The sequence below is a fragment of the Marivivens donghaensis genome (assembly GCF_030410045.1).
GTDB classification, from domain to species: domain Bacteria; phylum Pseudomonadota; class Alphaproteobacteria; order Rhodobacterales; family Rhodobacteraceae; genus Marivivens; species Marivivens donghaensis.
This window is the reverse complement of record NZ_JAUFRA010000004.1, coordinates 227,702-284,427: the sequence shown is the minus strand read 5'-3', so window position 1 is coordinate 284,427 and position 56,726 is coordinate 227,702. Positions and strand designations below refer to the sequence as shown.

Here is a 56,726-nt window from a genome sequence, read left to right as displayed (position 1 = left end):
TGGGTAAAGTCCGCGGACGAAGAATCCAAACATTTCAATCTGATCTGCGACCGCCTTCACGCAGAAGGTAGCTACTACGGTGCCTGTCCTGCGCACGCTGGCATGTGGCAATCCGCCGAAGAAACGGCTGACGACCTGATGGGGCGGTTGGCGGTCGTTCCAATGGTGCTTGAGGCGCGTGGTTTGGATGTGACCCCCGGCATGATAGGACTGTTCAAACAGGCCAAAGACCACGCGACCGTTGAGGCGTTAAACATTATCTACGCCGAAGAAGTCCATCACGTGGCCTATGGATCAAAGTGGTTTCACTTCCTTTGCGGTCGTCACGACCTCGACCCAAAGGTTGCGTTCCACGCCTTGGTTCAGCGATATTTTCACGGCGCCCTGAAGCCCCCGTTCAACGAAGAAAAACGGGCCGAGGCTGGACTGCCGCCCGACTTCTATTGGCCACTTGCCGACGAAACACCCGATCGCACCGCTCGCGCATCGGGAATTTAGGCAAAAAACCGCGCACAACCCCATGTTACCGCGTCAATTTGTGCAAAATTGCGTAAAAGCGTTGCGCCACTATCCCCTGCCCGCTAACACCGTCCGCATGGATAGGTTGGGACCCTGTCTGTATGGGTTGGGACAGAACAAGGACGACGATCTTGCGCTCTCGAATGATGGCCAGATTGCACGCAGCGCTTGAAAAGCGTTTTCCAGAACGGCGGCTGTTTTTACGCTCTGACACCGAAACGCGGTTCATCCGCCTTCGCTCAGAGATGCAGCTTTTCGTTTGGACCGCTGGCGCAATGGTGCTCGCTTGGACGATTATCGCTACTGCAATCGTAATGATGGACAGCATTGGCGCGGGGAACTTCCGCGATCAGGCTCGTCGCGATCAGATCGAATACGAAACCCGCCTGCAGGCACTTGTGACCGAACGCGACCGCCGCGCCGAAGAGGCCGCAGCAGCACAAGCACGGTTTAGCTCTGCCCTCGCGCAGATTTCGGTGATGCAGACAGAGCTGTTGAGCTCTGAGGACCGCCGCCGCGAATTGGAAACAGGCATTGAGGTGATCCAATCCACCCTGCGCCGCACCATGAACCAGCGTCAGGACCTGTCGCAGCGTATCGCCGCACTGGAAGCGGCTGTTCAAAACGGCACTTCGGTCGCTGGCGCAACGGGTGGCGTCTCGAACGAAGCGCTCGACCTTCTGGCATCGGCATTGGCTGACACCGCGGCTGAGCGTGACCAGATTGAAGCGGACGCACAGAGCGCAATCGACCGTGCCGCTGAGTTGGAACTGGACCTGCGCCTCATGGAAGAGCGCAACGACGAGATTTTCCGCCAACTTGAAGAAGCGATGCTGGTGTCTGTTGAGCCACTGGACAATATGTTCCGTGCCGCTGGCCTGAACACCGATACGCTGCTCGATCAAGTACGTCGCGGGTATTCAGGCACAGGTGGCCCGCTCACCCCGCTGCAATTCTCGACCAATGGCGGCGAAGCGGACCCTGACACGGCGCGTGCAAACGAACTGCTGTCGTCGATGGACCGCATCAACCTCTATCGTATTGCCGCAGAGCGTGCGCCGTTCTCTATGCCGGTGCGGGATAACTTCCGCTTTACCTCGGGCTACGGGATGCGCTGGGGCCGTATGCACTATGGCACTGATTTTGCTGGTCCTGTTGGCACTCCGATCTACGCAACCGCTGACGGTGTGATCACTCATGCGGGTTGGTCGTCGGGTTACGGGCGCCTAGTTAAAATCCAACATGAGTTCGGTATCGAGACACGTTACGGTCACTTGAACGCGATCCGCGTCCAAGAAGGTCAAAGAGTCTCGCGCGGGGACCGTATTGGTGATATGGGGAACTCCGGACGTTCAACCGGACCTCACCTGCACTACGAGGTTCGCGTCGGCGGCGAAGCAATCAATCCGATGATCTACATAAGAGCTGGACAAGATGTTTTCTAAGAGCAAAATCAACGAACCGGGTCCGAAAGCGACCGAAACCGCAGCACAAACTTCGGTGCCTGCGCCGGCTTCTGCGCCAAAGATGGACATGCCTGTTTCCAAGCCCAAAGCACCGGCTTCGATTCTGTCGTCTGACCTGCATGTTAAGGGCAACCTGAAAACCACTGGCGACATCCAAGTCGAAGGTCAGGTTGACGGCGATATCCGTGCGCACCTTCTGACCGTTGGCGAAACCGCAACCATCCGTGGTGAAGTTGTTGCTGACGACGTAGTTATCAACGGCCGCGTGATCGGTCGTGTTCGTGGCCTCAAAGTGCGCCTGACATCGTCGGCACGCGTCGAAGGCGACATCATTCACAAGACCATCGCAATTGAATCTGGCGCTCACTTTGAAGGCTCGGTTCAGCGTCAAGACGACCCACTGTCGACCAGCGGTGCTGCTAAGCCGAAAATGCCGGCTGCTCCGGCTGCCAAAGACGCTGAATAATCAGTCATTACATGGAATGACAAAGGGCGCCCTCGGGCGCCCTTTTGCGTCTAGACGGGATCATACAGGACCCGCCGATAGAGATGCCATGTGGCGTGACCCAACACGGGTAGAACCACCATAAGCCCCAGAAACGCAGGGGCGAGCGCGATTAGACTCAGGATCGCGATCATCGCAGCCCAGACCAGCATCACAAAGAGGTTCGACGCAACGGTCCGAATCGACAACAGCATGGCCGTGATGAAATCGATCTCTTTTTCGAGGAGGAGCGGCAGGCTAACGACGGTCATCGCAAAGAGCAAAAACGCGAGAACCGCACCGACCACCAGTTCAAGCCCAATCATCCGCAGACCTTCAGCCGTCAGAAACACATCAAAGCTCGTCATCACGTTGCGCATCGCCGACAGCCCCATCGTCAGCGCAAAGAGCATATGGGCGAGAAAAGTCCAGAACAGGAAGTAGATCACGATGATCGCGCCCATCCACGGGATTTGACGGGTACGTTCCTGCCAGACCACGCCGAGCACGTCCTTCCAAACCAACGGCTGCCCGTTTTCCAGACGCCGAGACACTTCATACAGGCCGACCGCAGCAAAAGGTGCTGCCAGAGGAAAGCCAAGCGAGGTCGCCAGAACCCAGCTCACGTGCCCTGCCCCCAGTGTAATCAGGCCGAACCCGATCACCACATAGACCGCCGAAAAAAACAGGCCGAACTGCGGTGCGCGGCGGAAATCATAAATCCCCGCTTTGAGTGCCGCAAAAATATCAGCCATGCCCAAGGTCCCGATCAACGGGATCTGTGATGGAGGCGGTGTGTCTACAGTTTGCGTCATTAATGGTCCTCTCCCCTTGACCTTATTGCAAAGGCTAAGGGGTGAGACGCAAGTCGCAAAGTAGTATTTATGATATGGAATTAAGGGTATAGCCCTTAGTCGTCGGCATTGGCCTCTGCGCGGGATTTGCCCGATGCACCATGCGCAAGCGTTGCCGCCATCAGACCATCCAGCGCACCGTCGAGCACGCCTTGTGTATCAGAGGTTTCATAGCCAGTGCGAAGGTCTTTGACCATCTGATAAGGCTGCAGGACGTAAGACCGGATTTGGTTACCCCACCCCGCATCACCTTTGGCTTCGTGTGCGGCGTTGATGTCGGCGTTACGGCGATCTAGTTCCATCTGATACAGACGGGATTTCAGCGCTTTCATCGCGATATCACGGTTCTGGTGCTGCGACTTTTCCGAGGAGGTCGTCACGATGCCCGTAGGCAAGTGGGTGATACGCACCGCAGAGTCGGTCGTGTTCACGTGCTGACCACCCGCACCTGACGAACGGTAAGTGTCGATACGGATGTCATTCGGTTTGACCTCGATTTCGATGTTGTCGTCTACAACAGGGTAAACCCAAACGGATGAGAACGAGGTGTGACGACGCGCAGCGGAATCGTAGGGCGAAATACGAACCAGACGGTGCACGCCCGATTCCGATTTCAGCCAGCCATAAGCATTCGGGCCGCTGATTTTGTAGGCCGCCGATTTAATACCAGCTTCTTCGCCCGGGCTTTCGGACTGAAGTTCGACCTTATAGCCCTTCTTTTCCGCCCAACGGACATACATACGCGCAAGGATCGATGCCCAGTCACAGGATTCCGTGCCGCCCGCGCCAGAGTTAATCTCGAGGAAGGTATCGTTGCCGTCCGCCTCACCGTCCAAGAGCGCTTCGAGCTCTTTCTCAGCGGCGCGCACTTTCAAGTCTTTCAGTGCTTCCTCAGCTTCTTTCACGACATCGGCGTCATCTTCCATTTCGCCAAGCTCGATGAGTTCGAGGTTATCCGAAAGATCCTGTTTGATCGCGCGCAGCCCCGCAATCTGATCCACCAACATCTGACGTTCACGCATCAGTTTCTGCGCACCTTCTGGATCGTCCCAAAGGGTCGGGTCTTCAACGCGGGCGTTGAATTCTTCCAAACGGTATTCCGCAGTTTCCCAGTCCATCCGCTGAGCAAGAAGGTCGATCGATTTCTCGATGGCGTTCACAATGTTCTGCGTTTCGGCGCGCATGGGTCAACTCGTCTGTCTTAGGGTCAGGGCGACAGGCCCCGACGGATTAGGTCGCGTCATAGCCCCTGCCAGCGGCACGGGCAAGTCGGTGTCAGTAAAGTCCGCCCGACGACAAGGTCCCAAAGGACGCATTCGGGCCAACGGTCGCGGTGTTACCGTCCGATGTCGTGACGTCGCGGGTCTGCTGCTGCACCTCTTCAAAGAGCGGAAGATCAGCTGACATTGCAAAGCCACCGTCGAACATCACACCAAAGATCGGCTCTTCACCAACACGGAAACACTCTGCGATGACGTTCGGGCCTTCGGAACCTTCCGGCAAACGGGCGCCCGTAAAACGGTCGATGTTGATGAACTGACAGTCCTCGGGCACCTTAAACCGACCACCACCGAACTCTTGGATTGCTTGTTCCATAAAGCGTTGGAACACAGGACCACAGATCGAACCACCATATGCGCCACGGCCCAGCGGGGTCGGATTGTCGTAACCAATGTAACAGCCTGCCGCGATGTTGGAGGAGAAGCCGACGAACCAAACGTCTTTGGCGTCGTTGGTCGTCCCTGTTTTACCGGCGATCGGCACAGGCAGGTTGATAACACTCGATGCGGTGCCGCGCTTAACCACGCCTTCCATCATAGAGGTCAGCTGATACGCCGTCACAGCGTTCATGATACGATCACGGTTCGACAGGATCGTCGGCCCCTGCCCTGACGGCAATGACGCCTCACCGCAATCGAGGCAGGTGCGCGCATCGTGACGGTAGACGGTGTTACCAAAACGGTCCTGAACGCGGTCGACGAGCGTCGGCTCAACCCGCTCCCCACCGTTCGCAAACATTGAATAGGCTGCGACGAGTTTAAACAGCGTCGTTTCTTCGGACCCGAGTGAAGCCGAAAGATATTGGTTCATGTTCTCATACACGCCGAAACGTTCGGCATATTCCGCAACCACATCCATCCCGACCTCTTGGGCCAGACGAATGGTCATAAGGTTACGCGATTGTTCGATCCCGGTGCGGAGCGGCGTCGGACCATAGAATTGGTTCGAAGAGTTCTGCGGACGCCAGAGGCCTTGGGGTGTGTTGATCTCGATCGGAGCGTCGACGACGATGGTTGCAGGCGTATAGCCACTGTCGAGAGCTGCCGCATAGACGAAGGGTTTAAAGGCCGAACCAGGTTGGCGACGGGCTTGGGTCGCGCGGTTCAATTCGGTGGACTGGTAGCTGAACCCGCCCTGCATCGACAAAACTCGGCCCGTGTTAACGTCCATCGCCATGAAGGCACCCTGTACCTTGGGCACCTGCCGAAGGGTCCAGCGGATGAACGATCCATCGGCGTCAGCGGTCATGCGGCGGACATGCACCACGTCACCAACTTCGAAATTGTCAAAGAAATTGCCGCGAATCCAATCAATGTCAGATCGCGGCACCACCTGCGGTTCAGCGTCGGACGCCGGAACGCCTTCGATCCCGATGCGCAATTGTTGGTCCTCAATGCCCAGAACCACAGCGGGATACCAATGGCTCACCAGTTCGATATCGCGCGGGACAGTGACATCGGCCAGTGCAGCACGCCAACTGTCTTCGCTCCCCAGTGCATCGGTGGGCACAGTTTTCCCTGTGCCATTCCAGATACCTAGATTGCGGTCGTATTCTTCCAACGCCCGCTGGAGCGATTGCTCTGCAACGGACTGGAGGTCGGGATCAACGGTCGCGCGGATCGACAGGCCACCCGAAAAGAACTCGTCCTCACCGAAGTTGCGGCTTAGCTGACGACGAATTTCATCGGTAAAGTAGTTGCGCGGCGGAAGTTGCGAACGGAAGCTTTCGTAATCGCCCGACTGCACAGTGCGCAGGGGCAGCGCCTGTTCGGCCTCTGCAACGGTCTGAGTAATATACCCATCCTCAGCCAAGCGACGCAGAACGTAGTTCCGACGTGCAACCGCATCGTCGTATTGGCGCACAGGGTGCAAGTTACCCGGACGCTGTGCCAGAGCAGCAAGATACGCCGCCTCACCCGGAGACAGGTCCGCCAGCGGTTTATTGAAATAGGTCTGTGCTGCAGCCGCGACCCCATACGAGTTCTGACCAAGGAAGATTTCGTTCAGATAGAGTTCGAGGATGCGGCTCTTGTCCATCACCCGCTCAATCCGCGTTGCGAGGATCAGTTCGCGGATTTTACGCTCTGCCGTGCGGTCGGAGGACAAGAGGAAGTTCTTCATCACCTGCTGGGTGATCGTCGACGCGCCACGCACCTCACCGCCACGGGATTTGATCGCCTCAACGGCAGCGGCCGCGATACCGCGGATGTCATAACCAGGGTGAGTGAAGAAGTTCTGATCTTCTGCCGAAACAAAGGCGTACTGAACCAGCGGCGGGATCTCATCAAAGGGGGTAAACAGACGGCGTTCTACAGCGAATTCGTCGATAATCTGACCTTCGCCAGAATAGACACGGCTGATCGTTTTCGGCGTGTATTGCGACAGTGTTTCATAGGACGGCAAATCGCGGCCATAGAATGTGAAAATCGCGCCGAGCATCAGCGCGAACATCACAAGACCAAGCGTGACCATCGTAAAGATAGCCCCGAAGAACGACATGATAAATCGCAGCACGCGTTTGACCCCTTTGGTTGGTGCGCCGCTTATAGGGCGGGTCGCGGGTCAGGTCAAAACCGCAAGCACCACTTTCGGCATGAAAACGCCGCTTTCGCATAGGTTTGAACGGTGGGGATTGCCCCTTGGCCATCCACGGACCAAATCAGCGCCATGAGCACTCCAGAAAGCATCCTTGCCACCTACGACCGAGTCGGCCCTGCTTGGGCCACGTCCCGCGACCGCCGTTTGACAGAACGCCGCTGGTTGGACCGCATGATTGCGGTTGCGCCCCATGATCGCGGGAAACGCCGTGTCTTGGACTTGGGATGCGGATCGGGGCGTCCTATCGCGGAATACCTCATTGATCGTGGCATCGCTGTAACTGGCGTTGACGGGGCCGAGAGCATGATTGCCCTGTTCCAAACCAACGTGCCCAACGCCCGTTCTATTCGCGCCGATATGCGTGGCCTTGATCTGGGTGAGAAATATGATGCGATCCTCGCGTGGGATAGTTTCTTCCACCTCTCACCCGCAGATCAACGCGCTATGTTCGCCGTCTTTTCAGCCCATGCCGCCGACAACGCTGCGCTGATGTTCACCAGCGGCCCTGATGAAGGCGTCTCCATCGGGTCGGTCGAAGGCACACCGATCTATCACGCCTCTCTGTCCGAGGCGGGTTATCGCCACGAACTAGAGGCAGCAGGCTTTACCGTCGTCGCGCACAAGGCCGAAGACCCCGACTGCGGCGATCGGACGGTTTGGCTGGCTCGGTTTACTGGCGTCTAAGCGCGTCTTTCGCAGCTTCGGAATTGGCCCAGCGTTGAACGGCGAGAACGATGCCTGCAACAACCCGTGCCCGCCCTTCGGCAGAACGGAGAGCGTCACGGTCGTGTGGGTTCGATAGGAACCCGACCTCAACCAAGGCTGACGGGAAATCCGCCGCGTTCAAAACGGCCAAGAGCGCCTCGCGTCGAGGTGTATTGTTAACCCGCGCATTCGTATCCATCAGCGCCTGAACCAATGCGTCCGCTAAGGTATCGCTCTGCGGCGCGGTTTCCGTGCGGGCGAGGTCCATCAGCACAGTCGCGACCGTGTCGTCTTGGCCCGTCAAATCCAACCCAGCCAAGAGGTCCCCACGGTCATGCCGTTCTGCCATGCGCAAGGACGCATCCTCTTGGGCCTGATCGCTAAGGGTATAGACCGATGCGCCCGAGGTAATCTCATCCCCGTCCAAAGCATCCGCATGAAGCGACAATAGCACATCTGCGCCAGACCTACGGGCAATGGAAATCCGTTCCTCAAGCGGCACGAAAACATCCGTCTGGCGGGTCAGCACAGCGCGCATCCCCTCCATCCGGTTCATCGTCTGCGCAACTTCAACAGCCAGTTGCAGCATGAGGTCCGCCTCACGCAGGCCGTCCCGTTCGGCACCGGGATCAATACCCCCATGACCGGGGTCAATCACGACAGTCAGGATACCATCATCGACCGCAGCGACTGGCGGCGCAGTAGGATCAACGGTGTTGAGCATATCCCAACCCGGATCGCTGGGCGCACCTGCGGCGGCAGCATAGTCCGCGTCCGAACTTGGCGACAGGTTCACCGTCAGACGCGCCGTTCCGTCAACCGTATTCACCGTCATCCCTGCTTGGCTCACGATCATGGCGTCGGACAGATCAACCACCATCCGCGACCACCCTGGCCGCAGCGCCCCAAACCGAAGGTCGCTCACGCGGTCCGATTGATCCAAGATCGCCTTGTCCGCGCCTCGCCAGTCAATCTCGCGAAAGTCCAAAATCAGTCGGCGCGGATCATCGAGCGTAAACACACGCCACGGCACAGGCTGAGACAGGAACAAATCGACTGTCGTTTTGCCCCACGAATCCTCGATCACCGAATGGGTCACATCCAGCCGCGCCAGACCTGTAAAATCCTGTGACTGCGACGCCGCGCCCAAACATGCCAGAACCGCTGCCCCCACGATGCGGATCATGACCGACGGTCCTCCATGAATTTAGTGAGCCTGCGGAGCCCTTCTTCGATATCGGGGGTTGAGCGAGCATAGGAGAACCGAAGCCAGTGCTTGCCATTTACCGTGTCAAAATCCAGACCGGGTGTCACGGCAACCCCAGCTTTATCAAGTACTTCTGCCGCAAAGCTCAGGCTGTCATCGGTGTAATCAGACACATCAGCATAGACGTAGAATGCACCATCAGGCGGGGCGATCTTGGTAAAGCCTGCCTTGGGCAGACCCTCAATCATCAACTCACGATTGCGGGCATAGCTGGCAACATTGCCGTCCAGTTCATCTTTGCAATCCATCGCATAAAGCGCGAGCCGTTGCGCCGCGTGGCTCGGGCAAATGAATTGGTTCTGGGCAATGCGTTCGACGACCCGAACGTGGTCTTCGGGCACAACCATCCAACCCACGCGCCAGCCTGTCATGCTGAAATATTTGCTGAACGAGTTGATGACATAGACCTCATCGGTCACCGACGCAGCGGTCACGGGTTTAATGCCGTAGTCCAATCCGTGATAAATCTCGTCCGAGATGAACGCCGCATTGCGATCCGCGCAGGCCGCAGCGAGGTCGGTCAACTCACCCTGCCCCAACATGGTGCCTGTCGGGTTCGCAGGCGAGGCCACGATCAAACCTTGGAGGTCATATGCCGCGACGTCCGCCGCAACGGGTTGGAACCGCGCCTGAAGCGTGGTCGGAATATCAACCGCGTTCAGATCGAACGACCGAAGGATCTGACGATAGGACGGATAGCACGGCGCACCGAGGCCAACTCGGTCGCCCGTATCAAAGAGCGCTGTGAACGCCAGCAGGAACGCGCCAGACGCCCCAGCGGTCACAACGATCCGCTCTGGGTTCATATCGAGGTCATACCAATCGCCGTAATGCTGCGCGATGCGCGCCCGCAACTCTGGCATCCCCAAGGCCACCGTATACCCCAGCGGACCCTCAGCCATATCACGTGCCAAACGATCCAGTGCCGCTTTGGGCGCACCCGTTCCGGGTTGCCCAACCTCCATATGGATTATGTGACGCCCCGAGGCTTCGGCCTTGCGGGCGGATTCCATCACGTCCATCACGATAAAGGGATCAACGGCCCCGCGTCTTGAAACACGCATGTCATGCCTCTTATGGTCTATCTGCTCTGCCCCTGTTTGCCTTTGCAGGGGCCGCGCGTCAATCGGACCCTTGGCACCACCGCCCAGATATGCACAACTCTGCCGGACTATAAATCGGAGAACTCTATGAAACGCCTCGCCCTCGCCCTGACCTTGGGTCTCGCCACCCAAGCCGCCGCCACCGATCTGGAGGCCATGAGCGACACCGAACGCAGCGCGTTTCGGGATGAAGTCCGCGCCTATCTGCTCGACAACCCCGAAGTGCTGATGGAAGCCATCGGGGTTCTCGAACAACGTCAGGCACTAGCGGAAACGATGGCCGACCAGCAGATGGCCCAGACCAATATGGACGCGATCCAGAACGATGGTTTCTCGTGGGTTGGCGGCAATCCTGACGGTGACATTACTGTGGTAGAGTTCATGGATTACCGCTGCGGCTACTGCAAACGCGCCTTCCCAGAGGTTGAGACGCTTTTGGAAACCGACGGTAATATCCGCTTTATCGTAAAGGAACTGCCGATCCTTGGTGATCAGTCGACCCTCGCGTCACAATTCGCGATTGCCGTGCAGCAGCTTCATGGCGATGACGCTTATAAATTTGTCCACGATACTCTGATGAATATGCGTGGTGACATCACCCAAGACAGCCTGTCGCAACTTGCATCGACCGTCGGTTTCGATGCGGCGCCAATCTTTGAGCGGATGGCATCACCAGAGGTTGCACGTGTGCTGCAGGCAAACATGGAGCTGGCGCAGCGTTTGCAGATCAGCGGCACACCGACGTTCGTCTTTGATGACCAATTGGTGCGAGGGTATGTGCCTCTCGACCAGATGGCGTCGATCGTCGAAGAGTTACGCGCCAACTGATACGACACAACAAAGGGGGCCTCGGCCCCCTTTTTCATGAGCTCGCCATCATTGTGCGCAGCCCCTTTGCAACGAGCAGCACAAACGGTGCGCCGTGCATAATCAAGTCAAAGAAATCAATCGGCTTCGCCAACTCGCCCGCAGCCAACATCTTTAGCTTTTCCCAGATATGCGGTTCAGGGAAAACCGGCGCGAGGCCCAGCGTCAGACAGGCCAAAATCACAAGGTTCCAAGGCAGGGTATCTAGAAACGCCATCGCGTCCTCCAATATATTTTAAAAACGTGATATATTAAAGCACGACAAATTGCCAAAGGCATTTTGCGTTTTCAAAACTGAAAAGGGAGGAAAGTGGCGCGGTTGACGGGGCTCGAACCCGCGACCCCCGGCGTGACAGGCCGGTACTCTAACCAACTGAGCTACAACCGCGCACTTGCGTCTGTGAGGTCTTGAAAAGAAGTGGCGCGGTTGACGGGGCTCGAACCCGCGACCCCCGGCGTGACAGGCCGGTACTCTAACCAACTGAGCTACAACCGCGTATCTTCTTTTCGGTATCTCACCGAACGTGTGGGGCTTCTAAGCGGTGCGTCGGGGCGCGTCAAGCGCCCTATGACAAAAAAATGAAACTCTTCGCGCAGACCACCAAAAAAACGAAAACGGGGCAGAAAAACTGCCCCGTTTCCAAGAAGTTATCGAAATTCGACCAGAGCCGAATGTGCCTGAAATTACAGACCCATCGCCGACTTGATCTGGTCAATCACGCCTTGAACCATCTCAGGGTTATTACCGGCAGCCTCAACCGCAGTAACGAGTTGGGTCTTAATGCCATCAGACAGCGACGACCCTTCAATCAGGGCGGTTACTTTGGCTGGGTCAAAGTTCTCGACCGAGAGAATGGCAGACGGGTCCAGCGCGCCAAGTGCACCTGTCGCGGTTTCCATCAAGCTACCTGCGCTCGTGGTCACATCAGTTGCAGCCTGAACTGCAGTCTCAGTCGCTGCATCAACGGCCTCAGTTGCGGCGTCCGCAGCCTCAGTTGCAGCGGTCGTTGCGGTGTCAGCAGCCTCAGTTGCGGCGGTGGTTGCCATATCAGCCGCAGCCGTTGCAGCCTCGGTCGCGCCTCCTACCGCATCCGTTGCAGCAGTCGCAGCGGCATCAACAGCTTCAGTCGCAGCGGTCGTCGCAGCGTCGGCAGCCTCAGTCGCGGCGGTTGCAGCTTCTTCAACAGCGGCAGCAGCGGCCTCTGCTGCTGCCTCAGCGGCTTCAGTAGCTGCAGTTGCGGCTTCAGTTGCAGCGTCAGTCGCAGCTTCTGCAGCCTCGGTCGCGGATTCAACTGCATCAGTGGCGGCCTCAGCGGCGGCGTCGGCTGCATCCGTTGCAGCACCAGCGGCATCATCAGCAACTTCGGCAGCAATACCGACCAGACCTTTTACGGCTTCAACAGGTGTCCGACCGTTGGCGGCAAATTCATAACCGAAAAAGCCGAGAATCGCGGCGACCACAATAATAACAAACGCTCTCATAATATCGTCCTTCCAAACTACAGATCGGCCCCAACTCAGGCCCCCATGCGTGTAATGGCACGACATCACGCAACTTTAAAGTCACATGTGGCGCTGAATTACTACGACCTTGTGGCAAACGCATTTGCGGGTTGCGGAAAATCGCAGCCAAGACTAGGTTGCGTGCCAAATTACAACCGCCGAAAGGACTAAGGCCATAGCCCGCAGACCTCATAACGCACCGCCGGTGCGTGACACTGGACCCCGTATCAATGAACGCATTCGGTGCCCCGAAATCCGCCTCATCGGCGCCGAAGGAGAGAACGTCGGCGTTGTAACGCCAGCGCAAGCGCTCCAAATGGCGGAAGAGGCTGGTTTAGACCTCGTAGAAATATCGCCTAACGCGACGCCGCCCGTGTGTAAGATCATGGACTTCGGCAAGTTCAAATATGAACAGCAGAAGAAAGAGGCTGAAGCGCGCAAGAAGCAGAAGATCATCGAGATCAAAGAGGTCAAGTTCCGCCCCGGTACAGACAAGCACGACTATGACGTTAAAATGCGTTCCGTGCTCAAGTTCCTTGGCAATGGCGACAAGGTCAAAGTGACCCTGCGATTCCGTGGCCGCGAAATGGCGCACCAAGATTTGGGCCGCCAACTGCTGGAACAGATCGCTGCGGACATCACCGAATTCGGCAAGATCGAGAACATGCCGAAAATGGAAGGCCGCCAGATGGTCATGATGATCGGGCCGCTTCCGAAGTAAGCTTCGGACAATCGAATGAGAAAGCCGCCTTTTCGGGCGGCTTTTTTCGTTTCAGCCTTCGCGTGGGCGAGGACGCGTCGGGATTTCCTTGAGCAATCCCCCTACCCCCATGGCCGAGATTTCGGCATCTCCGATGGGTACGCCACATATCACGCGTTCGAGCACCCAGTCCGCCCCATTCAGCGCAGGGGATCGCGCACACCCAGGAAGCCCAATGACAGGACGATTGCCGACTTTGCCAAGGAACAGCAGGTTTCCCGGATCCACTGGCATCCCAAAACGAGTCACCTTGCCACCAGCCAACCGCACAGCCGAGGGCGCAACATCCATCGGATCAGAGGTCGCAGAGGCTGTCAGGATCAGCACAACATCGCCCGAAGCCTCGGCAATCGCAGCCGTAATATCCTCCGTCCGATGAGGCACCACAACCCGTTCAGTCAGCGCCATATTGAGGCGGAACAGACGACCGTTAGTCGCACGCCGCCCCTTATCAGACGGGATTTCGTCGGTCGTGCGGGTCTCGATCAGCGTCGCCGTCTTATACTGTGGCGGACGGATGTGAATCGCGGAACGGGCGGCTTCGACCGCCGGGTTCAGCGCATCCTCGGGCACGCCGTAGGAAATGATCTTGACCGTCCCGATCATCGTATCGGGGTCGCATCGATGCCACGCAGGGACCGTGGCGAGGGTGATCATGGGGTGAACCGCGTTAAGTGCATTCACGGCATCCACATTGATCTCAGCGACACCCGCGCCCGTCGCAATGAGGTTCACACGACCCGTCGTTGCCTTAGACAGGCGCAGTCCTTGCGCCTCTGGGTTAGGAACCAAAGCCTGCGCGAGCCGTGTTGCTGCCTCGTCCTCGTGAATATCGTCTGCCTCGAGCCGCGCAACGATCACTTCGTCCATGCCCAGCGCCGCGAGCTGCGCAATGTCATCCTCAGTTAACCATCGCCCCTTAGCCAATTTGCCTTTGGGCAAAGCGATGGAATGGGCGAGGATCGTGCCGAGGGCGTCAGCTAAAGGAACAGGCCCGAATATCATCCTTTACGCAGCCTTTCGGTGATTTGGGCCATGATGCTGACCGCAATCTCTGCAGGCGATTTGGCCCCGATATTCAGTCCAACCGGCGCATGGATGCTGGCAATCTGGTCGTCCGTAAAACCGTCCGCCTTTAGCCGTTCGACCCGTTTCGCATGGGTGCGTGTGGACCCGAGACATCCGAGGTAGAACACATCAGAGCCCAGCGCTGCACGGATCGCAGGATCATCTAGCTTCGGATCATGGGTCAGTGTGACAACCGCCGTCCTCGGGTCGAGCCCGATCTTCTCCATCGCCTCATCTGGCCAATCATCGGAAATCACCTCATTCGGGAAGCGATCTTCGGAGCCAAAAACAGGACGCGGATCGACCAAGATCGGGTCATAACCACAGGCGCGGGCCATTTGCACAAGAGGTTGGGCGATATGCACGGCACCGACCACAATCATCCGAAGCGGCGGGTTGTGGATGGCAATAAAGGTCTGGCCGTCCTCCTCAACGCCCGACTTATCGCCACGGAACCGATCTTCACGTTGGGCAAAGCCATCCAGCCGCCGCGCCCCCGTTTCCAGATCCGCGACATAGGCCACGGCCTCGCGCCGCGCGCGGCGGGCAACAAGATCGGCCAAGAGGTCCTCGTGTAACGTTTCACCACCGACAGGTTCGACCAGTACACGAATGCGCCCACCACAGGCCAATCCCACGGCAAAGGCCGTGTCATCGCTGACGCCAAAATCCAGCAATCGGGCCTTACCATCTTCGATCGCGTCGAAACTCTCGGTGATCACCGCGCCTTCGACACACCCGCCCGAGACAGAGCCTTCCATCGCGCCGTCACGGTCAACGACCAGTTGTGACCCGATTGGACGCGGCGCGGAGCCCCAAGTTTCCACCACCGTTGCCAATACAGCGCCACGGCCAGACCGATGCCAGTCGAGCGCCAAGGCGGGAATGTCTGTCTTATCGGTCACCGCTACCTCCCCATCATCGCCATGAGGCGATCCTTTTCCCCAGTATCATCGCCGCGCGCGATGGCATCCGCCAGCCCCTGAAGCGAGGCTATGTTATGCCCAGCGCGGAAACTGGTAACATGGGGCAACATTTCCATAATTCCACGGGCCTTGGGGGCGAATCCCTCCCAACGGAGCAAGGGATTGAGCCAAATAAGTTGCCGCGAAGACAAATGCAGTCGCTCCATCGCCTTGCCCAAGCCGCCTTCAGGGTCGCGGTCCAGACCGTCGGTGATTAACAGCACCACAGCGCCCTGCCCTAGAACGCGCCGCGACCAGTCGCGGTTGAAACGGTCGATACACTCACCGATCCGCGTGCCACCTTCCCAGTCCTGCGCTTCGGACCCCGCTGCCGCCAATGCCGCATCCACATCGCGATGTTTCAGGTGGCGCGTGATGTTGGTGAGGCGCGTGCCAAAGGTGAATGCATGCACCTTGGCCCAGCCTTGGCCTTTGGCGTTCGATACGGCGTGAAGGAAATGCAAAACGGCCCGCGAATATTGCGACATGGACCCGGAAATATCGCAGATCACCACGAGGTTCGGATAACGCTCACGTTTCTTGCGCGTCTCAAAAGAGGTGATTTCCCCGCCTTGCCGCATGGCCCGCCGCATCGTGGCCCGCCAATCGGCGATATCGCCATAGCCCGCGACGGTCCTGCGTGATTTAATCGGGCGCACAGGTAATGTCATGCGGGCAAGGATGCGCTTCGCCTCTGCCATTTCCTCTGTGCTCATCTGCTCAAAATCGAGGGACTGTAGCTTTTCCTCGGTCGAAATCGTTTTCGAAGCATCAACGTCGATCAAGGCCTCTTCGTTCGGCTCTTCGTCCTCTTCCTTCGGCATTGGGATATTTTGATCATCCAGTAATGCCTCCGCCGCGCGCTTTTCCCCTGCTTTGGCTTTGCGTTCTTCTTGAACGCCACGCACAGAGGGCAGCATCATCGACATCATATGTTCGAGGTATCGCGGATCACGCCAATAGAGGCGGAACACCTGACCAAAGACCACACGATGTTCGGGGCGTGAACAGAAGCATGCCTCTAGCGTCCAGTAGAAATCGTTCTTTTCCGTAAAGCCCGCAGCCTCAACCGCCCGAATGGCGTCAATCACTCGCCCAGGGCCGACAGGCAGCCCAGCCTTGCGCAGAGCACGGGCAAAGTGCGTGATATTCTGCGCGAGCTTCCCATCTTCGGGGATAGAGAGCGGGATATATTCAGCCATGAACGACCATCACGCCGGAGCGAGTTCGGCACGTGCGTCTTTGAGGATACGCTGCGCCTCTGACCCTTCTATGCGGGCAATGTCGTCCTGATATTTCAGGATGGCCCCCAGCGTATCGGCAATCACCTCTGGCGACAGGTCGATCACATCCAAGGCGAGCAAACATTTCGCCCAATCAATGGTCTCTGCCACGCCGGGTTTTTTGAACAGATCTTCGGTGCGCAGCTTTTGAACAAAGGCGACGACCTCACGGCTCAGGGTCTCTTGGGCTTCTGGCGCACGGGCATTGAGGATTTCCAACTCTCGATCAAAGGTCGGATAATCGACCCAGTGGTAGAGGCAGCGCCGCTTCAATGCGTCGTGAACCTCGCGCGTGCGGTTCGAGGTCAGGATCACAATGGGCGGTTCGGGGGCTTTAATCGTGCCGAGTTCGGGCACCGTCACCTGAAAATCAGAGAGCGCCTCTAGTAGAAACGCCTCGAACGGTTCATCTGTGCGGTCGATTTCGTCGATCAATAGAACAGGCGCGCCGCCCTCTTGGGGACGCATCGCTTGCAAGAGCGGACGTTCAATCAGGTATTCCTCGGTAAAGAGTTCGGATTTCAGTTCCGACCGATCGGCCCCGCCTGTCGCTTCTGCCGTGCGGATCGCGATCATCTGTTCGGCAAAGTTCCATTCATACACCGCAGAGGCCGCGTCCAGACCTTCGTAGCATTGAAGACGGATCAATTTACGGCCAAGAGACGCAGCGATCGCTTTAGCGATTTCGGTTTTACCCGTGCCTGCCTCACCTTCGAGAAAGAGCGGACGGCCGAGTTTCAGGGATAAGAACACCACCGTCGCTAAGGCGCGGCCGCATACGTAGTCCTGACCGGCCAGAATCGTCTGGACGTCGTCGATACTGTCGATCTGCATAGTTTCCTCCGTTTGGGGTATGCTGCACCGCTGACACGAGGCGTCAAGTCATGCCTTGGTCGCAGAGGCATTTTTCGGCCCGAAAAGCCTTTATCCCCCTATGGCGCGGTGCGGGACAAAGGTGTAAAGACAGCCCATGACCGATACAGCCCTCACCCGCCTGACCATCCGCCGCCCCGATGACTGGCACCTTCACCTTCGTGACGGTGCGATGCTTGAGGGCGTTCTCCCGCATACCGCTGCGCATTTCGGCCGCGCGATTGTGATGCCGAACCTCGTGCCTCCTGTTGTGACTGGTGCGCAGGCCGCAGCCTACCGCGAGCGGATCATGGCGGCATTGCCTGAGGGCATGTCGTTCCAGCCTCTGATGGTTCTCTACCTCACCGAAGAAACCGATCCAGAGGATGTTGCAGCAGCACATGCCGCTGGCATCGCAACCTCGGTCAAGCTCTACCCTGCGGGTGCGACGACCAACTCCGCCTCGGGTGTGCGCGACTTTGATAAGGTCCGTCCCGTGCTCGAAAAGATGGCAGAGATCGGTATGCCGCTCTGCGTTCATGGCGAAGTCACCGACAGCGACATCGACATTTTCGACCGCGAAGCTGTGTTCATTGATCGCGTTCTGCACCCCATCCGCAAGAAAGTGCCCGATCTGCGCGTCGTAATGGAACACGTCACCACCCAAGACGCGGTGGACTATGTCCGGGACCACCATAAGAACCTCGGCGCGACGATCACCACGCACCACCTGATTATCAACCGCAACCACATCCTCGCGGGCGGGATCAAACCGCATTACTACTGCCTTCCCGTGGCAAAGCGTGAACAACACCGCATTGCACTGGTTGAGGCTGCGACCTCTGGCGATGAACGGTTCTTCCTCGGAACGGATTCGGCACCGCACACGGACCCCGCAAAACTACAGGCCTGTGGTTGCGCTGGTTGCTTTACCGCACCGAACACCATGTCTTGTCTGGCAGAAGTGTTTGAGGCCGCGGGCAAGCTGAAAAACCTAGAGGCCTTCGCGTCCAAGAACGGACCGAAATTCTATGGCCTCCCTGTGAACGAAGAGACCATTACCCTCGTCAAAGGGGAACCGGTCGCCTATCCGGACCGCATTGAGACAGGCGCCGGTCCAGTCACCGTATTTGATGCCGGCTTCCCGCTACACTGGCGTGTTGAGGCCTAAAAACCGGACCTCCGGTAAAACCTACAAAACCAATAAGGACGTGCGATGATCCCCTCTTCCTATCCGACCAAAGCCGAAATGGCGAAACTCAGCGCTGGAATGCTGCTGGAAATCGGCGCAATCCACTTTAACGCAGAAGAGCCGTTCACCCACGCTTCTGGCAAGAAGGCCCCGACTTATATCGACTGCCGCAAGCTGATCTCTTTCCCACGCATCCGTTCGACTTTGATGGATTTCCTCTCTGTTTCGATCATGCGCGAAGCGGGCTTTGAAGCCTTCGACAACATTGCTGGCGGTGAAACCGCAGGTATCCCCTTTGCAGCGCTGGTGGCTGAACGTCTGGCACTGCCGATGACCTACGTTCGCAAAAAGCCCAAAGGTTATGGCCGCAATGCCCGCATCGAAGGTGCGATGACCGAAGGCCAGCGCGTTCTCTTGGTTGAAGACCTGACTACTGACGGCGGCTCTAAACTGTCGTTCGTTGATGCGATCCGTGACACAGGTGCGACCTGTTCCGCGACTGCCGTCATTTTCTACTACGGCATCTTTGAAGGTGTTGAGAAAACGCTCGGCGATCACGGCGTTCAACTGATCCACCTCTGCACATGGTGGGACGTCCTCGAAGTGGCGAAAGAACGCGGTGCGTTTGACGCAAACACCCTCTCCGAGGTCGAGTCGTATCTGCGCGATCCAGCGGGCTGGGCTGCGGCACGCGCCTAATTATTTAGAGGGCGGCAGGAAACTGCCGCCCTTTTGCTATCCAGATATGGGTGTCGCTATTTTCGCCCCAACCAGATAGAGTATCCACCAAGGATACCCACAGGCCATCCACAGGGTTATACATTTTGCCCTTCACGGCCGAATTGGCTATCACACTTGGACCAGGTTTCAGGGCAGTTTGGGTGCAATAAAAATGAACGAACTTACAGCATTCAACGCAACAGGGGTCGAAGCGGCAGCAGAAGACCCAATCCCGCATTCGATTGAGGCTGAGCAACAGCTTCTCGGCGCGATCCTGACGAACAACGAAATCTTTGACAAAATCGCAGCCGTGATCACCGAAGATCACTTCTACGATCCAGTGCACCGCCGCATCTTCGAAACCGCAAAAGCGCGGATTTCGATGAACGCGCTCGCCTCGCCTGTTACGCTGAAAACCTACCTCAAGGACGATGCTGGTCTGCAGGAACTGGGCGGCCCTGCCTACCTCGTCAAACTTGCGGGCTCTGCGATCTCGGCCTTTGCGGCACGGGACTATGCGCAGTTGATCCATGACCTCGCCGTGCGCCGCGAGTTGATCAAGGTCGGCAAAGACATCGCGGACCGCGCGACGAAGGTTGAAGTCGGCACAGAGGCCAACGAACAAATCGTGATGGCAGAACAGGCGCTCTATTCCTTGGCGGAAAAGGGCAACTCCGAGGGCGGCTTTACCTCTTTCGTAAAGGCCGTGACCGAAGCCCTGAACACCGCGAACGCAGCTTATCAGCGTGATGGTGGTCTGTCGGGCATTTCGACGGGTCTGATTGATCTGGACAAAAAACTCGGCGGTCTGCACCCATCCGACCTTTTGATCCTCGCGGGTCGTCCGTCGATGGGTAAAACCTCGCTCGCGACCAACGTCGCGTTCAACATCGCAAAGGCCTACAAAAAAGGTCGCAAACCTGACGGGTCAGAGGGCGCGATTGAAGGCGGAGTTGTGGGTTTCTTTAGTCTCGAGATGAGTGCAGAACAGCTCGCTGCGCGTATTTTGTCCGAGGCGTCCGAGGTTCCATCCGAACAAATCCGTCGCGGTGACATGACCGAACAGGAATTTCGTCGATTTGTTGAGGCTGCAAAAGCGCTGGAAAGCTGCCCACTGTTCATCGACGACACCCCTGCTCTGCCGATTTCACAGGTCGCTGCGCGGGCGCGTCGCCTGAAACGCCAGCATGGCCTCGACGTTCTGATCGTCGACTACCTTCAGCTTCTGCGCGGCACAGGTCGTGGCGACAACCGCGTTCAAGAAATCGGTGAGATTTCGATGGGCCTCAAGGCGATTGCGAAAGAACTGCAAATCCCCGTGGTCGCCCTGTCCCAGCTCAGCCGTACCGTCGAGAGCCGCGACGATAAACGCCCACAGCTGTCCGACCTTCGTGAATCGGGGTCGATCGAGCAGGACGCCGACGTTGTTATGTTCGTATTCCGCGAAGAATATTACGTCGAACGTGAAAAACCGTCCGAGGATAGCCCGAACTTTGCCGAATGGCAGGATCGGATGAACCGTCTGCACGGCAAAGCCGAGGTCATCATCGGCAAACAGCGTCACGGTCCGATTGGTACCGTTGACCTGTCGTTCGAAGGTCGCTTCACCCGCTTTGGCAACCTCGTCAAACCTTGGCAGCAAGGCGCAGAGGACGGTTACTGATTTTTCCCTTGCCCTGCGGGCAACGGCGCAGCACAAGACGCCCATGGCTACTGGTTTTCTACATATTGATCTGAATGCGCTGGTTTCGAACTGGCGTGCCTTGGCAGCGATGTCTGACGCCGAAGCGGGCGCAGTCGTCAAAGCAGACGGCTACGGGCTTTCGTCCGACCGCGTTGCCGCCGCGCTCAAGGCTGCAGGTGCAAATCGGTTCTTTGTCGCCTCTGTCGAAGAAGGCGCAAAGGTCCGTCAGGCCGTTGGCCTCGATGCGCTGATCCACGTGTTCGGCGGGCATATGGCCGGCGACACCGACGCGATCCTTCAGCTTGATCTGATCCCGATGATCAACTCGCTCGACCAATTGACACGCCAGTTTGAATCTCTCCCAGGTAAGGCCTTTGGCGTCCAGCTCGACACGGGCATGAACCGTCTGGGGATGGAGTGGTCGGAATGGTCTGCCGTAGCATCTATCGTGATGGCGCAATCCCCTGCCCTGATCATGAGCCATCTGGCCTGCGCCGATGAACCAGATCACCCAATGAACGCCTACCAGCTGGAAACCTTCCGCAAGATGACGGACGGCGTGAATGTGCCGCGCTCACTCTCGGCTACGGGCGGTATTCTGCTGGGCAAGGACTATCATTTTGACGTCACGCGCCCAGGGATCGGGATGTATGGCGGCCTACCGTTCACCGATGCGTCCCCCGTGGTCAAACTCGACCTGCCTGTTATCCAGATCCGCGACCTGACCGAAGGCGAAGTCGTCGGTTACGGCAATTCTTGGCAAGCCGCCCGTGACAGCAAAATCGCAACTGTGTCAGGTGGTTATGCTGATGGCATCCTGCGGTCGCTGTCGAATAAGAACACAAAGCTATGGGCGGGTTCGATCCCGTGTCCCATCGTCGGGCGCGTGTCGATGGACCTGATCACCGTCGATGTCACGGACCTTGATGAGACACCAGAGGCGCTTAGCCTCCTGTGCCCGCAACAGACCGTCGATGACCTTGCCGATATTGCGGGCACCATCGGGTATGAAATCTTGACCTCGCTGGGGGGCCGTTACAAGCGGACCTATCTATCGTGAAAAATCCGATTGCCGCCCTCGGTCGTGCTGTTCTAGGGGCTTTGGCCTTTGTCGGTCGGCTGGCTTTGTTCGCGGGGGAAACGATCAGCCACCTCGTACGGCCACCGTTCTATCCGCGTGAATTGGCTACGGCCCTGATCCAGATCGGGTTCTATTCCCTTCCCGTTGTGGGCCTGACCGCCCTATTCACAGGCGGCGCCCTCGCGCTCCAGATTTACGCAGGTGGAGCACGGTTCAGCGCCGAAGCCGTCGTGCCCCAGATCGTTGCCATCGGGATGGTCCGCGAATTGGGTCCGGTGTTGGTTGGTCTGATGATCGCCGCGCGGGTCACATCGTCCGTTGCCGCTGAAATCGCAACAATGCGGGTGACCGAACAGATCGACGCGCTGGTTACGCTCTCGACGAACCCGATGAAGTATTTGACCCTGCCGCGCGTTCTGGCTGCGACACTCGTCATGCCTGTTCTGGTGGGGATCGGCGATACTATCGGCATTCTTGGGGGCTATCTGGTCGCCACCGAAACGCTGGGGTTCAACGCCTCGACATATATCAAGAACACCGCCGACTTCCTTGAATTCATGGACATTTTCTCATCCTTGATCAAAGGTGGCGTGTTCGGTTTCATTGCCGCTTTGATGGGCTGCTACTACGGTATGAACTCTGGTCGCGGCGCCCAAGGCGTGGGCAGCGCCACGAAAACCTCTGTTGTTGCGGCGGCGATTTTGATCCTCGCTGCGAACTTCCTTCTCACACAGGCCTTCTTTTCCGCATGATCCGGCTCACTGACGTTCATAAATCTTTTGGCAGCAACGACGTCCTGCGTGGCGTTGATCTGCACGTGCCCAAGGGTCAATCGATGGTCGTCATCGGCGGATCGGGCACGGGGAAGTCCGTCCTGATCAAATCCGTTCTTGGCCTTGTGACACCAGACAGCGGCATGATCGAAGTCGACGGCGTCGATGTCACCCGCCAACCGCGTGATGCATTTCTCGCACGGTTCGGGATGTTGTTTCAGGGCGGCGCGTTGTTCGACAGCCTCCCCGTCTGGCAAAACGTTGCTTTCCGCCTGATGCGCGGCGCGTTGAAACGCCCCAAGTCCGAGGCCCGCGAGATTGCCATCGAAAAACTTCGCCGCGTGGGGCTCGGCCCTGATGTTGCGGATCGCTTGCCTGCGGAACTATCGGGCGGGATGCAAAAACGGGTCAGCCTTGCGCGGGCGATTGCTGCCTCGCCAGAGATCATCTTTTTCGACGAACCAACCACGGGCCTCGATCCGATTATGTCGGGCGTAATCAATGATTTGATCCGCGAAATTGTCGTCGAGATGGGCGCGACAGCGATCACCATCACCCACGACATGACCAGCGTTCGGGCAATTTCGGATCGGGTCGCGATGCTACATCGGGGTAAAATCCGCTGGGAAGGTCCGATTGCCGATCTTGATCACAGCAACGATCCTTATGTCGATCAGTTCATCCACGGTCGCGCGACAGGTCCCATCGAAACCCTGCGCTGATCGAATCGGACGCCAGATGATCGGTCTGTTTGGAAACAGCTTCTCGCTGAATTGAATAGTGTTTCGCGGCTATGCTGCAAACTATGCGAGAAACGGAAACAATCACGCAACCATAACGTGATTATCCAGCAATCCAATCGATTTTGCCCATTTCTCGACAAAATCCTTCGCCCACATGGGTGAATTAACCTATCCTTTAAGGTATAGAGCAACGAGGTTTTTGGGGAAGCCGAGTTATGAATTTTACGGCTGCGTCGGGCTTATTTGTCCGCACATTTCATGCGTTTTCATTTCTGTTTTTGGTTCTAATGTCCGCTTTCGTGGTCGGCTACACAGTGATGTGCGCTTTCGACCTTGCGCCTTGGCTCAGCGCGTCCGTGGCGTTCGGCGATATTCAGGTCGAAAACGCTGGCATGTATATCCAGCTGGCCGTCACGATGTTCTTCTTTTCGATGATGTTCTTTGCCCCCGCCAATGGCCGCATCATGGCGCTGGAGAAGTCGCACCGGAATTTTCGGATCAATATGGACGACGTTGCACGCGCCTATCACCGCTGCCATTCCGCCGACCGTGAGGGCGTATTTACCCTGTCGTCAGAATTTGATGCCGTGCGCGAACGTATCCAATTCATGCGCGACCACCCTGACCTTTCTGATCTGGAGAGCGATATTTTGACTGTCGCCGCACAAATGAGCGAGAGGTCCAGAGGTCTGGCTGATATCTATTCCGACGAAAAAGTCGCCCATGCACGGACCTTCCTGCGCCAGCGTCAGGAAGAAGTTGAACGACAACAACGCCAGATCATCGAGGCCCTGCACACCTGTCAGGAAATCGAAAAATGGGCACAGCAACTCGATACCGAAGAGAGTGTGATTGCCAACCAGTTGGCCCGTCTCGACGATAAACTTCAGGCCGTGCTGCCGACCCTCGGTTATGGGTTCGAGCAGGAAGAAATTGAAGAACCTGAAACCAATGTCGTCCCAATAACGGCCAAGCCCGCGGCAGAATAACGCTTGCCAAATTGGGGCGCTCTGGCCACTTCATCGGATATGACAGTTTTTCGCTCCAGTTTTCTCATCAAATTCGCCAACCTGTGCCTGTTGGTTCTATTCCCGCTGGCGTGGTTTGCGCCTTTGATGCGGGCTGGCCTTTTGCCGCTGTTTGGAACGCATGAAATCTCGGTCGTGTCGGGTCTACAAAGCCTCTGGGAAACAGATGTCTATCTGGCGCTATTAGTGACCGTCCTCGCCATTTTCGCCCCATATCTAAAAACCATTGGAATGGCGCTGGTGCACTTCGGTTTGCTCGACTCCCGCGTCAAACCTGTCCTGATGTGGCTCGGCAAACTGGCCATGGCAGACGTTTTTCTGCTGGCGCTTTACGTGGTGATCGTCAAAGGCGTGGGCGTCGGGCGATTGGAAACCGCTTGGGGGCTCTATCTGTTTTCGGGCTGTGTGATCGCCTCAGTTTTGATCGCCCTCGCCCCGCACAAAGACTGACTTTTCCGTTGCTGTGACGGGTCGAATAAGGGACAAGGCGAGCATGGCAAAAGAACCCAACTTCATCTGTTCCGATTGCGGCGCGAGTTCCACAAAATGGTCTGGCCGTTGTGACGCATGCGGTGCGTGGAACACGATCAGCGAACAGAAACCACTGGCCACCAGCCACGGGAGCAAGAGCCTCTCTGGCCGTCGTGGTCAAACCATTGCCCTCACCGATCTTGCCGCCCAAGAGGCCGAACCGCCCCGCACTGAGGCAGGCGTGGCAGAGTTGGACCGTGTGCTTGGGGGCGGTTTGGTTAAGGCATCGGCGATTTTGGTTGGCGGTGATCCGGGGATCGGGAAATCGACTCTGCTCCTTCAAGCCGCCGCACGTTTTGCCCGTAATGGCTTAAAGGTCGTATATATCTCGGGCGAGGAATCTGCCGCTCAGGTCCAGATGCGCGCACGGCGTTTGGGACTAGAGAAAAGCCCTGTCAAACTCGCGTCCGAGACAAACCTGCGCGATATCCTCACCACGCTTGAGGCCGAACAGCCCGATCTGGTGATCATCGACTCGATCCAAACCATGTGGGCCGATACCGTCGACAGCGCACCGGGGTCGGTCAGTCAGGTGCGGGCCTCGGCGCATGAAATTGTGACCTTCTCGAAAAAGAGCGGGATCGCGACGATCCTCGTGGGGCACGTCACCAAGGAAGGTGCTCTCGCGGGTCCGCGTGTTGTCGAACATATGGTCGATACGGTCCTCTATTTCGAAGGCGAGCGCGGCCATCAGTTCCGTATCTTGCGGGCTGTGAAAAACCGCTTCGGTCCCGCGTCCGAGATTGGCGTTTTCGAAATGACCGGAAAAGGACTGGTTGAGGTGAAGAACCCCAGCGCTTTGTTCCTCTCCGAGCGTGGCAAACCTACCCCTGGGTCGGTTGTTTTCGCGGGCGTTGAGGGGTCGCGCCCCATGCTCTGCGAGATCCAAGCGCTCGTTGCGCCCTCGCCCACACCGCAACCCCGTCGGTCGGTCGTCGGCTGGGATGGGGGACGTTTGGGCATGATCCTCGCGGTATTGGAATCGCGGTGCGGGATCGCTTTTGCGGGGCTCGATGTCTATCTGAACGTCGCGGGCGGAATGCGGATCACAGAACCAGCCGCCGATCTCGCGGTCGCGGCAGCCCTCATTTCAGCCCGAGAAGATGCCGCGCTGCCGTCAGACTGTGTCATCTTTGGCGAGATTAGCCTCTCTGGTAGCATCAGACAGGTGGTTCAGGCCGAAAATCGGTTGAAAGAAGCGCAAAAACTTGGTTTCACGTCGGCAATTCTGCCGCACCTATCCAAAAGAGCAGCGGCACCAGAGATGGACCTGAAACAGATGCAGGACCTCGCTGGCTTCGTGAACGACATTTTCGGCCCGCGAGACGGGACGGTATAGGGGACAAAATGGACGGTTTCACCATTATCGACGGCATTGTTGCCATCGTCATCGTAGTTTCGGCCCTCTTGGCCTATAGCCGTGGCATCGTCCGCGAAGCGCTGTCGATCCTCGGCTGGATTGCCGCTGCGATTGTTGCTTTCAACTTTGCCTCGCCCGCTGGTGTCTTTGTCGGCAACCTTCCGGTGATCGGCGGCCTGATCGATAGCAGCTGTGAATTGCAACTCATCGTCGGATTTGCCGTCGTTTTTGCGATCGCTCTGGCGATTTTCTCGATCTTCACGCCGCTCTTGTCGTCGCTGGTGCGCAACACCGCTTTGGACGCGTTTGATCAGGCGGGCGGGTTCCTCTTTGGCGTGGTCCGCGGGATCATCCTGATTGCAGTCGCGTTCTTTCTGTACAACACGATCCTTGCCTCGCAGGGCATGGCGATTGTGGATGACAGCCGTTCGGCCAAAATCTTTAACAACCTGACGGGTCAGATCGAAGATCAAGACCCCGAAGCAGCCTTGGGTTGGCTGACCAGCCACTACAACGACCTTCTCGGAACCTGCGAATAAATTATCGTCGCATAAAGTGTATGATAGTTTCGTGACACTGGCCCCCTGAACGCTTATCAGGGGGCGAACCCTTCCCATATCGGATTCGGAGCAAACACTCGTGTCCAGAACGATGCCCCTCGCCCACCCCTTTGACGATGACAAGCTAAAGGAGGAGTGCGGGATTTTCGGCGTTGTCGGCGTTGCCGATGCGGCCAACTTTGTCGCCCTTGGCCTCCACGCCCTGCAACACCGCGGCCAAGAGGCTGGCGGGATCGTGGTGCACGATGCAGAGCACGGTTTTAACTCTGCACGTCGTATGGGCTATGTCCGCGATAACTTTACCAGCGCAGAGCTGCTTCAGACGCTGCCAGGCAATATCGGTATCGGTCACGTCCGTTATTCGACCGCTGGCAACAAAGGTCAGACCGCGATCCGCGACGTTCAGCCGTTCTTTGGCGAATTCTCGATGGGCGGTGCTGCGATTGCGCACAACGGCAACCTGACCAACGCGGCAGCACTTCGCCGCGACTTGATTGATCGCGGTGCGATCTTCCAATCGTCGTCGGACTCAGAATGCATCATCCACCTGATGGCGCGTTCGATGGGCCGCAACATTCCTGACCGCATGGAAGAAGCGCTTCGCAAAGCTGAAGGCGCGTTTTCAGTCGTCGCAATGACCCGCACCAAACTGATGGGCGTTCGTGACCCGCTGGGCGTGCGTCCGCTGGTCTTGGGCAAAATCGGTGATGGCTGGGCGCTGTCGTCTGAAACCTGTGCGCTCGACATCATCGGCGCCGAATTCGTCCGTGAAATCGAACCGGGTGAGATGGTCGTCATTTCGGCAAAAGACGGCGTGCAGAGCCACTTTCCCTTCCGTCGTCAAGAACCGCGCTTCTGTATCTTTGAACAGGTGTACTTCTCACGTCCTGACTCGATCCTCTCCGGTCGTTCGGTCTATGAGACCCGCCGCCAGATCGGTGTCGAACTTGCCCGTGAAGCACCTGTAGATGCAGACCTCGTTTGCCCAGTGCCAGATTCGGGCACCCCTGCCGCGATTGGTTTCAGCCACGAAAGCGGCATTCCCTACGGCATGGGCATCATCCGTAACCAATACATGGGCCGCACCTTTATTGAGCCCACCGATGCGATCCGTAACATGGGTGTGCGTCTCAAACTGAACGTGAACCGTGCGCTGATTGCTGGCAAACGGATCATCCTTGTGGACGACTCGGTTGTGCGCGGCACCACGACCCGCAAGATCAAGGATATGCTCCTCGATGCTGGCGCGGCAGAGGTGCACTTCCGCATCGCTTCCCCGCCCACCGCCTGGCCGTGCTTCTACGGTGTGGACACCCCGCAGCGTGAAAAACTGATCGCGGCGACCATGACCGAAGACGAAATGCGTGACCACCTCGGTGTCGACAGTCTGCGGTTTATCTCGCTCGACGGTCTTTACCGCGCAGCGGGTCACGTAGAGGGCCGCAACAACGCCTGCCCGCAGTTCTGCGACGCGTGTTTCTCGGGCGAATATCCGATCAAACCGACCGATATGATCGCCAAGGGATTCGAACTGAAGTCCTAAGCTGACTTAACCGTTCGGAAATCACCTTGCACGGTCGTGCAAGTTCAGGGTCGCCCAATGTGGCGGCCCTTATTTCTTTTGAATATATCGAAATCAAGGAACTGGCAGTTCCCCGCCTATGGCTCCTATCCTTCCGTGCAAGGAGGGGTTTTTTTACTGTTTTCCACATGCCACCTCGGTCCTACCACTCACGGGTAATGGACCGAAAATGACGAGCATGACCAACAACGTTGTCGCGCAGGCGGCAACGGTCGTCGATGTGCTGCCACTCGATCAAATGGCACTCATTGGCACGATTGTGAAACCTGATGGCACCCAAGCGATCCTGCGAAACGGGATCGGCTATGTCCGCCTTGTTTCGGTGGGCGACACGACGCTGTCGGGCCGCATTACTGCGATTGATGAACAGTCGGTGATCCTCACCGGAATGGACGGGCAGCTTGTCCTGCAGATGATGAACTGACTCGACCAAAGCGCCGCATCACAGCCCACTTGCACCAAACGCAACAAGGTGCGAAATGGAGCCTATGACGCAAGATACACGCCCCACCGCTTTGATCACCGGCGCTTCGCGCGGACTTGGCTCTGCCTTGGCCGAACAGCTTGCCGAAACGCACCACATTATCGCCGTGGGTAAAACCACTGGCGCACTTGAGGAACTGGATGATCGCATTCAGGCCAAGGGTGGTGAAGCGTCGCTTGCACCGATGGACATCACAGTTGAGGCCGCGATGCAGCAGCTCTGTCGTTCGGTCTATGATCGCTGGGGCAAACTGGACCTCTGGGTCCATTCCGCGATCTTCTCCCCGCCTCTGTCACCTGCGCCCGACATGCCGGAAAAAGACTACGACAAGGCATTCCTCACCAACGTCAAAGCAACCCAGCGCTTGATCAGCTATGTGGCGCCTCTTTTGGGCACGACGGGCCGCGCAGTGTTCTTTGATGACCCGCGCGCCGGCGAGGCATTCTTTGGCGCCTATGGCGCATCCAAGGCCGCACAGATCGCAATGGCGCGCAGCTGGCAGACTGAAACCGCGAAAATCGGCCCGATGGTCAAGATTTTGACCCCGCGCCCGATGCCGACAGCCGTCCGCGCACGCTTCTTCCCGGGTGAAGACCGCGCGCCCCTGACCGACATCCGCGAAGAGGCCGCGCGTCTCCTGCCAGAAATCCTATCGTAAAACAGGTCTGACAATGCTTGCCGCTTTGCCTTCAACTGCTTAGGAAAGTCAGCAAAAGAGGTGAGCATGCGCATTCTTATTACCAACGATGACGGGATCAACGCACCGGGCCTAAAGGTGCTCCACGCAATCGCACAAGAGGTTGCTGGCCCCGATGGTGAGGTCTGGACCGTCGCGCCCGCCTTTGAACAGTCTGGCGTGGGGCATTGCATCAGCTACACGCACCCGACGATGATTGCGCAACTCGGTGATCGCCGTTTCGCCGCCGAAGGATCGCCTGCGGACTGTGTTCTGGCGGGGCTCTACGACGTTATGGCAGACAACAAACCTGATCTCGTGCTCTCTGGTGTGAACCGTGGCAACAACGCCGGCGAAAACGTCATGTATTCGGGCACCATCGGCGCCACGATTGAGGCCTCACTTCAGGGGGTCCCTGCCATCGCAATGTCGCAGTTCTTTGGCCCTGCTAATGCCGACCTCGATCAACCGTTCGAGGCCGCAGCCCAGCACGCTGCCGACGTTGTGCGGCGTTTGCTGAAAAACGGTCTCTGGGGTGAAGAAGATTATCGCCTGTTCTACAACGTGAACTTCCCTCCCGTCGCCGCTGCCGACGTTCAAGGGATCAGGGTTGGCGCACAGGGCTTCCGCCGTGGCACCACCTTTACCGTCGAGCCGCATCAATCGCCTTCGGGCCGCAAGTTCCTTTGGGTCAAAGGGGGCGATCAACGGGTTCGCACCCTGCCCGACACGGACGTGACCCTGAACCTTGATGGCTACATCAGCGTGACGCCGATGCGCGCGGACCTCACAGATCACGCGACCCTCGCCCAACTGCGGGATGCGCTAGAGTGACCTTTGACGCCGAAGCCAAGATGCAGTTCCTCTACGCCCTACGATCAAAGGGCGTGACGGACGCACGTGTGCTCACGGCGATGGAACGGGTCGACCGTGCGATGTTCGTCAAAGGCATCTTTGCTGACCGCGCCTATGAGGACATGCCGCTGCCGATCGCGTCGGGTCAAACGATCAGCCAGCCGTCGGTTGTTGGCATCATGACGCAGGCGCTCAATGTCACCAACCGCGATAAGGTTTTAGAGGTCGGCACAGGCTCTGGGTATCAAGCCGCGATCCTCAGCCACCTCGCCCGCCGCGTCTATACCATCGACCGTTATCGTCGCCTTGTGACGGACGCGAAGGCGATTTTTGAACGGCTCGACCTGACAAATGTGATCCCTTTTGTGGGGGATGGCAGCTTTGGTTTGCCCGATCAGGCCCCGTTTGATCGCATTCTCGTGACCGCAGCCGCCGAAGACCCGCCCGGTCCGCTCTTGGCGCAATTGCGTGTTGGCGGTATTATGGTATTGCCAGTGGGGCAATCCGATGCGGTTCAGAGCCTGATCCGTGTCACCCGCACTGAGGACGGATTTGACTACGACGAATTGCGCCCTGTCCGCTTTGTCCCTCTGGTAGAGGGGTTGGGCGACTGACCTAAACAGCTCTGATCAACAGAGCGAGAGAGACGAGGATCGAGTGATGATCAAGGCAAATTCCCTGCGCGCTGCGCTGTTCACAGGTGCCGCCCTGACGCTATTGGCGGGCTGCGCAGACACCTTTGAGAATTTCGATTTGGACATGCGGGACTTGGGCGGCAACACGCTCGATACCACGAATGCCGCACGCAACCTGCCGCCGCGTCCAGAGCCCGATAATCGCGGTGTGATTTCGTACCCGAACTATCAGGTTGTCGTGGCAATTCGCGGCGATACCGTCACAACCGTGGCCCAACGTCTGGACATCAACGCGGCAGAGCTGGCACGTGCCAACGCGCTCAGCGTTGATACCTCATTGAACCAAGGTGCTGTTCTGCTCCTGCCGAACCGCGTGGCTGAACCGTCGGCTGCCACCGGCGCTGTTGTTTCTGGTCCGATCCAGCCGACCGAGGTTGATGTGACAACTCTTGCCGCCGCCGCGATTGACCGCGCAGGTCCGCAAGCCACCTCGACCGCGCCAGCCGCTGCCGCGCCTCAAACCGCAACCATCATGGACGGCGTTGAACCGCTGCGCCACACCGTGCGCCCGAATGAGACCGCCTACTCTATCGCACGTCTCTATAACCTGCCCGTGCGGACCTTGGCCGAATGGAACGGTCTAGGCTCTGACCTCTCGGTTCGCGAAGGTCAGTCGCTCTTGATCCCACAAAGCGGCGTGACGCTCATCACGGAACCAGAAAGCGCACCGGGCGAAGGCACACAGACGCCAGTTCCGCCGTCGGCTGCAACGCCGCTCCCGACCGAGACAACAACACCCGCAGCGACTGCAACTGTGGCCCCTGTGGCTGCGCCAGACCTCGGCACACCAGCGCCAGCAGCGAACCCGAATGCTCCGCTGATCTACCCAGTGCGCGGTAATATCGTGCGTGCCTACTCAGCTGGCAGCAACGAAGGCATCGACATCGCAGCGAGCGCGGGCGACGAAGTGGTCGCTGCTGCCGCTGGCACCGTGGCCGCCATCACCCGTGATACCAACGGTGTTGCGATTGTGGTGATCCGTCACGCGACCGATCTGTTGACCGTTTACACCAACCTCGACGGTTTGACCGTGGCTGAGGGCGCAAGCGTCCGTCAGGGCCAGAAAATCGGTGTGGTTAAGGCTACGAACCCTGCGGTCGTCCACTTTGAGGTGCGCCTGTCGGGGATGAAATCGGCAAACCCCGAAGATTACCTGCCCTAGTCAGGTCACAACATCAGAATACAAAACGGGCGGGGAATTCCCCGCCCGTTTTCGTCAAAGTGTCACGCCCTTGCGCCCAGCAAGGTCCGTGAAATACTGCCACGCTACGCGGCCAGACCGGCTCCCTCGGGTCGCTTGCCATTCGATGGCTTCGGCCCAGAGCGTCTCTTCGTCGATCTCAACGCCATAAGACGCGCAATATCCACGGATCATATTTAGGTAGTCGTCCTGCGAACACGGATGGAACCCGAGCCACAGACCAAATCGATCCGAGAGCGAAACTTTCTCTTCGACCGCTTCCGCAGGGTTGATCGCGGTGGAGCGTTCGTTTTCGATCATATCGCGCGGCATAAGGTGGCGACGGTTCGACGTAGCATAGAGGACCACGTTGTCGGGACGCCCCTCAATCCCGCCATCCAACACCGCCTTAAGCGATTTGTAATGCGCGTCATCATTGCTGAACGATAGGTCGTCACAGAACAGCACAAAGCGTTCGGGACGGCCACGTAGCAAGTTCAGGCACCGCGTGATCGACGGAAGGTCCTCGCGCTGGATCTCGATCAGTTTGAGGTCGGGATAGGTTTCCCCCAGCTTGCCATGTACGGCCTTAACCAGACTGGATTTCCCCATGCCCCGCGCACCCCACAAAAGGGCGTTGTTTGCGGGCATCCCACGGGCAAACTGTTCGGTATTAGCCATCAACGTGTCACGCGATCTGTTCACCCCAACGAGGAGCGAAACATCAACCCGCGACACCTTGGTCACTGGTTCGAGCCGATCTGGGCTGGTGTGCCAAACGAACCCTTGTGCAGCGGCAAAGTCGGGAGCGGCCAAAGGCGCTGGAGCGATCCGCTCTAGCGCCTCTGCGATACGCGTTAAGGTCGCGTCATTCATGCCTTGCCCTCGTCGTCGGCCTCGTCCTCATCGTCCTCGAAATACAGACCTTCGGCTTTGAGGCGTTCGATACGGGCCTTTTCAACGCGGGCAACCAATTGGATCGAAACTTCATACAGACCATAGACGACCGAGAAGAGGATGATCTGGCTTACCACGTCGGGCGGTGTCGCGATCGCAGCGAGGATCAGAATGCCGACCACCGCATATTTGCGAACCGACCGCAGACCTTCAGCCGAGACCAACCCCGCCTTGCCCATAAGGGTCAGCAAAACGGGCAACTGGAAACAGAGGCCAAAGGCGATGATGAACTTCATCGTCAGCGACAGATAGGACTGCGCCGAACCGAGGTAGTTGATACCAGCCGATGTTGCCTCAGTCCCAGCGGTCGCCCCTGCCTGTTGGAAGTTCAAGAAGAACGTGAAGGCCATCGGCGTGATAACGTAGAACGCAAAGGCAGCACCGAGGATGAACATGATCGGCGAGGCCAAAAGGAACGGCAAGAATGCGTTCTTTTCCGATTTATAGAGACCAGGTGCCACGAACCGCCACAGCTGGTAGCTGATCACGGGGAACGACAGGACCAAGCCGCCAAGCATTGAGATCGAGACCGCGACAAAGAAACCCTCTTGGAGGGCGATCATCACCAGACCACAATCCTGCTGACCGTTTTCCGCCAGAGCATCACAGAGCGGCTGCGTCAGGAAATCGAAAATCGGGTTCCAAACGGTAAAGCAGATGACCATCGCAACGACGAAAGCGCCGAGCGATTTGATCAGCCGCGACCGCAGTTCTGTCAGGTGTTCTATCAACGGGGCAGAGGTATCTTCGATTTCGTCTGCGTTGCTCATTCTTGTGCCTCGGTCTTGGGGCTTGGGTCACGCAGCGCGGCCAAGTCTGCTTCGGCCTCGTCGAGAGCGGCCTCTGCGGCAGCTGCCTCGCGGGCTTTGCGCTCTTCGGCGGCCTCCGCCATAGCTGCGTCCATCTTTTCCTTGGTCTCTGCCCGCTCAGGTGTGAGCGAAGAGGTATCCAAGGTCGATTTGATCGCATCCTTGCCGAACTGCGTCGGGTTCGACGCGGCCTTCAGGGTCTTGTTGATGTCCTTCATCCCCGACTGATCCGCCGCCTGATCCATCGCGCGGCTGAATTCGCGGGCCATCCCTTTGGCTTTACCGACGTATTGCCCGACGCTGCGAAACAATCCCGGTAATTCCTGCGGTCCAACCACAATCAGCGCGACGATGCCGATGAGGACCATCTCGCTCCAGCCCATGCCAAACATAGCGGCGTTCCTTCGCGTTGATTAGGCTTTGTCTTTGTCAGACTCGGGGGTGACGTCTTTTGCAGCTTCAGCTTTTGCAGCTTCCAGCTCTTTTTCGCCTTCGCTGATGCCCTTTTTGAACGAGGTGATGCCTTTGCCCACTTCGCCCATGATGCCCGAGATTTTGCCGCGGCCAAACATGACCAGAACAACAACTGCAATCAGGATGAGGCCCATCGGGCCGATATTGTTGAGCATGATAGTCTCCCTATGTGCGGGTCGGCCTCTGCCGCCCGAAAATTCTGTGACCCCGACTGTTGCCAGTTTCCCAAGCGGTGAAAAGCGCGAAATCGCTTTTGGCGCGAGGTTTCTCAAAAGTTTGTCGAAATTTGTGACAAAAACTTGTCAGTAGTGAATTCTGCTGCGACAAAGACGTATGAAACGAACGGATAGATTGCGGCAGTTGATACGGATTTTGCGGGACGGTGATGTGCACCGTGCCGTTGATATTGCTGAGAAAACGGGCGTCACCGTGCGCACGGTTTACCGCGACATGGAGACGTTGATGGCCTCTGGCGTGCCTATGGTTGGGTCTCGCGGAACGGGTTATCGGGTCACCGCGCCGATCACACTGCCCGCCATGAACCTCTCAATGGCAGAGCTTGAGGCGCTGCACCTCGGCCTTATGGCGGTCGCCCAATCGGGTGAGGCTGACTTGACTGAGGCCGCGCAGACCTTAGCCGACAAACTCGACGCTGCCCTGCCCGAGGACGTGGATCATACGACAACGGATGGGCTTGCCATTTATCCCTTCACAGGGCGCACGCAGGGCGTCGTTCACCTGCCCGCCCTACGGCAAGCGATCCGTGCGCGGCAGAAACTACTAGTGACACTCAACGGTCAGGATCGCACGGTGCGGCCCCTGCGGCTCGATTATTGGGGGCGGGTTTGGACCTGCACTGTGTGGTGCGAAACGATCCGTGGGTTTGACGATCTGCCGATTGAAGAGATCACCGCGCTACGCAAACTCCCGTCGCTCTTTGTGAACGAAGCAGGGAAGACGCTGGCCGATTATAGGACGGCGCGAACTATTTCTTAACGGGGTAAACGAAACAGCGATCGCGCCGCATCATCAGCCACAGCGCAGTTCCAGGTTTCGGCAGGAACACATTCGGCACCTGCGCCTTCAGCACGGAGCCGTCGAAATCCATCTTGAACTCAACGAGGCTCTCCGCTCCCATGAACCGTGAACGGATCACGATACCCCGCGCTGGCGCACCATCAGCAACGGTCGGGTTCGGGCCACGGCCATCGCGGTCAAAGTCGATCCGCAGGTGTTGGGGTCGAATAACGATATCCACATCGGTGCCATCAGGCTGCCCCGGCGCAAAGAACTGACCAAAGGCCGTTTCAACCAACGCCCCTTGAACTTTTCCATGTATCACATTGATATCGCTGAAAAATGCGGCAGCAGACTTATCAACGGGGGCGTTATAAACGTTATAGGGCGCACCCTGCTGAACGATCTTACCACGGCGCATGAGCGCGATCTCATCCGCCATGCGCATGGCTTCAGCGGGTTCGTGCGTCACCAGCAAAACTGCCGCGCCTTCGTCCTTGAGCACCTCAAGCGTCTGATCGCGGATGCCGTCGCGCAGGCGGTTATCGAGGCCCGAAAACGGTTCATCCATCAGCATGATCCGAGGCCGCGGCGCTAAGGCCCGCGCCAGTGCGACACGTTGCTGTTCCCCACCCGACAGTTCGTGCGGGTAGCTGTCGATATGGCGGAGCATGTCGACCTTATCGAGCAACTCCTCAACCCGTCTGCGTTGATCCTGCTTGTCCCCAATGAGGCCAAAGGCAACATTGCCCGCGACGCTGAGGTGCGGGAACAGAGCGAAGTCCTGAAACATCAAACCGATGGAACGGCCCTCAGGCGGGACACGATAGACTGTGTCGCACACCAATTGGCCGTCGACATAAATCTCACCGCTGTCCTGCATATCGACGCCCGCGATGATCCGCAGCGTCGTCGATTTCCCGCAACCTGACGGGCCCAAGAGACACGTCACCTGTCCCGGCATCACCGAGAGCGATACGTCGTCCACAACAGGCAGTCCGTCGAACGAACGACGTATGTTGCGGATTTCAAGGCGGGGTGGGTTCGGCACGATGGTTCCTATTTCCGACAGCTTCAATCGGGTATAGGCCCGTCCTATCAACCTCGCCCGCCTTGGGCAAGTCTATGGATCACATGGTCATATTCGCCGCACCGCCGTCGAGCATGATATTCTGCCCCACGATAAAGCCCGCCTTGTCCGAACAAAGGAACGCACACATCGCCCCGAATTCGGTCGTCGTGCCATAGCGCTGCGCTGGTATCGTGGCCTCGCGTTTTGCCCGTGCATCAGCAATGCTTATCCCTTCGGCATTGGACACCCCAGTATCGAGCGAAAGCGCGCGATCCGTGTCATGCAAACCAGGCAGCATATTGTTAATCGTCACCCCATAAGGCGCGACTTGACGCGATGTCCCAGCTACAAACCCCGTCAGCCCCGCCCGAGCGGAGTTCGACAATCCCAATTGCGGGATCGGCGCCTTAACCGACTGAGAGGTGATGTTCACCACGCGGCCCCAACCCTTAGCGATCATCGCAGGCATCAGTGCGGTCATCAGTGCAACGGGCGTCAGCATGTTTGCATCCAGCGCCTTGATGAAATCGTCGCGGTTCCAATCCGTCCACATCCCCGGAGGCGGGCCACCCGCATTGGTGACAAGGATATCGACACCTTGCGCCGCATCAATCACCCGCTTTTGGCCCTCTGGCGTGGTGACGTCACAAGCAACTGTGTCTACCGACACGCCATATTTCGCACGAATTTCGGCAGCCGTCTGCTCGAGCGTCTCAGCGTTCCGCGCGTTGATCAGCAGATTCACCCCTGCTTCGGCCAAGGCCTCTGCACAGCCGCGCCCCAAACCTTTGGACGCGCCACAGACCAATGCTCGTTTACCAGATATCCCTAGATCCACGTTTCAATCTCCCTGATACGCATGTTGGGTTGCTTTATGTTTCCCATCCGTTGACGAATATATAGATTATTCACTAGTTACCCGTTTCAATAGCATCACGAGTTTTAAGGTTGGTTTATGTCTCATTTGGAAAACGCGCACACGTCCCAAACCCTGCCCGTTCATCGGAGCCGTGATTTTGTTGTGACCAATGGCGTTGCCGAAGGGGACCCGATCAGTTTTGCCGACGAACTGCTGATGGATGATATCTATCAGATCACTGAAACAGCGCAGCGTTTACCCTTGTCAGTGGCGATGGACCCTGACACTGGCGCGCTGACTGTCGCGATGCAATCCGCAATCGGAACGGCGGGCAATGCGATCTACCTCGATTCCTGCCTGACGTTTATGATGTCCGACAGCACCACTTGCGAGGTCATCGTTCTGGTCGAAGTCGAAGATGGCGGCGTCGAAGAGGTCTATATCCTCCCTCTCGCCCCAATGCCCGCTCGCAAGGATTTCCGTCTCGTCGGCGTTGATCGCGATGCCGCACTAAGCCGTTTTGCCGAAATGGCCTGCGTGTCGTTCGCCCGCGGCACCCATATTACGCTGGCCTCTGGCGAGCAGCGCAAGATCGAGGACCTGAGGGTCGGCGACCGCGTCCTAACCCGCGATGATGGTGCGCAATCTGTGCGCTGGATTGGTCAAACGACGCTCCGCGCTGTGGGCGAATTTGCACCTGTCGTCATCCGCAAGGGCACGCTGCACAACGAAAATGATCTGATGTTGTCGCCCGATCACCGCGTGTTCATCTACCAGCGCGAGGATCATCTGGGCGCTGGTCGTGCCGAGGTCTTGGTGCGGGTTCGCCACCTGATCAACGGCGACACCGTGTACCAACAGGACGGTGGTTATGTGGATTACTTCCAAGTTCTCTTTGACGAACACCAAATCATCTATGCCGAAGGGATCGCTGCGGAATCCCTTCTCATCGACCCGCGCACCCGATCCGCTATTCCGGCAACGGTCGACGCGCAGCGTCACACCTATCGCCACCACCACGATTTCGAAGTGACCGAAACCTTGCTGCCTTCGCAAAATGCAGCTGAGGTTTTGCGCAAGGCGTCGAGTAGCTGATGAAAATTCAATTTATTTGAATAAAATCCTACATTTTCTCGAGCAAACGCCGTTCCCACGGTCAAGTATGTATATTGCACCGAGGACGTCACCGTTGGAAACGAGCTCGCTCGACATTGCCGAAATGCGCAAACGGCTTTTGAACCATGGCTTGAACGACGCTCGTTTGGGCCTCATTCGTCAAAACCGCCACACCATTCAAAAGGCCATTCCGCTTGCCTTGGATAGCCTCTTGAAATTCATTGATGATCTGCAGCCATTCGGCGCGATGCTCAGCGAAAAAAAGCGTCTTGAACGTGTTGGTGCAAACTTCATTAAACACTGGACGTTCATTGCGAACGCGGACTTTGGCGAAGAATACCTCGCATCTGTAAAGCAAATCGCAGCGGTTCATACTCGCATCAATCTTGCGCCCTCACTTCAAATTGCGGGCTACACACACATGCGGGTTGGCCTGATTGAACACGCTGGGCACCGTGGATTTTTCCGCAAGCGCAACAACGCCTTGGTCGATGCGATCAGCCGTGCTGTGACGTTTGACATGGATTTGTCACTGAGCAGCTACCTGACGACGTCGGCGGAACGTTCAGCCTCTCTCAAACACGAGATGAGCCGCGATTTCTCAGACTCGTTAGGCAAGATCGTTGAAACCCTCGCGGGCGCGGCAGAGCAGACCTCGGCCAGTGTGAAACAAGCCTCGATGTCGGCAGCAGATCTGTCCAATTCCGCGAGCGACATTCGTGGTGAGATGGAAAAGGCAACGATGTTATCGACCACCGCCGCGCAATACGCCCAAACTGCGACCGATCAGGTGGAACGTCTGTCCCAGAAGGTTGAAAACATCTCCAAGGCGGTTCAGATGATCAATGACATCGCGAACCAGAGCAACCTCTTGGCTTTGAACGCCTCTATCGAAGCCGCGCGCGCTGGCGCTGTTGGCCGCGGGTTTAACGTGGTTGCGGGCGAGGTGAAGAATCTTGCGGCTCAGACCACCAAAGTAACCGAAGACATCAATAACCTGATCGAGGCCGTGCGGATCGAAACGAACTCCGCGGTGAAAAGCGTTGGCGCGATCTCTGAACAGGTTTCGCAGGTGAACACAGCCTCGGTGTCGGTTCAAGACGCACTCCGCGTTCAGGGTGAAGTTCTGGGCAACGTCATCATGTCGACCGTCGCTCAGTCGCGTATCGGGTCCGAACACGTGGCGGAACAGGCGCACACATTGCGCACCACTGCCGACGATTACCTGCGCCGCATGGAAAGTCTCGACACCAACTGACGCAGATTAACTTGTCAGGGCATGCCCGTCACCGTATAGGCACGAGCATGCTCGATACCGCTTCAAATCGCCCCGCCCTGCCCGCTGAAATCGCACGTCGCCGCACGTTCGCGATCATTTCGCACCCTGACGCCGGTAAGACCACTCTTACCGAAAAGTTCCTGTTGTTCGGTGGTGCGATCCAGATGGCTGGTCAGGTCCGCGCAAAGGGCGAAGCGCGACGCACACGGTCCGACTTTATGCAGATGGAAAAGGATCGCGGGATTTCCGTATCCGCATCTGCAATGTCGTTCGACTTTAAGAACTTTCGGTTTAACCTCGTTGACACCCCTGGCCACTCGGACTTCTCCGAAGATACCTACCGCACGCTGACGGCTGTGGATGCCGCCGTGATGGTGATCGACGGTGCAAAGGGTGTGGAAAGCCAAACCCAAAAGCTGTTCGAAGTCTGCCGCCTACGCGACCTTCCAATCCTCACCTTCTGTAACAAGATGGACCGCGAAAGCCGCGATGTGTTCGACATTATCGACGAAATTCAGGAAAACCTAGCGATCGACGTGACGCCTGCGTCTTGGCCCATTGGGATGGGTAAAGAATTCATGGGCTGCTACGACCTGTTGAACGACCGTCTTGAACTGATGGATCGTGCGGACCGTAACCGCGTCGCTGAGAGCATCGAGATTAAAGGCCTCGCCGATCCCGCGCTGAAGGAACATATCCCCGCGCATCTTCTGGAGAAATTCCTCGAAGAGATCGAAATGGCACGCGAATTGCTGCCCGAATTGAACCATCAGGCGGTCCTTGAGGGCCACATGACCCCGATCTGGTTCGGCTCTGCGATCAACTCTTTCGGCGTCAAAGAACTGATGGACGGCATCGGCAAATACGGTCCTGAACCGCAGCCACAGTCCGCTGACCCGCGTCAGGTTATGCCCGAGGAAAACAAGGTCGCTGGCTTTGTGTTCAAGGTTCAGGCGAACATGGACCCGAAACACCGTGACCGCGTGGCCTTTGTGCGTTTGGCCTCGGGGCACTTCCATCGCGGCATGAAGCTGACACATGTTCGTTCTAAAAAGCCGATGGCGATTTCGAACCCTGTTCTGTTCCTCGCCTCGGACCGCGAACTGGCCGAAGAGGCTTGGGCTGGCGATATCATCGGTATTCCGAACCACGGGCAATTGCGCATCGGCGACACCCTGACCGAAGGCGAAAACCTCAAGGTCACGGGCATCCCGTCTTTCGCGCCAGAGCTTTTGCAGAACTGCCGCGCGGGCGACCCGATGAAGGCCAAACACCTTGAGAAAGCTCTCATGCAGTTCGCCGAAGAAGGCGCTGCAAAGGTGTTCAAACCCGCGTTCGGCTCTGGCTTTATCGTCGGCGTTGTCGGCCAGCTTCAGTTCGAAGTGCTCGCTAGCCGGATCGAGCTTGAATACGGCCTGCCCGTGCGCTTTGAACCGTCGCAGTTCACCTCTGCCCGTTGGGTTCAAGGGGATAAAGCCGCGGTCGATAAATTCATCGCAGCCAACAAACAGCACATCAGCCACGACAACGACGGCGATGTTGTGTTCCTGACCCGCTTGCAGTGGGACATCGACCGCGTGGAGCGCGATTACCCCGATGTCAAACTGACCGCGACCAAGGAAATGATGGTTTAAGGGGCAAATGCCGCTCCGATTGACCTGAAGGCGGTTTTCGGTATAGAAGGCCGCAGCCCGCTTGCGGGAACTATTGACGCGGGGCGCGTTGGCATGTTGCGTCCCATAACCTTCGGCCCCCGACGGGCCGCGACTATGGACGTATATGACAAAATTCTCTGATCTGAACCTTGATGCAAAGGTTCTCAAGGCGATTGCCGAAGCCGGCTACGAAACCCCAACCCCTATTCAGGCTGGCGCTATTCCCGCTGCCCTCGAAGGCCGCGATGTTCTAGGCATTGCGCAAACGGGCACAGGGAAAACCGCATCTTTCACGCTGCCAATGATCACCCTTCTGGGCCGTGGTCGCGCACGTGCACGTATGCCGCGGTCGCTCGTTCTTTGCCCGACCCGCGAATTGGCGGCTCAGGTGGCTGAGAACTTTGACGTTTACGCAAAGCATACAAAACTGACAAAGGCCCTGCTGATCGGCGGCGTGTCGTTCAAAGACCAAGACGCGGCAATCGACCGTGGTGTTGACGTTCTGATCGCCACCCCCGGCCGACTGCTTGACCATTTTGAGCGTGGTAAACTGCTGCTTACGGGCGTGCAGATCATGGTTGTCGACGAAGCTGACCGTATGCTCGACATGGGCTTTATCCCTGACATTGAACGCATCTTTAACCTGACGCCGTTCACCCGTCAGACGTTGTTCTTCTCGGCCACTATGGCGCCCGAGATTGAGCGCATCACAAACACCTTCCTGCACACCCCCGCCAAGGTCGAGGTGGCCCGTCAGGCGACCGCATCCGAGCGTATTGAACAGCACGTTGTGCATTTCAAAGGCTCCCGTCGTGACCGCGCAGCGAGCGAGAAACGTCAGCTTCTCCGTGCCCTGATCGATGCCGAAGGCGACAAGCTGCAGAACGGTGTGATCTTCTGTAACCGCAAGTCGGACGTTGATATCTGCCACAAATCGCTGAGCAAATACGGCTATGACTCTGCCCCGATCCATGGCGATCTGGACCAGAGCCAGCGGAACTCTACGCTCGAATCTTTCCGCGAAGGCAAGATTAAGATCTTGGTGGCCTCTGATGTGGCTGCCCGTGGTCTGGACGTGCCTTCTGTGACCCACGTCTTTAACTTTGACGTGCCGGGCCACCCAGAAGACTACGTGCACCGCATTGGCCGCACAGGTCGTGCTGGCCGCGATGGTAAGGCGATCATGATCTGCGAACCGCGCGACGAAAAGAACTTCGACGCCGTTCAAAAGCTCTTGGGCAAGGACATTCCTGTTCTAGAAAACCCGCTCGGCCAGGTTGAAGCGTCCGAAGATAAGCCTGAGGCGTCTGACGACAAGCCAAAGCGCAGCCGCAACCGCCGTGGTGGATCGCGCAAGAAAGACGAGGACGCAAAACCGCAGGAACAGGCCGTTGAGGCCCCTACCCCTGAGGTGGTCGAAGAAGTCGCTGCCGTTGAAAAGCCAATGGAGCGCGAACAGCGTCCGCAGCGCGACAACAACCGCGACAACAATCGTGATCGTGGCCAACGTCGTGACCGCCGCCGTGATCGCGACGATCACGTGATCGGGATGGGCGATGATGCACCCGCGTTTATCCGGCTCAGTTTTGACGAGCGCCGCAAAGCCTAAACAAAAAAGCCCGCGAAGATCACTCTTCGCGGGCTTTTTTAATCTCTCGCCGATCAGTTCAATCGGCTGATGATGATCGTCACTTCCGGCTTCTTGCCAATCTCGTTCTGGCATGAATTCCGAATGATACGGCGCAGCTGCGTTTCCAATTCATCATCATCCAACAGCGTTTTGTCATTGGCGCGGTTGATGTACTGGCTCAGGTCTTCTTCGAGAACATCAACGAGCGGCGCGTTGTTGCGGCCCATTTCAGGAAGCCCCATCAGTTCGCACCACGGATCACCCAGCGGTTCATCATGTTCGTCGATGATCAGTGTCGCAGTCACATGACCGTTCAGCGCCATGCGGATACGGTCGCGCACGATGCCATCCAGCGCACCAATCTGCACCGAACCATCCAAGTAGGTGCGGCCCGTTTCGACATAACCACACACCTCTGGGCGATTGGCTGACAGGTTCACCATCGTACCATTTACCGCGATCACACCTGTGATCCCGCTCTCTGCACCCAGTTTTACATGTTCGCGCAGGTGGCGATGTTCGCCATGCATTGGGATCAGCATTTGTGGCTGCATGATCTGATGCAGTTTTTTCAGGTCAGGACGGTTCGCGTGACCAGACACGTGGTAGAGGCCACCACGGTCATCAATCACCTCAACACCCTTTTCCGACAGCGCGTTCATGATGCGGATCACACCACGTTCGTTGCCAGGAATGGTCTTGGACGAAAAGATGAACGTATCGCCCTCTTTGAGCGACAGGCCGAGGTATTTACCTTGGGACAATTGGGCAGAGGCCGCGCGGCGTTCACCTTGGGACCCTGTGACGAGCAGCATGACGTTTTCACGCGGGATGCTCGCCGCATCTTCGGGCGAAATGACCGATGGGAAGTCCGACAGAATACCCGTCTCGATCCCGGCCTCGACCATCCGACGCATCGCACGGCCCAAGAGACAGATCGAACGACCCGCATTCTGCGCGGCAACGGCTAGCGTTTTCAAACGTGCGATGTTCGACGCAAAGGTAGTCGCGATGACCATGCCTTTTTGTTCTTCGATCAGCGCTTGCAGCGGTTTAGCGAGTTCCGCCTCGCTCCGCCCTGCGTGTTCGGAAAAGACATTGGTGGAATCGCACACGAGCGCTTTGATCCCGCCCTTCGCGATCTCAGACAGCATGTCCTCATCAAAGGGTTCACCAACGACTGGCGTTTTGTCGATCTTAAAGTCGCCCGAGTGGAACACACGCTCGGTCGGGGTTTCTATCAACAGACCACCGCTCTCTGGGATGGAGTGGCTCATAGGCACGACCGACACGGTAAACGGGCCGCATTTCGTGACCGCAGGATAGGCGCCAACGGTGCGCACGATGCCTTCGGGCAGGTGTTTCTCGGACAGCTTGCGGGTCGCGATATTCGCAGTGAAGGTCCGCGCATAGATCGGCGCTCCGAGGCGTTCCCACAAGAGGCCAACAGCCCCCACGTGGTCCTCGTGCGCGTGGGTGATAAAGATCCCTTCGATCTGATCCTTACGCTCTTCGAGCCACGTGATATCAGGGAAAATCAGGTCGACACCGGGGCTCCCGTCCATATCGGGGAAGGTCACACCGAGATCAACAACGATCAGACGTTCCTTATCTGGTGCGCCATATCCATAGACATAGGCGTTCATGCCGATCTCGCCCGCGCCGCCGAGCGGCAGGTAAATCAGTCGTTCACTGCTCATGTAGTTTCCTTATTGTAATCATTGATCACGGTCAGACCGTGCATGGTCAGGTCATCCTCGATCACATCGAAGAGGTTATCGACCTGTTCAAAAAGACGAGCGAGCCCGCCTGTCCCGATGATTTTCATCGGCGCATCATATTCATCGCGGATGCGCGCGCAGATTTCTTTGATGAGGCCAACATAGCCCCAGAACACGCCCGATTGCATACAAGCAACGGTATTGGTGCCGATCACCGTTTGAGGACGGCTGATATCGACGTGAGGCAAGGCCGCAGCTGCACGGTGCAGCGCCTCTAGGCTGAGGTTCACACCGGGGGCGATGACGCCACCCACATAGGCGCCATCATCTGCCACAACGTCAAAGGTGGTCGCGGTGCCAAAATCGACGACAATCAGGTTGCCACCGTGCCGCGAAAACGCACCTGCAGAGTTCACCAGACGGTCGGGCCCGACGGTGGTGCCCGCATCCACACGCGGTTGCTGCGGGAGAGCGCACTCAGGTTTGCCAACAACGAGCGGGCGACAGTTGAAATAACGATCCGCCAGAACGCGCAGGTTAAACACCACACGTGGCACCGTGGAAGAAATGATAACTTCGTCGATTTCAACGTTGATCTTCTGGTGCGCCATCAGCGTCGAGAGCCAGACGAAATACTGGTCAGCCGTGCGCTGGTGTTCGGTCGAGGTCCGCCACGTCGCGATAAAGTCCTGCCCATCCCAGACAGAAAACACGGTGTTTGTGTTGCCACAGTCGATGCACAAAAGCATGGCCTGCCCCCTTTAGAAATGCACGTCGGCGGCGCTGATCGTAACAGGGCCGCGCCCTGTGATCAGAACCAAATTGCCGTCGCGGTCGATGGTATCAAAGATACCTGTCAAAGTCTCTTGGGCGGTGCGGGCTGTGATCGTTTCCCCCAGCCGCGCCGCATTGCGGAGCCAATCCGCACGAATGCGTTCGAACCCGAAATAAGTCAGTTTGTTTTCTTGGGTGATGAAATTCGTCGCGAGGAGGCTCAGGAAATCCTTTGGCCTGATCACATGGCCTGCCACGGACGAAACGCTCATGGGTGGGAATGCTGCTCCTTCAACCCCTTGAGGGACCGTAGCGAGGTTCACACCTACGCCAATCGACAACCAATTCACACTCTCCGCCGTCCCGCTGCTTTCAAGCAAAATACCCGCCACCTTGCCCCCGTCGAGCAAAACATCGTTCGGCCATTTCAGAGAAAGCCGTTCACGGGGCACCCAGAAGGCCAGCGTTTCGAACAAGGCAACAGCGGCGAGGAACGACCGAAGCGCTGCATCCTGTGGTGAGGCTTGGGGTTTATAAACCAGCGTCGCAGCGAGGTTCCCGCGTGGATCGACCCATTGCTTCCCACGCCGTCCCCGCCCTGCGGTTTGGCGTTTGGCCATAATCCATGTCGGAACACGGATCGAGGCCGCCCTTAAGGCAGCCTCGGTCATTGTGCTATCAACCTCGTCCAAGACGACAAGGTCAACGCCCGTGGGCCAACGTGGCCCTGCGTTTAGATCAGTTGACAAGCGCCTGCGCCGCCTCAGCTGCCATCGGCACGATACCAAAGAGGTTCACGATACCAACCAGCATGATCACAGCGGACGCCACCAGCATGCCCCATGCGACAGGAGACATCGTACCATCGAGAGCATCAGAGTCTTCGCCGAAGTACATGTAGTAAACGACGCGCAGGTAGTAGAACGCACCGATCACCGACGCGATACCAGCGGCCACAGCGAGCCATACTAGGTCAGCCTCAAGCGCTGCACGGAATACAGCCAGCTTACCCATGAAACCGAGCATCGGCGGAACGCCAGCGAGCGAGAACATAAGGACCAGCAGCGCCAGCGCCTTGAGCGGCTCTTTTTTCGAATACATCGACAGAGCTTTGATCTCGGTGACTGGTTTACCGTCTTTTTCCATCGACAGGATAAAGGCGAATGTACCGATGTTCATGGTCACGTAGATCGACATATAGACCAGCATGGCTTCAACACCCATCGCGGTGCCAGCAGCCAGACCCATCAGGGCAAAGCCCATGTGAGCGATCGACGAGTACGCCATCAGACGCTTGATGTTGGTCTGACCGATTGCGGCGATTGCGCCAACGAACATCGACAGGATCGAGAGCATCATCACAATCTGCTGCCAGTCGCCAACAACACCACCGAAGGCGTCATAGACAACACGAGCGAAGAGGCCCATCGCAGCGACCTTGGGGGCGGTCGCAAAGAACGCGGTCACTGGGGTTGGCGAACCTTCGTAAACGTCAGGGGTCCACATGTGGAACGGTGCTGCCGAAACCTTGAACGCGAAGCCCGACATCATGAAGACCATGCCGAACAGCAAGCCGATGGAGACGTCGTGACCAACAGCGGTCAGGATGCCCGAGAACAGTGTGGTGCCAGCAAAGCCGTAGGTCAGCGATGCACCGTAGAGCAGCAGACCAGAGGACAGAGCGCCGAGAACAAAGTACTTCAGACCAGCTTCGGTCGATTTCGCGCTGTCACGACGCAGCGAAGCCACAACGTAGAGAGCGAGCGATTGCAGTTCGAGGCCCATATAGAGAGCCATCAGGTCGCCAGCCGAAACCATGACCATCATACCCACAGTCGCGAGGGCAACGAGGATCGGATATTCAAAACGCAGAAGATCGCGTTTCGCCATGTAGTCGATGCTGACGATCAGAACCGCAGCCGCCGAGAACAGGATCACAACCTTGGCAAAGCGCGAGAAGCTGTCGTCGATGAACATTCCACCAAACGCTTCTTGTGTGCCCTGCCCGTTCAGACCGATCCATGCGCCGAGCACAAGGAACACACCAGCGGTGAGCCATGTCAGGAAAGACGCGGTTTTATCTTTGCCAGTGTAGACTGCACCGAGCAGCGCACCCATCGCAAAAAGCGCGAGTATGATTTCCGGAAGGACGATTTGGATATCGCTCGAGATCATTTGTCCGGCTCCTTAGTGTGCAGCGACTTCGGCCACAGCGGCGACGGTCAGGTCGCTCGCCTCGATGGCGGTGTGGACGTGGTGAACCAGTGCTTCAACGCTCGGCCCGATAAGGTCGGTCACGAGGCTCGGGTAGATACCCAAGAGCAAGGTCATGATGACGAGCGGTGCAAAGATCATCTTTTCACGGCCAGTCATGTCGGTGATGGATTTGAGGCTTTCCTTGATCAGCTCACCCATAACGACGCGGCGGTAGAGCCACAGCGCATAAGCTGCCGAGAAGATCACGCCGAGCGCCGCAACAGCAGCCACCCAAGTGTTCACCTGGAAGATACCCATGAGCGTCAGGAATTCGCCGACAAAGCCCGAGGTACCCGGCAGACCAACGTTCGCCATCGTGAAGAACATGAACAACAGCGCGTAAGCCGGCATACGGTTTACGAGGCCACCGTATGCGTCGATGTCACGAGTGTGCATGCGGTCGTAGATCACGCCAACACAGAGGAAGAGCGCGCCAGAGATAAAGCCGTGGCTGATCATCTGGAAGATCGCACCGTCGATACCCTGCTGGTTCATCGCGAAGATACCCATTGTCACGTAGCCCATGTGTGCAACCGACGAATAAGCGATCAGCTTTTTCATGTCCTCTTGGACCAGCGCGACGAGCGAGGTGTAAACGATCGCAATAGCCGACATCCAAAGTACCAGATCACCCATCACAGCAGAGCCAACTGGGAACATCGGGAGCGAGAAGCGCAGGAAGCCGTAGCCGCCCATCTTCAACAGGATCGCTGCCAGAACAACCGAACCAGCGGTCGGTGCTTGAACGTGTGCGTCAGGCAACCAAGTGTGAACAGGCCACATCGGCATTTTCACCGCGAAAGATGCAAAGAACGCGAGGAAGAGCATGGTCTGCAGACCGCCAACCACCTGAATACCGAGCACCGAGAAGCCAGCGGTCGAGAATTCGTGGGTCATCAAGGTCGGGATATCCATGGTGCCCGCGTCTGCATACATCGCAACCATCGCCACCAGCATAAGCACCGAGCCGAGGAAGGTGTAGAGGAAGAATTTGAACGACGCGTAGATGCGGTTCTTACCACCCCAGATACCGATGATGAGGAACATCGGGATCAGGCCTGCTTCGAAGAATACGTAGAACAGGACCAGATCCAGCGCCATGAACACGCCGAGCATCAGCGTTTCCAACATCAGGAACGCAATCATGTATTCTTTGGTGCGGTGCGTCACGTCCCATGCCGACCAGATCACCAACGGCATGAGGAAGGTCGAGAGCATCACAAACAGAAGCGAAATGCCGTCTACGCCCATCTTATAGTGCAGACCAAAGAGCCACTCGCGGTCTTCGACGAACTGCATTCCAGTGTTCGACGGATCGAAACCAGCCAGAATGAACAGCGACACGAGGAAGGTCGCAACGGTCGCAATCATTGCCACCCATTTGGCGTTCTTACGGGCGCCTTCATCGTCACCACGCAGGAACAGGGCCAAAATGGCCGCGGCCAAGAGCGGGATGAAGGTTACGATCGAAAGAAGATTTTCCATTAGTGCGATCCCCCGGTGAGCGTCACCCAGGTCAGAATGACCGCGATGCCCAGAACCATCGCGAAGGCGTAAGTAAAGACGTAACCGGACTGGGCGCGGCCCGCGAGTTTGGTCAGGAAGGGCACGATACCCATCGCCAGACCGTTGATCCCGCCGTCGATTGTTTGCTCGTCACCGCGTTTCCAGAAGAAGCGACCGATGGCCTTAGCAGGCTGGACAAAGACGAAGTCATACAGCTCGTCGAAGTACCATTTGTTGAGCAAGAAGTTGTAGAGCGGAGCCTGGTTCGCTGCCAGCTGTGCCGGCAGGTGCGGCTTGCGGATATACATCACCCAAGCGGTGAAGAAACCGATTAGCATCGCGATGAACGGGCTAACCTTGACCCAGACTGGCGAGTGGTGCGCAGCGTCGAGAACTTCGTTCGAAGCGTCCGACATGTAGATCGCGCCACGCTCTGCACCGTGATGCTCTGCCGCCATTGCAGCGTGAGACGCATCTGCAGCCACTTCACCGTGGGCCGCGTCAGTCGCGGCATGTTCCTCAGCGGGTGCAGCGTGATCGGCAGCAGCGCCCTCTTCGGTAGCAGCAACATGGTGTGGCATACCGAAGAATTCGGTCATTTTGTCGTGATCGCCGAAGAACGGCTTCAGCCAGATCATACCCGCAAAGATCGCGCCCATAGCAAGTACACCAAGCGGCACCAGCATAACCAGCGGGCTTTCGTGTGCGTGTTCATGAGCGTGATGATCGCCACGTTCTTTACCGTAGAAGGTCATGAACATGAGGCGCCACGAGTAGAACGAGGTGAACAGAGCCGCGATGACAAGTGCCCAGAAGGCAAAACCGTTACCCGAAGCATAAGCACTCTCGATGATCGCATCTTTGGACAGGAAGCCAGCGAAACCGTAGTAGGTCAGCGGGATACCAACACCGGTAATAGCCAGCGTACCAATCATCATCGCCCAGAAGGTGAACGGGATTTTTTTACGCAGGTTACCGTAGTTCCGCATGTCCTGTTCGTGGTGCATCGCGTGGATGACCGAACCAGCGCCGAGGAACAACATCGCTTTAAAGAAAGCGTGTGTGAACAGGTGGAACATCGCAGCGCCGTAGATACCCGCGCCAGCCGCAACGAACATGTAGCCCAGCTGCGAACAGGTCGAGTATGCGATCACGCGTTTGATGTCGTTCTGAACGAGGCCAACAGTTGCCGCAAAGAATGCGGTCGCAGCGCCCAAGTACATGATGAACGATTTGGTTTCCGGTGCATATTCGAACAGCGGCGACATGCGGCAGACGAGGAATACGCCTGCGGTCACCATGGTTGCGGCGTGGATCAGAGCCGACACAGGTGTCGGGCCTTCCATCGCGTCAGGCAGCCATGTGTGCAGGATCAGCTGAGCCGATTTACCCATCGCACCAACAAAGAGCAGGAAGGCCAGCAGGTTCGCCGCGTTCCAATCGCTCCACAGGAAGTGAAGCTGGGTTTCAGCCAGATGCGGCGCATTATCAAAGATGACGTCGAACTGGATGCTGTCGGTCAGCATGTAGAGACCGAAGATACCGAGTGCGAAACCAAAGTCACCAACGCGGTTCACAACGAAAGCTTTCATCGCAGCAGCGTTTGCCGACGGTTTTTTGTAGTAGAAACCGATCAGCAAGTAGGATGCGACGCCCACGCCTTCCCAGCCAAAGAACATCTGAACGAGGTTGTCAGAGGTAACCAGCATGAGCATGGCGAAGGTAAAGAACGACAGATAGGCAAAGAAACGTGCCTTATAGTGTTCGTGATGACCCCAGTTTTCGTCATGCGCCATGTAGCCCATGGAATAGAGGTGCACGAGTGACGACACGGTGTTCACCACGATGAGCATGATCACGGTCAGACGGTCGATACGGATCGCCCAATCGGTGTTCAGCGTACCAGAGTTGATCCAGTCCAGCAGGTGGATCGTGTAGGCTTGGCCGTCAAAATTCAGGAACAGAACCCAGCTCAGCGCAGCACAGAGGAACAGGATGCCAGTGGTCAGCCACTGAGCGCCCTTTTCACCGATAAAGCGCCAGCCGAAACCCGCGATAAGCGACCCGACAAAGGGGGCAAGAAGGATAAACTTTTCCATGTCGGATCAGCCTTTCATCACGTTGACGTCTTCAACGTCGATGGTCCCGCGGTTGCGGAAGAAACAGACGAGGATCGCGAGGCCAATCGCCGCTTCAGCAGCAGCAACCGTCAGCACGAAGAGAGTGAACACCTGGCCAACCAGATCGTTCAGGAAGGACGAGAAAGCGACGAAGTTAATATTGACCGACAAAAGGATCAATTCGATCGACATCAGCAGGATGATGATGTTCTTGCGGTTCAAGAACAGCCCGAAAATCCCGATGACGAACAGTGCCGCAGCAACTGTGAGATAGTGTTCAATTCCGATCATTTCTTCCGTCCCTCGCTTTTGTTTTTCGCGAATTTTGGCATTACAGCCCCTGCCCCGGTTTGATGTCTTTCAGCTCCATCGCTTTGGCCGGATCACGGTAAAGCTGGGCAAGAACGTCTTGACGTTTGATGTTTTGGCGGTGGCGCAGGGTCAGCACGATGGCCCCGATCATCGCGACCAGCAGGATCAGACCTGCCAGTTGGAAAAGCATGATATATTTGTCGTAAACCAAAAGACCCAGCGCGGCGGTGTTTTGCATATCGCCCTGCGGTGCGGCCAGACGGGTTTCGAAACCGTCCGAATACGCCCACGACCCGTAAGCCATCGCAAGCTGCAGGAGGATGATCACACCGATGAGAAGCGCGAGCGGCATGTATTTCGCCATCTCAGCCTTCAACTCAGCAAAGTCGATGTCGAGCATCATGACCACAAAGAGGAACAGAACCGCGACCGCGCCGACGTAAACGATCATCAAGAGCATTGCAATGAATTCCGCGCCCAGCAGAACAAAGAGCCCCGCCGAAGAGAGGAACGACAAGATCAGCCAGAGAACCGAATGGACGGGGTTCCGGCTCACGACTGTGAACAGGCCGCCCGCAACGGTGGTCAGCGCAAAACAATAAAAGGCGATAGCGGCTACACTCATTCGTCCCGGTCCTTTTTAGCGTCCTCTTCCATGACCTCATTCGCGAGTGTCATGGCTTTGGTCATTGCGGGAACGCCTCCGAACATTGCGGATTGTGCAATGGTCTCGGCGATCTCCTGTTTGGTGGCCCCTGCCTCGCGCGCGTGGCGGACAGTCAGGCGGATCTGTGCGTCGGCTTGAGCGCCCATGATCGTCAATCCGGTCAGGGTCAAAAGCAGACGGGTTTTGGCATCCAGACCTTCAGGATTAAAGGTCTTGCCCATAGTTGCTTCCATCATGTCTGCGGACATGGTGGGCCACATGGTTTCAAACCCTTTGGGCATGAACGATTCCAGCGCGGGATTGAGCGATTTTGCCCAATCCTGCCCAGCCTTCATCATGGCTTCAAAAGGGTTAGATCCAGAGGTCATCGGTACGGCGCATCCATTTCGAGGTTACGCGCAATCTCAGCTTCCCAACGGTCGCCGTTCGACAGGAGTTTTGCCTTGTCATAGAACAGCTCTTCGCGGGTTTCAGTCGAGAATTCAAAGTTCGGACCTTCGACGATTGCGTCAACTGGGCAGGCCTCTTGGCAGAAGCCGCAGTAGATGCATTTGGTCATGTCGATGTCGTAGCGCGTTGTGCGGCGCGAGCCATCTTCGCGGGGTTCCGCATCAATGGTGATCGCCTGAGCCGGGCAAATCGCTTCGCAGAGTTTACATGCGATGCAACGCTCTTCGCCGTTGGGATAACGACGCAGCGCGTGTTCACCACGGAAACGCGGGGACAGCGGGCCTTTTTCGTGCGGGTAGTTCAACGTCGCCTTGGGCGCGAAGAAGTATTTGAACCCGAGACGGAAGCCTTTGATGAAGTCAGCGAGCAGGAAATATTTGGCCGCGCGGCCGTAATCGATCTGCGTCATGGATTAGCCTCCAATCACCCAGCGGGCCCAGAACCCACCGAGGACTTCGAATTTAGCGAGGAACGACACCAGAACGACCCAAGCCAGAGACATCGGCAGGAACACTTTCCAGCCCAAACGCATCAGTTGGTCGTAACGGTAACGAGGGGTGATGGCCTTAACCATCGCGAAAATGAAGAAGCAGAACACCATTTTAGCGACCATCCAGAGGATGCCATCGGGCAGGAATTCTACCGGCGACAACCAGCCGCCAAGGAACAACAGCGACACCAGCGCACACATCAGCACGACCGCGGTCAATTCACCGATCATGAACAGAAGGAACGGGGTCGAAGAGTATTCAACTTGATAACCAGCAACCAGTTCCGATTCAGCCTCAGGAAGGTCGAACGGCGGACGGTTGGTTTCAGCCAATGCCGAGATAAAGAAGAGGAACAGCATCGGGAAGTGTGGGATGAAGTACCACGACAGGATGCCGTAGCCGTCTTGGGCACGAACGATGTCGCCAAAGTTCATCGAACCGGTCGAGATAATCACACCGATGATGATCAGGCCGATCGACACCTCATAAGAGATCATCTGCGCGGCAGAGCGAAGCGAACCGAGGAACGGGTATTTGGAGTTCGATGCCCAACCGCCCATGATCACGCCGTAAACTTCGAGCGACGAGATCGCAAAGACGTAGAGGATCGCGACGTTGATGTCAGCGAGGACCCAACCGTCGTTGAACGGGATAACCGCCCACGCGATCACGGCCATCACGAACGAAATCAGTGGCGCGAGGAAGAAGACGAATTTGTCAGCGCCAGCAGGCACGACAATTTCCTTCACGATATATTTGATAAAGTCCGCAAAGGATTGCAGCAGACCAAACACACCTACGATGTTCGGGCCCTTACGCATCTGCACCGCAGCCCAGACCTTACGGTCGGCATACATCAGGAAGGCCAAAGCCACCAGAAGCGGTACCAGAACCAAAAGGCACTGACCCACTGTCAGCAGAAGGATCCCAAGGTTGGTCGTGGTGAAAAATTCAACCATATTCGTCCCCTTACACCGTCGGTATGCCCGATGCGCCGCAATCGGCCACCGTAACTTCGGCGTCTATTGTTCTTAACCCGCGCGGTAGCGCCGGCGAGATGGTGTAAACAGCATCCGCGACCCAAGTTCCAGCCTCTTCATCGACTAGAGTGCGAACGTGTCGTGCAAACCCGTATCCACGGATCAGCGTGTATTGTGCGGCGGCGCATCGAGCGTAGCGTTCTACGTCCTCTGGCCCCCTTGCCCCTGTCATTGCAACCTTAAAACCAACAAGGTCGCCATCTAAGAGCCGTGTTTCTACACCTTTGTAAGTTGGGACCAATGGTCCCTGCCCTGCTCCGGTGTCGTGGGATGCGGTGCACCCCATCAGAGCCAACGCCGATATGACGATGGCTCTCATGTTTTTTTACTCCGCCGCGACCTTGGTCGATTCGGCGCGTGCCTTGGCCGCTGCCGAGAGTTCAGCCATCAGTGCAGACGACCGAGCAATCGGGTTGGTCAGGTAGAAATCTTTGACCGCGTTGCGGAAGGTTGCTTTGCCCAGCTTAGTTACAGGCAGCGCAGTCCAAGTGTTCTCGGCAACAACGTCGATGTCAGCCAGATGCGGAACCGCAGCGACCAGCGCCTGACGCAGTTGAGCCAGCGAATCCCACGGAAGGGTTGCGCCCAGCTCTGCGGACAGCGCACGCAGGATCGCCCAGTTTTCTTTTGCTTCACCTGGTGCAAACGCTGCGCGCATTGCGAGCTGCGGACGACCTTCGGTGTTCACAAAGAGACCGTTTTCTTCTGTGTAAGCTGCACCCGGCAGGATGATGTCGGCGCGGTGTGCACCACGGTCGCCATGCGAACCTTGGTAGATCACGAATGCACCGTCACCGATCTCAACTTCGTCGGCGCCAAGGTTGTAAACAACTTCCGCACCATCAAGAGCAGCCTCAAGGCCACCTTCGGTAACAGCGTTTACGTCCAGCGCACCAACACGAGCCGCAGCAGTGTGCAGAACGAGAAGTTTAGCACCGCCCTTTTCAGCAAGCGATTGTGCGGCAGCCAGAACAGCCTCGCCGTCAGCTTCGTTCAATGCGCCCTGACCAACGATGATGACACCATTGGTGCCTTGTTTGTCAGAGTGATCCATCGCCAACAGCTGCTCAAGCGCTGCGCGGTCGGTGCCAACGTGGGTGTAATCATAGGTCAGATCGACAGCTTCACCGACCAGACCAACAGTTGCACCACGCAGCCACGCTTTGCGGATACGAGAGTTCAGAACTGGCGCTTCAACACGCGGGTTGGTGCCGATCATGAAAATGTTGTCAGCATGATCGATGTCTTCGATCAGCGCGGTGCCAACATAAGCGGAACGGTTACCAGCAGGCAGACGCGCCTTGTCGGTACGCGCCTCAACCTTGCCGCCCAGACCTTCGATCAGGGTTTTGAGGCTGAATGCGGATTCGACGTTCGCAAGATCACCAATCAGACCAGCGACTTTCTTGCCCTTCATCGCTGCAGCAACAGCGGTCAGAGCTTCGTCCCAGACCGCTTTGCGCAACTTGCCGTTTTCACGGATATAAGGAGTATCGAGACGCTGGCGGCTCAGGCCGTCCCAAACGTAACGCGACTTATCCGAAATCCACTCTTCGTTCACGCCGTCATGGTTGCGCGGCAGGATACGCATGACCTTGCGGCCTTTAGTATCAACGCGGATGTTCGAACCAAGCGCATCCATCACGTCGATGGTTTCGGTCTTGGTCAGTTCCCACGGACGCGCGGTGAACGAGTAAGGTTTGGAAACCAGAGCACCAACTGGGCAGAGGTCAACGATGTTGCCCTGCATGTTCGAATCGAGTGTCTGGTTCAGGTAAGATGTAATCTCTGCATCTTCGCCA

The 56,726-nt window shown here is 57.3% G+C and carries 57 protein-coding genes and 2 tRNA genes (2 of these 59 running past the window's edge); 27 read left to right on the top strand and 32 right to left on the bottom strand.

Annotation, left to right across the window (positions count from 1 at the left end; genetic code table 11):
- The 3 genes from QWY83_RS04855 to QWY83_RS04845 form a co-directional block, all read left to right on the top strand.
- Nucleotides 1-498 carry the 3' portion of a ferritin-like domain-containing protein gene (locus QWY83_RS04855; RefSeq protein WP_249946356.1) on the top strand. The gene continues 342 nt to the left of window position 1, outside the view, so only the last 498 of its 840 coding nucleotides appear in the window; its start codon lies beyond the left edge, outside the window; its stop codon occupies nt 496-498.
- A 167-nt stretch (nt 499-665) separates the two neighbouring features.
- A complete protein-coding gene (locus tag QWY83_RS04850) occupies nt 666-1,964 on the top strand; it encodes a M23 family metallopeptidase (protein WP_105236366.1) in 1,299 nt (432 codons plus the stop codon).
- Nucleotides 1,954-2,451 carry a bactofilin family protein gene (locus QWY83_RS04845; RefSeq protein ID WP_067549057.1) on the top strand — a complete coding sequence of 166 codons (498 nt, stop codon included), beginning with the start codon at nt 1,954-1,956 and terminating at the stop codon, nt 2,449-2,451. The genes QWY83_RS04850 and QWY83_RS04845 overlap by 11 nt, the downstream gene beginning before the upstream one ends.
- 50 nt (nt 2,452-2,501) lie before the next feature.
- Here the strand turns inward: QWY83_RS04845 and QWY83_RS04840 are convergent, their stop codons facing one another.
- From QWY83_RS04840 to QWY83_RS04830, 3 genes are all read right to left on the bottom strand, one after another.
- A complete protein-coding gene (locus QWY83_RS04840; RefSeq protein ID WP_249946357.1) occupies nt 2,502-3,284 on the bottom strand; it encodes a DUF2189 domain-containing protein in 783 nt (260 codons plus the stop codon).
- A 95-nt stretch (nt 3,285-3,379) separates the two neighbouring features.
- Nucleotides 3,380-4,507: a peptide chain release factor 2 gene (gene prfB / locus QWY83_RS04835; RefSeq protein ID WP_105235341.1), complete on the bottom strand. Its 1,128-nt coding sequence runs from the start codon at nt 4,505-4,507 to the stop codon at nt 3,380-3,382.
- A gap of 91 nt (nt 4,508-4,598) precedes the next feature.
- A complete protein-coding gene (locus tag QWY83_RS04830; protein WP_249946358.1) occupies nt 4,599-7,118 on the bottom strand; it encodes a penicillin-binding protein 1A in 2,520 nt (839 codons plus the stop codon).
- Between the two features lie 153 nt (nt 7,119-7,271).
- Here QWY83_RS04830 and QWY83_RS04825 point away from each other — a divergent pair, with 153 nt between their 5' ends.
- Nucleotides 7,272-7,886: a class I SAM-dependent methyltransferase gene (locus QWY83_RS04825; protein ID WP_249946359.1), complete on the top strand. Its 615-nt coding sequence runs from the start codon at nt 7,272-7,274 to the stop codon at nt 7,884-7,886.
- Here QWY83_RS04825 and QWY83_RS04820 read toward each other — a convergent pair.
- Nucleotides 7,873-9,093, bottom strand: a complete 1,221-nt coding sequence (locus QWY83_RS04820; protein WP_249946360.1) for an N-acetylmuramoyl-L-alanine amidase — start codon at nt 9,091-9,093, stop codon at nt 7,873-7,875. The genes QWY83_RS04825 and QWY83_RS04820 overlap by 14 nt on opposite strands.
- Nucleotides 9,090-10,238: a pyridoxal phosphate-dependent aminotransferase gene (locus QWY83_RS04815; RefSeq protein ID WP_249946361.1), complete on the bottom strand. Its 1,149-nt coding sequence runs from the start codon at nt 10,236-10,238 to the stop codon at nt 9,090-9,092. The genes QWY83_RS04820 and QWY83_RS04815 overlap by 4 nt, the downstream gene beginning before the upstream one ends.
- 126 nt (nt 10,239-10,364) lie before the next feature.
- On the opposite strand from QWY83_RS04815, the gene QWY83_RS04810 reads away from it, so the two are divergent.
- On the top strand, nt 10,365-11,105 hold the full coding sequence (locus QWY83_RS04810) for a DsbA family protein (RefSeq protein WP_249946362.1): 741 nt from the start codon (nt 10,365-10,367) through the stop codon (nt 11,103-11,105).
- A 34-nt stretch (nt 11,106-11,139) separates the two neighbouring features.
- On the opposite strand, the gene QWY83_RS04805 is transcribed toward QWY83_RS04810, so the two are convergent.
- The 4 genes from QWY83_RS04805 to QWY83_RS04790 all read right to left on the bottom strand — a co-directional run bounded on the left by QWY83_RS04805 (nt 11,140) and on the right by QWY83_RS04790 (nt 12,626).
- The gene (locus tag QWY83_RS04805; protein WP_249946363.1) at nt 11,140-11,361 is read right to left on the bottom strand and encodes an RND transporter; all 222 of its coding nucleotides are present in this window, start codon (nt 11,359-11,361) and stop codon (nt 11,140-11,142) included.
- 94 nt (nt 11,362-11,455) lie between these two features.
- Nucleotides 11,456-11,532: transfer RNA gene (locus QWY83_RS04800), tRNA-Asp, on the bottom strand.
- A 31-nt stretch (nt 11,533-11,563) separates the two neighbouring features.
- Nucleotides 11,564-11,640 (bottom strand) — tRNA-Asp (locus tag QWY83_RS04795).
- A gap of 188 nt (nt 11,641-11,828) precedes the next feature.
- Nucleotides 11,829-12,626: a translation initiation factor 3 gene (locus QWY83_RS04790; protein WP_249946364.1), complete on the bottom strand. Its 798-nt coding sequence runs from the start codon at nt 12,624-12,626 to the stop codon at nt 11,829-11,831.
- A 226-nt stretch (nt 12,627-12,852) separates the two neighbouring features.
- Here QWY83_RS04790 and infC point away from each other — a divergent pair, with 226 nt between their 5' ends.
- Nucleotides 12,853-13,368 carry a translation initiation factor IF-3 gene (gene infC / locus QWY83_RS04785; RefSeq protein ID WP_245918055.1) on the top strand — a complete coding sequence of 172 codons (516 nt, stop codon included), beginning with the start codon at nt 12,853-12,855 and terminating at the stop codon, nt 13,366-13,368.
- A 51-nt stretch (nt 13,369-13,419) separates the two neighbouring features.
- On the opposite strand, the gene QWY83_RS04780 is transcribed toward infC, so the two are convergent.
- From QWY83_RS04780 to QWY83_RS04765, 4 genes are read right to left on the bottom strand one after another with little or no spacing between them, the layout of a single operon-like run.
- The gene (locus QWY83_RS04780; RefSeq protein WP_249946365.1) at nt 13,420-14,412 is read right to left on the bottom strand and encodes a molybdopterin-binding protein; all 993 of its coding nucleotides are present in this window, start codon (nt 14,410-14,412) and stop codon (nt 13,420-13,422) included.
- A complete protein-coding gene (locus QWY83_RS04775) occupies nt 14,409-15,380 on the bottom strand; it encodes an XdhC family protein (protein WP_249946366.1) in 972 nt (323 codons plus the stop codon). The genes QWY83_RS04780 and QWY83_RS04775 overlap by 4 nt, the downstream gene beginning before the upstream one ends.
- A gap of 2 nt (nt 15,381-15,382) precedes the next feature.
- Nucleotides 15,383-16,642: a vWA domain-containing protein gene (locus QWY83_RS04770; RefSeq protein ID WP_249946367.1), complete on the bottom strand. Its 1,260-nt coding sequence runs from the start codon at nt 16,640-16,642 to the stop codon at nt 15,383-15,385.
- A gap of 9 nt (nt 16,643-16,651) precedes the next feature.
- Nucleotides 16,652-17,557: an AAA family ATPase gene (locus tag QWY83_RS04765; protein WP_249946368.1), complete on the bottom strand. Its 906-nt coding sequence runs from the start codon at nt 17,555-17,557 to the stop codon at nt 16,652-16,654.
- Nucleotides 17,558-17,693: 136 nt separating this feature from the next.
- Between QWY83_RS04765 and pyrC the strand changes: the two genes are divergently transcribed.
- The 16 genes from pyrC (at nt 17,694) to QWY83_RS04685 (ending at nt 32,701) form a co-directional block, all read left to right on the top strand.
- On the top strand, nt 17,694-18,746 hold the full coding sequence (gene pyrC / locus QWY83_RS04760) for a dihydroorotase (protein ID WP_249946369.1): 1,053 nt from the start codon (nt 17,694-17,696) through the stop codon (nt 18,744-18,746).
- Nucleotides 18,747-18,791: 45 nt separating this feature from the next.
- Nucleotides 18,792-19,466, top strand: a complete 675-nt coding sequence (locus tag QWY83_RS04755) for an orotate phosphoribosyltransferase (protein ID WP_249946370.1) — start codon at nt 18,792-18,794, stop codon at nt 19,464-19,466.
- A gap of 193 nt (nt 19,467-19,659) precedes the next feature.
- The gene (locus QWY83_RS04750; protein WP_105235355.1) at nt 19,660-21,150 is read left to right on the top strand and encodes a replicative DNA helicase; all 1,491 of its coding nucleotides are present in this window, start codon (nt 19,660-19,662) and stop codon (nt 21,148-21,150) included.
- 43 nt (nt 21,151-21,193) lie between these two features.
- On the top strand, nt 21,194-22,231 hold the full coding sequence (alr, locus tag QWY83_RS04745; protein ID WP_249946371.1) for an alanine racemase: 1,038 nt from the start codon (nt 21,194-21,196) through the stop codon (nt 22,229-22,231).
- On the top strand, nt 22,228-23,004 hold the full coding sequence (locus tag QWY83_RS04740; protein ID WP_249946372.1) for an MlaE family ABC transporter permease: 777 nt from the start codon (nt 22,228-22,230) through the stop codon (nt 23,002-23,004). Before alr ends, QWY83_RS04740 begins: the two co-directional genes overlap by 4 nt.
- Nucleotides 23,001-23,747, top strand: coding sequence for an ABC transporter ATP-binding protein (locus QWY83_RS04735; protein ID WP_105235358.1), 747 nt, complete (start codon nt 23,001-23,003; stop codon nt 23,745-23,747). The genes QWY83_RS04740 and QWY83_RS04735 overlap by 4 nt, the downstream gene beginning before the upstream one ends.
- A 308-nt stretch (nt 23,748-24,055) precedes the next feature.
- Complete coding sequence (locus QWY83_RS04730; RefSeq protein ID WP_249946373.1) at nt 24,056-24,757, top strand: DNA repair protein; 702 nt, start codon at nt 24,056-24,058, stop codon at nt 24,755-24,757.
- Nucleotides 24,758-24,796: 39 nt separating this feature from the next.
- Nucleotides 24,797-25,246, top strand: a complete 450-nt coding sequence (locus tag QWY83_RS04725) for a paraquat-inducible protein A (RefSeq protein ID WP_249946374.1) — start codon at nt 24,797-24,799, stop codon at nt 25,244-25,246.
- A gap of 43 nt (nt 25,247-25,289) precedes the next feature.
- Nucleotides 25,290-26,666, top strand: a complete 1,377-nt coding sequence (radA, locus tag QWY83_RS04720) for a DNA repair protein RadA (RefSeq protein WP_249946375.1) — start codon at nt 25,290-25,292, stop codon at nt 26,664-26,666.
- A gap of 8 nt (nt 26,667-26,674) precedes the next feature.
- Nucleotides 26,675-27,226, top strand: coding sequence for a CvpA family protein (locus QWY83_RS04715; protein ID WP_249946376.1), 552 nt, complete (start codon nt 26,675-26,677; stop codon nt 27,224-27,226).
- Between the two features lie 112 nt (nt 27,227-27,338).
- Nucleotides 27,339-28,790 carry an amidophosphoribosyltransferase gene (purF, locus tag QWY83_RS04710; protein WP_249946377.1) on the top strand — a complete coding sequence of 484 codons (1,452 nt, stop codon included), beginning with the start codon at nt 27,339-27,341 and terminating at the stop codon, nt 28,788-28,790.
- A gap of 208 nt (nt 28,791-28,998) precedes the next feature.
- On the top strand, nt 28,999-29,253 hold the full coding sequence (locus tag QWY83_RS04705; RefSeq protein ID WP_249946378.1) for a pilus assembly protein PilP: 255 nt from the start codon (nt 28,999-29,001) through the stop codon (nt 29,251-29,253).
- Between the two features lie 64 nt (nt 29,254-29,317).
- The gene (locus QWY83_RS04700; protein WP_249946379.1) at nt 29,318-29,971 is read left to right on the top strand and encodes an SDR family NAD(P)-dependent oxidoreductase; all 654 of its coding nucleotides are present in this window, start codon (nt 29,318-29,320) and stop codon (nt 29,969-29,971) included.
- Between the two features lie 66 nt (nt 29,972-30,037).
- On the top strand, nt 30,038-30,823 hold the full coding sequence (gene surE / locus QWY83_RS04695; RefSeq protein ID WP_249946380.1) for a 5'/3'-nucleotidase SurE: 786 nt from the start codon (nt 30,038-30,040) through the stop codon (nt 30,821-30,823).
- Nucleotides 30,820-31,458 (top strand): protein-L-isoaspartate(D-aspartate) O-methyltransferase, encoded by a 639-nt coding sequence (locus QWY83_RS04690; RefSeq protein WP_197498145.1) that lies wholly within the window; start codon nt 30,820-30,822, stop codon nt 31,456-31,458. The genes surE and QWY83_RS04690 overlap by 4 nt, the downstream gene beginning before the upstream one ends.
- A 46-nt stretch (nt 31,459-31,504) precedes the next feature.
- Nucleotides 31,505-32,701 carry a LysM peptidoglycan-binding domain-containing M23 family metallopeptidase gene (locus QWY83_RS04685; protein ID WP_249946381.1) on the top strand — a complete coding sequence of 399 codons (1,197 nt, stop codon included), beginning with the start codon at nt 31,505-31,507 and terminating at the stop codon, nt 32,699-32,701.
- 54 nt (nt 32,702-32,755) lie between these two features.
- Here QWY83_RS04685 and QWY83_RS04680 read toward each other — a convergent pair whose 3' ends face one another.
- The 4 genes from QWY83_RS04680 to QWY83_RS04665 are packed head-to-tail and all read right to left on the bottom strand — an operon-like array spanning nt 32,756 to nt 35,114.
- Nucleotides 32,756-33,595, bottom strand: coding sequence for an ATP-binding protein (locus QWY83_RS04680; RefSeq protein ID WP_067549141.1), 840 nt, complete (start codon nt 33,593-33,595; stop codon nt 32,756-32,758).
- Complete coding sequence (gene tatC, locus QWY83_RS04675; RefSeq protein ID WP_249946382.1) at nt 33,592-34,446, bottom strand: twin-arginine translocase subunit TatC; 855 nt, start codon at nt 34,444-34,446, stop codon at nt 33,592-33,594. The genes QWY83_RS04680 and tatC overlap by 4 nt, the downstream gene beginning before the upstream one ends.
- Nucleotides 34,443-34,877 carry a Sec-independent protein translocase protein TatB gene (gene tatB, locus QWY83_RS04670; RefSeq protein ID WP_249946383.1) on the bottom strand — a complete coding sequence of 145 codons (435 nt, stop codon included), beginning with the start codon at nt 34,875-34,877 and terminating at the stop codon, nt 34,443-34,445. The genes tatC and tatB overlap by 4 nt, the downstream gene beginning before the upstream one ends.
- A gap of 21 nt (nt 34,878-34,898) precedes the next feature.
- Nucleotides 34,899-35,114, bottom strand: a complete 216-nt coding sequence (locus QWY83_RS04665) for a twin-arginine translocase TatA/TatE family subunit (protein ID WP_105235370.1) — start codon at nt 35,112-35,114, stop codon at nt 34,899-34,901.
- 178 nt (nt 35,115-35,292) lie between these two features.
- Here QWY83_RS04665 and QWY83_RS04660 point away from each other — a divergent pair, with 178 nt between their 5' ends.
- Complete coding sequence (locus QWY83_RS04660) at nt 35,293-35,955, top strand: helix-turn-helix transcriptional regulator (protein ID WP_249946384.1); 663 nt, start codon at nt 35,293-35,295, stop codon at nt 35,953-35,955.
- Here the strand turns inward: QWY83_RS04660 and QWY83_RS04655 are convergent.
- Nucleotides 35,945-37,027, bottom strand: a complete 1,083-nt coding sequence (locus QWY83_RS04655) for an ABC transporter ATP-binding protein (protein WP_249946385.1) — start codon at nt 37,025-37,027, stop codon at nt 35,945-35,947. The two genes, QWY83_RS04660 and QWY83_RS04655, sit on opposite strands and share 11 nt — an antisense overlap.
- A gap of 79 nt (nt 37,028-37,106) precedes the next feature.
- Nucleotides 37,107-37,886 (bottom strand): SDR family oxidoreductase, encoded by a 780-nt coding sequence (locus tag QWY83_RS04650; RefSeq protein WP_249946386.1) that lies wholly within the window; start codon nt 37,884-37,886, stop codon nt 37,107-37,109.
- Between the two features lie 117 nt (nt 37,887-38,003).
- On the opposite strand from QWY83_RS04650, the gene QWY83_RS04645 reads away from it, so the two are divergent.
- The 4 genes from QWY83_RS04645 (at nt 38,004) to QWY83_RS04630 (ending at nt 43,566) form a co-directional block, all read left to right on the top strand.
- Nucleotides 38,004-39,002, top strand: coding sequence for a Hint domain-containing protein (locus QWY83_RS04645; protein WP_249946387.1), 999 nt, complete (start codon nt 38,004-38,006; stop codon nt 39,000-39,002).
- Nucleotides 39,003-39,096: 94 nt separating this feature from the next.
- Nucleotides 39,097-40,281 carry a globin-coupled sensor protein gene (locus QWY83_RS04640; RefSeq protein WP_249946388.1) on the top strand — a complete coding sequence of 395 codons (1,185 nt, stop codon included), beginning with the start codon at nt 39,097-39,099 and terminating at the stop codon, nt 40,279-40,281.
- A 47-nt stretch (nt 40,282-40,328) separates the two neighbouring features.
- Nucleotides 40,329-41,936, top strand: a complete 1,608-nt coding sequence (locus QWY83_RS04635) for a peptide chain release factor 3 (RefSeq protein WP_249946389.1) — start codon at nt 40,329-40,331, stop codon at nt 41,934-41,936.
- A gap of 145 nt (nt 41,937-42,081) precedes the next feature.
- Nucleotides 42,082-43,566 carry a DEAD/DEAH box helicase gene (locus QWY83_RS04630; protein WP_249946390.1) on the top strand — a complete coding sequence of 495 codons (1,485 nt, stop codon included), beginning with the start codon at nt 42,082-42,084 and terminating at the stop codon, nt 43,564-43,566.
- A 53-nt stretch (nt 43,567-43,619) separates the two neighbouring features.
- Here QWY83_RS04630 and QWY83_RS04625 read toward each other — a convergent pair whose 3' ends face one another.
- The 13 genes in view from QWY83_RS04625 to nuoG are tightly spaced (at most 40 nt apart) and all read right to left on the bottom strand, a layout consistent with a single transcriptional unit that may run on beyond the window.
- Complete coding sequence (locus QWY83_RS04625) at nt 43,620-45,287, bottom strand: ribonuclease J (protein ID WP_249946391.1); 1,668 nt, start codon at nt 45,285-45,287, stop codon at nt 43,620-43,622.
- Entirely contained in the window at nt 45,284-46,057 is a 774-nt protein-coding gene (locus QWY83_RS04620) for a type III pantothenate kinase (RefSeq protein WP_249946392.1), read from the bottom strand. The genes QWY83_RS04625 and QWY83_RS04620 overlap by 4 nt, the downstream gene beginning before the upstream one ends.
- 12 nt (nt 46,058-46,069) lie before the next feature.
- Nucleotides 46,070-46,831, bottom strand: coding sequence for a biotin--[acetyl-CoA-carboxylase] ligase (locus QWY83_RS04615; RefSeq protein WP_290245536.1), 762 nt, complete (start codon nt 46,829-46,831; stop codon nt 46,070-46,072).
- On the bottom strand, nt 46,821-48,257 hold the full coding sequence (nuoN, locus tag QWY83_RS04610) for an NADH-quinone oxidoreductase subunit NuoN (protein ID WP_249946393.1): 1,437 nt from the start codon (nt 48,255-48,257) through the stop codon (nt 46,821-46,823). The genes QWY83_RS04615 and nuoN overlap by 11 nt, the downstream gene beginning before the upstream one ends.
- A 12-nt stretch (nt 48,258-48,269) precedes the next feature.
- Complete coding sequence (locus tag QWY83_RS04605; protein WP_249946394.1) at nt 48,270-49,823, bottom strand: NADH-quinone oxidoreductase subunit M; 1,554 nt, start codon at nt 49,821-49,823, stop codon at nt 48,270-48,272.
- Complete coding sequence (gene nuoL, locus QWY83_RS04600; protein WP_249946395.1) at nt 49,823-51,943, bottom strand: NADH-quinone oxidoreductase subunit L; 2,121 nt, start codon at nt 51,941-51,943, stop codon at nt 49,823-49,825. The genes QWY83_RS04605 and nuoL overlap by 1 nt, the downstream gene beginning before the upstream one ends.
- Nucleotides 51,944-51,949: 6 nt before the next feature.
- A complete protein-coding gene (gene nuoK, locus QWY83_RS04595; RefSeq protein ID WP_067549185.1) occupies nt 51,950-52,255 on the bottom strand; it encodes an NADH-quinone oxidoreductase subunit NuoK in 306 nt (101 codons plus the stop codon).
- Nucleotides 52,256-52,295: 40 nt separating this feature from the next.
- Nucleotides 52,296-52,901 (bottom strand): NADH-quinone oxidoreductase subunit J, encoded by a 606-nt coding sequence (locus tag QWY83_RS04590; protein ID WP_067549188.1) that lies wholly within the window; start codon nt 52,899-52,901, stop codon nt 52,296-52,298.
- Nucleotides 52,898-53,311 (bottom strand): carboxymuconolactone decarboxylase family protein, encoded by a 414-nt coding sequence (locus tag QWY83_RS04585; protein WP_067549191.1) that lies wholly within the window; start codon nt 53,309-53,311, stop codon nt 52,898-52,900. Before QWY83_RS04585 ends, QWY83_RS04590 begins: the two co-directional genes overlap by 4 nt.
- Complete coding sequence (nuoI, locus tag QWY83_RS04580) at nt 53,308-53,802, bottom strand: NADH-quinone oxidoreductase subunit NuoI (RefSeq protein ID WP_067549194.1); 495 nt, start codon at nt 53,800-53,802, stop codon at nt 53,308-53,310. The genes QWY83_RS04585 and nuoI overlap by 4 nt, the downstream gene beginning before the upstream one ends.
- A gap of 3 nt (nt 53,803-53,805) precedes the next feature.
- Nucleotides 53,806-54,843: an NADH-quinone oxidoreductase subunit NuoH gene (nuoH, locus tag QWY83_RS04575; RefSeq protein WP_105235384.1), complete on the bottom strand. Its 1,038-nt coding sequence runs from the start codon at nt 54,841-54,843 to the stop codon at nt 53,806-53,808.
- Between the two features lie 10 nt (nt 54,844-54,853).
- Nucleotides 54,854-55,210 (bottom strand): YNQ4 family lipoprotein, encoded by a 357-nt coding sequence (locus QWY83_RS04570; protein ID WP_249946560.1) that lies wholly within the window; start codon nt 55,208-55,210, stop codon nt 54,854-54,856.
- Between the two features lie 39 nt (nt 55,211-55,249).
- Nucleotides 55,250-56,726, bottom strand: the 3' portion of a protein-coding gene (gene nuoG, locus QWY83_RS04565; RefSeq protein WP_249946396.1) for an NADH-quinone oxidoreductase subunit NuoG. The gene runs 545 nt beyond the window's last position; the window shows 1,477 of its 2,022 coding nt (coding positions 546-2,022); the start codon falls outside the window, past its right edge — the gene reads right to left on this strand; it ends in the stop codon at nt 55,250-55,252.

Coding starts and splice junctions, on each gene's coding strand:
- QWY83_RS04850 (WP_105236366.1), top strand. CDS start 666: ATGGCCAGATTGCACGCAGCGCTTGAAAAGCGTTTTCCAGAACGGCGG.
- QWY83_RS04665 (WP_105235370.1), bottom strand. CDS start 35,114: ATGCTCAACAATATCGGCCCGATGGGCCTCATCCTGATTGCAGTTGTT.
- QWY83_RS04620 (WP_249946392.1), bottom strand. CDS start 46,057: ATGCTTTTGTGCATCGACTGTGGCAACACAAACACCGTGTTTTCTGTC.
- tatB (WP_249946383.1), bottom strand. CDS start 34,877: ATGTTTGGCATGGGCTGGAGCGAGATGGTCCTCATCGGCATCGTCGCG.
- QWY83_RS04815 (WP_249946361.1), bottom strand. CDS start 10,238: ATGCGTGTTTCAAGACGCGGGGCCGTTGATCCCTTTATCGTGATGGAC.
- QWY83_RS04570 (WP_249946560.1), bottom strand. CDS start 55,210: ATGGGGTGCACCGCATCCCACGACACCGGAGCAGGGCAGGGACCATTG.
- QWY83_RS04780 (WP_249946365.1), bottom strand. CDS start 14,412: ATGATATTCGGGCCTGTTCCTTTAGCTGACGCCCTCGGCACGATCCTC.
- QWY83_RS04680 (WP_067549141.1), bottom strand. CDS start 33,595: ATGAATGACGCGACCTTAACGCGTATCGCAGAGGCGCTAGAGCGGATC.
- QWY83_RS04750 (WP_105235355.1), top strand. CDS start 19,660: ATGAACGAACTTACAGCATTCAACGCAACAGGGGTCGAAGCGGCAGCA.
- nuoN (WP_249946393.1), bottom strand. CDS start 48,257: ATGATCTCGAGCGATATCCAAATCGTCCTTCCGGAAATCATACTCGCG.
- QWY83_RS04820 (WP_249946360.1), bottom strand. CDS start 9,093: ATGATCCGCATCGTGGGGGCAGCGGTTCTGGCATGTTTGGGCGCGGCG.
- QWY83_RS04605 (WP_249946394.1), bottom strand. CDS start 49,823: ATGGAAAATCTTCTTTCGATCGTAACCTTCATCCCGCTCTTGGCCGCG.
- QWY83_RS04790 (WP_249946364.1), bottom strand. CDS start 12,626: ATGAGAGCGTTTGTTATTATTGTGGTCGCCGCGATTCTCGGCTTTTTC.
- prfB (WP_105235341.1), bottom strand. CDS start 4,507: ATGCGCGCCGAAACGCAGAACATTGTGAACGCCATCGAGAAATCGATC.
- QWY83_RS04755 (WP_249946370.1), top strand. CDS start 18,792: ATGATCCCCTCTTCCTATCCGACCAAAGCCGAAATGGCGAAACTCAGC.
- tatC (WP_249946382.1), bottom strand. CDS start 34,446: ATGAGCAACGCAGACGAAATCGAAGATACCTCTGCCCCGTTGATAGAA.
- QWY83_RS04825 (WP_249946359.1), top strand. CDS start 7,272: ATGAGCACTCCAGAAAGCATCCTTGCCACCTACGACCGAGTCGGCCCT.
- QWY83_RS04625 (WP_249946391.1), bottom strand. CDS start 45,287: ATGAGCAGTGAACGACTGATTTACCTGCCGCTCGGCGGCGCGGGCGAG.
- QWY83_RS04810 (WP_249946362.1), top strand. CDS start 10,365: ATGAAACGCCTCGCCCTCGCCCTGACCTTGGGTCTCGCCACCCAAGCC.
- QWY83_RS04845 (WP_067549057.1), top strand. CDS start 1,954: ATGTTTTCTAAGAGCAAAATCAACGAACCGGGTCCGAAAGCGACCGAA.
- nuoH (WP_105235384.1), bottom strand. CDS start 54,843: ATGGTTGAATTTTTCACCACGACCAACCTTGGGATCCTTCTGCTGACA.
- QWY83_RS04585 (WP_067549191.1), bottom strand. CDS start 53,311: ATGACCTCTGGATCTAACCCTTTTGAAGCCATGATGAAGGCTGGGCAG.
- surE (WP_249946380.1), top strand. CDS start 30,038: ATGCGCATTCTTATTACCAACGATGACGGGATCAACGCACCGGGCCTA.
- QWY83_RS04700 (WP_249946379.1), top strand. CDS start 29,318: ATGACGCAAGATACACGCCCCACCGCTTTGATCACCGGCGCTTCGCGC.
- QWY83_RS04635 (WP_249946389.1), top strand. CDS start 40,329: ATGCTCGATACCGCTTCAAATCGCCCCGCCCTGCCCGCTGAAATCGCA.
- QWY83_RS04735 (WP_105235358.1), top strand. CDS start 23,001: ATGATCCGGCTCACTGACGTTCATAAATCTTTTGGCAGCAACGACGTC.
- radA (WP_249946375.1), top strand. CDS start 25,290: ATGGCAAAAGAACCCAACTTCATCTGTTCCGATTGCGGCGCGAGTTCC.
- QWY83_RS04770 (WP_249946367.1), bottom strand. CDS start 16,642: ATGGCTGAATATATCCCGCTCTCTATCCCCGAAGATGGGAAGCTCGCG.
- QWY83_RS04685 (WP_249946381.1), top strand. CDS start 31,505: ATGATCAAGGCAAATTCCCTGCGCGCTGCGCTGTTCACAGGTGCCGCC.
- QWY83_RS04645 (WP_249946387.1), top strand. CDS start 38,004: ATGTCTCATTTGGAAAACGCGCACACGTCCCAAACCCTGCCCGTTCAT.
- purF (WP_249946377.1), top strand. CDS start 27,339: ATGCCCCTCGCCCACCCCTTTGACGATGACAAGCTAAAGGAGGAGTGC.
- QWY83_RS04630 (WP_249946390.1), top strand. CDS start 42,082: ATGACAAAATTCTCTGATCTGAACCTTGATGCAAAGGTTCTCAAGGCG.
- QWY83_RS04715 (WP_249946376.1), top strand. CDS start 26,675: ATGGACGGTTTCACCATTATCGACGGCATTGTTGCCATCGTCATCGTA.
- QWY83_RS04590 (WP_067549188.1), bottom strand. CDS start 52,901: ATGAGTGTAGCCGCTATCGCCTTTTATTGTTTTGCGCTGACCACCGTT.
- QWY83_RS04805 (WP_249946363.1), bottom strand. CDS start 11,361: ATGGCGTTTCTAGATACCCTGCCTTGGAACCTTGTGATTTTGGCCTGT.
- pyrC (WP_249946369.1), top strand. CDS start 17,694: ATGACCGATACAGCCCTCACCCGCCTGACCATCCGCCGCCCCGATGAC.
- nuoL (WP_249946395.1), bottom strand. CDS start 51,943: ATGGAAAAGTTTATCCTTCTTGCCCCCTTTGTCGGGTCGCTTATCGCG.
- QWY83_RS04730 (WP_249946373.1), top strand. CDS start 24,056: ATGTCCGCTTTCGTGGTCGGCTACACAGTGATGTGCGCTTTCGACCTT.
- QWY83_RS04705 (WP_249946378.1), top strand. CDS start 28,999: ATGACGAGCATGACCAACAACGTTGTCGCGCAGGCGGCAACGGTCGTC.
- QWY83_RS04840 (WP_249946357.1), bottom strand. CDS start 3,284: ATGACGCAAACTGTAGACACACCGCCTCCATCACAGATCCCGTTGATC.
- nuoI (WP_067549194.1), bottom strand. CDS start 53,802: ATGACGCAGATCGATTACGGCCGCGCGGCCAAATATTTCCTGCTCGCT.
- QWY83_RS04765 (WP_249946368.1), bottom strand. CDS start 17,557: ATGCAGATCGACAGTATCGACGACGTCCAGACGATTCTGGCCGGTCAG.
- nuoK (WP_067549185.1), bottom strand. CDS start 52,255: ATGATCGGAATTGAACACTATCTCACAGTTGCTGCGGCACTGTTCGTC.
- alr (WP_249946371.1), top strand. CDS start 21,194: ATGGCTACTGGTTTTCTACATATTGATCTGAATGCGCTGGTTTCGAAC.
- QWY83_RS04660 (WP_249946384.1), top strand. CDS start 35,293: ATGAAACGAACGGATAGATTGCGGCAGTTGATACGGATTTTGCGGGAC.
- QWY83_RS04725 (WP_249946374.1), top strand. CDS start 24,797: ATGACAGTTTTTCGCTCCAGTTTTCTCATCAAATTCGCCAACCTGTGC.